The following is a 55,829-nucleotide window of genomic DNA, read 5'->3' as shown; positions in this document are numbered from 1 at the left end:
AATGGCTACTATTCTGCACTTCCTGCTGGCGCTTGTGGTGATCCTCGCGCTCGCCTGGCTGGTCAGTTTTGACCGCAAAACAATTCGTGTTCGCTACATCCTGCAACTCATCGTGATTGAAATCGCGCTGGCCTTCTTTTTCCTGCACGCGGAAAGCGGCTTGACGCTGATTAAAGGCGTCTCCGGGGTCTTTGAATCTCTGCTGAAATTCTCAGCTGAAGGCAGCGACTTTGTGTTTGGTGGCATGAGCCAAAAAGGGCTGGCGTTTATTTTCCTTGGCGTGCTGTGCCCGATTATTTTTATTTCCGCGCTGATCGGTATTCTTCAGCACTGGCGTATCCTGCCGATTTTTATTCGGGTGATAGGCACGCTGCTGTCAAAAGTGAACGGTATGGGCAAGCTGGAATCCTTTAACGCCGTGAGTTCGCTGATCCTCGGTCAGTCTGAAAACTTCATCGCGTATAAAGGCGTGCTGGGCGACCTCTCCTCTCGTCGTCTGTTCACCATGGCCGCCACCGCCATGTCGACGGTGTCCTTGTCGATTGTTGGCGCTTATATGACGATGCTCGACGCGAAATATGTCGTGGCGGCGCTGGTGCTTAATATGTTCAGCACCTTTATCGTGTTGTCTGTTATTAACCCAACGCGTCCGGATGCCGAGGCTGAAATTAAGCTTGAGAAAATGCACGAATCACAGAGCTTCTTTGAAATGCTTGGCGAATATATTCTGGCCGGTTTCAAAGTAGCGATGATTATTCTGGCGATGCTGATTGGCTTTATTGCCCTGATTAGCGCCGTGAATGCGCTGTTCTCGATGGTGTTTGGCCTGAGCTTCCAGCAAATTCTCGGGTATGTGTTCTATCCGCTGGCGTGGCTGATTGGCATTCCGCTGAGCGATGCACTGAATGCAGGCAGCATCATGGCGACCAAGCTTGTTGCTAACGAGTTTGTGGCGATGATTGAGCTGCAGAAAATTGCGGCGCAGATGACGCCACGCGGGCTGGGCATCCTGTCGGTGTTCCTGGTGTCGTTCGCCAACTTTGCGTCAATTGGCATCGTGGCCGGGGCGATTAAGGGGCTGAACGAGAAACAGGGGAATTCGGTGTCTCGTTTTGGTTTACGCCTGGTGTACGGCGCGACGCTGGTGAGCCTGCTTTCGGCTAGCTTTGCGGGTCTGGTGCTGTAAGCGACGTGCCCGATTGAGATTGCCCGGTGGCGGCGAACGCCTTACCGGGCGTACAACATAAAACGGCGGACAGGGTGTTCCGCCGTTTTCACTTTTAAAACTGTACGCAAACCGGTTGATCGACTCGCATCACTGATTCCTGCGCAAAGCGGGATTTATAAATCCCTCTCAACGCCTCAATGTTCGTTTCGCTCTGGGCATCTTTGCCGTGGATAAGCATCAGCGCTTTGCTCTGCTCGCGCGCGACGGTGCCGTCGTTGCCCAGCCACTGCCCGCGTGCATCAAACACTGTCAGCCCATCTTTAAAGCGTGGGGTGACATCACGATCGACAAACTGCTGCCACTCCTGAGCCGTAATGTCCTTCCCTGCCGGGCGGCTCATTCCGAAATAGAGCGTAGTCTGCTGCATCTGGTTGTCTGCTTTACAGCTCTGCGTGTCTGCAGTGGTTTTCGGCGCGGTAGCCGTGCAACCACTCAACGCCACAGTCAGCGCTATGGCCGCGAACCCCATGTTGAATTTCATTGTTTGCTATCCTCATTGTTTTTTTAAGCCGAAAGATATCAGCGCATTTTCAGGCGATTAGCAAGAAAAAAGCCCGCATTTGCGGGCTTGAAAGAAGAAGCTGAAATTACTCAGCCTGCAACTTAGACGGCGGAGCAGAATGATAATGCGCATCAGCTTCAGCAAAACGCTTCTGCATGGACGCAGACGGGGCTTTGCTCAGCAGGCTGAACACCACGATCCCGATGCTGCCAAAGATGAAACCAGGGATGATTTCATACAAGCCGAGCCAGCCGAACTGTTTCCAGACGATGACCGTCACGGCACCGATGACCATGCCTGCCAGCGCACCGTTACGTGTCATGCGGGACCACATCACGGAGAACAGGACCACTGGGCCAAATGCCGCACCGAAACCTGCCCAGGCGTAGCTCACCAGACCGAGTACGCGGTTTTCTGGGTTGGCTGCCAGAGCAATCGCCACCAGCGCCACGGCCAGCACCATCAGGCGCCCTACCCAGACCAGTTCTTTTTGGCTCGCGCCTTTACGCAGGAAAGCTTTGTACAGGTCTTCGGTAATCGCACTAGAACAGACCAACAGCTGGCAGCTCAGAGTGGACATGACCGCCGCCAGAATCGCCGACAGCAGAATACCCGCGACCCACGGGTTAAACAGAATTTGTGCCAGCTCGATAAACACTCGTTCGCTGTTCTGGTTCACCGCGCCCGCCAGTTGCGGGTTGTTGGTGAAGAACGCAATCCCGAAGAAACCGACTGACACCGCACCGGCCAGGCACAAAATCATCCAGGTCATACTGATACGACGCGCATGCACGATGCTGTGATGGGAATCGGCGGCCATGAAACGCGCCAGAATATGCGGCTGACCGAAATAGCCCAAGCCCCAGCCCATCAGGGAGATGATCGCCACGAAGTTCAGGCCTTTCAGCATGTCGACGTTTTCGATGCTTTTCTGCTTGATGACTTCCAGTGAATCGCCGAAGCCGCCCACGGTGAAGATAACAATCACCGGTGTGAGGATCAGGGCGAAAATCATCAGGCTCGCCTGCACAGTGTCAGTCCAGCTCACGGCGAGGAAGCCACCAATAAAGGTGTACAGAATCGTCGCGGCTGCGCCCGCCCACAGTGCGGTTTCGTAGCTCATGCCGAAGGTGCTTTCAAACAGACGCGCCCCCGCCACAATGCCGGAAGCACAATAGATGGTGAAGAACAGCAGAATAACCAGCGCGGAGATAATACGCAGCACACGGCTGTTATCTTCAAAACGGCCAGTGAAATAATCCGGCAGTGTCAGCGCATTATTGTTCGCTTCGGTGTGAACACGCAGACGACCGGCCACCAATTTCCAGTTAATCCATGCGCCAACACACAGGCCGATGGCAATCCAGCTTTCGGAAATACCAGAAATGAAAATGGCCCCCGGCAGGCCCATTAACAGCCAGCCGCTCATATCCGATGCGCCCGCCGACAGCGCGGTCACGAAGGGCCCGAGGCTACGGCCACCCAGAATATAATCGTCAAAGTTTTTCGTCGAACGCCATGCAATAAACCCAATCAGGATCATGCCTAAAATATAAATAAGGAACGTCACCACCATCGGTGTACTAGCCATAAAATACTCTCCAGTGTCGCTTTTTTATCCCTGAATCCGGAACGAAGAATCAGGTTCTTTATTACGGGCGGGGGGTATCCTGCCGTAAGCGGAATTTATTCACAAACGATTTAACACTGCATTTACAGATATTACATCCCGGCAAACAGAGCAATTTTCTATAGGTTGCACTCGCTCACGCTTTTCCGGGTTGCACCTTTAAAAAGTGTTAAGCACCGCATAAAACCTGGGCAGAATCATTATTCTTAGCGTGCTTTTTATTGTTAAAATCCTTTAACAAGTCATCACTTTTCCTGATTGCTGGCGAAGTCACACTTAACACGGTTGCACAAAGTTGCAACATGATAGATATTTCTGTGCAACCAACGAAGCAGCAACCGCACAACAGGAGTTTCTGTCATGGGCACCACCACGATGGGTGTTAAGCTTGACGACGCTACGCGCGAACGTATCAAAAGCGCGGCCACCCGCATTGACCGCACGCCGCACTGGCTGATTAAACAAGCCATTTTTAACTATCTGGAAAAACTGGAAAACGACGACGCCTTGCCGGAACTGCCTGCGCTGCTTTCCGGGGCCGTCAATGAGAGCGATGAAGGCCAGTTGCAGGTGGAAGAAAACCACCAGCCGTTCCTCGATTTCGCCGAGCAAATTCTGCCGCAATCCGTCACCCGTTCAGCCATTACCGCCGCCTGGCGTCGTGCCGAAACCGATGCCGTGCCGATGCTGCTGGAGCAGGCTCGTTTGCCGCAGAACATAGCCGAACAAGCGCATAAGCTCGCTTATCAACTGGCGGAAAAACTGCGTAACCAGAAAACCGCCAGCGGTCGCGCCGGCATGGTGCAAAGTCTGTTGCAGGAATTCTCCCTGTCTTCTCAGGAAGGCGTGGCGCTGATGTGCCTGGCGGAAGCGCTGCTGCGTATTCCGGACAAAGCGACGCGTGATGCGCTGATCCGCGACAAAATCAGCAACGGCAACTGGCATTCGCACATTGGCCGTAGCCCTTCCCTGTTCGTGAATGCCGCCACCTGGGGCCTGTTGTTCACCGGCAAACTGGTATCGACCCACAACGAAGCCAGCCTCTCTCGCTCCCTGAACCGCATTATCGGTAAGAGCGGCGAACCGCTGATCCGCAAAGGTGTGGACATGGCGATGCGCCTGATGGGCGAGCAGTTCGTGACTGGCGAAACCATTTCCGAAGCGCTGGCCAACGCCCGCAAGCTTGAAGAGAAAGGCTTCCGCTACTCTTACGACATGCTGGGTGAAGCCGCGCTGACCGCCGCCGATGCGCAGGCGTATATGGTTTCCTATCAGCAGGCTATCCATTCTATTGGTAAAGCCTCCAACGGGCGTGGCATTTATGAAGGCCCGGGCATCTCGATTAAGCTTTCCGCCCTGCACCCACGCTACAGCCGCGCGCAGTACGACCGTGTGATGGAAGAGCTTTACCCACGCCTGAAATCCCTGACCCTGCTGGCTCGCCAGTATGACATCGGCATTAACATCGATGCCGAAGAAGCGGACCGTCTGGAAATCTCCCTCGACCTGCTGGAAAAACTCTGCTTCGAGCCAGAACTGGCGGGCTGGAACGGCATCGGTTTCGTGATCCAGGCCTACCAGAAACGCTGCCCGTTCGTGATTGATTATCTTATCGATCTCGCCACCCGCAGCCGTCGCCGTCTGATGATCCGCCTGGTGAAAGGCGCGTACTGGGACAGCGAAATCAAACGCGCCCAGATGGACGGTCTGGAAGGTTATCCGGTCTATACCCGCAAGGTGTACACCGACGTGTCCTACCTTGCCTGCGCGAAAAAACTGCTTGGCGTGCCGAACCTGATTTACCCGCAGTTCGCGACGCATAACGCCCACACACTGGCGGCGATTTATCAACTGGCAGGCCAGAACTACTATCCGGGCCAGTACGAATTCCAGTGCCTGCACGGCATGGGTGAACCGCTGTATGAGCAAGTGGTTGGGAAGGTAGCCGACGGCAAACTGAACCGCCCTTGCCGCATTTATGCCCCTGTCGGCACGCACGAAACCCTGCTGGCGTATCTGGTACGCCGTCTGCTGGAAAACGGCGCGAACACGTCCTTCGTCAACCGCATCGCCGACAACACGCTGCCACTGGATGAGCTGGTTGCCGACCCGGTTTCTGCGGTCGAGAAAATGGCGCAACAGGAAGGTCAGGCTGGCTTGCCACATCCGAAGATCCCTCTGCCGCGTGATTTGTACGGCGAAGACCGTTCGAACTCTGCCGGTCTGGATCTGGCGAACGAACACCGCCTGGCCTCCCTCTCCTCTTCATTGCTGAACAGTGCTTTGCAGAAGTGGCAGGCTAAACCGATTCTGGAGCAGCCAACTTCTGATGGCGACATGAGCCCGGTGGTTAACCCGGCTGAACCGAAAGATATTGTCGGTTATGCACGCGATGCCACTGAGCAGGAAGTTGAGCAAGCGCTGGAAAACGCGGTGAATAGCGCGCCTATCTGGTTTGCGACTCCGCCGCAGGAACGTGCCGCCATTCTTGAACGCGCAGCCGTGCTGATGGAAGGCCAGATGCAGCAGCTGATGGGCATTCTGGTGCGCGAAGCTGGTAAAACCTTCTCAAATGCCATCGCCGAAGTCCGCGAGGCCGTCGACTTCCTGCACTACTATGCAGGTCAGGTTCGCAATGACTTCGCTAACGAAACGCACCGCCCGCTGGGCCCGGTGGTGTGTATCAGCCCGTGGAACTTCCCGCTGGCTATCTTTACCGGCCAGATTGCCGCAGCGCTGGCTGCCGGTAACAGTGTGCTGGCAAAACCTGCCGAACAAACGCCACTGATTGCCGCTCAGGGGGTCAATATTTTGCTGGAAGCTGGTGTACCAGCAGGCGTAGTGCAACTTCTGCCTGGCCGCGGTGAAACCGTGGGCGCACAGCTGACATCCGACAATCGCGTACGCGGCGTGATGTTCACCGGGTCAACCGAAGTCGCCACGCTGTTGCAGCGCAATATCGCTACTCGCCTCGATCCTCATGGCCGCCCGACACCGCTTATCGCGGAAACCGGCGGGATGAACGCGATGATCGTCGACTCTTCTGCTTTGACCGAGCAGGTGGTTATCGATGTGCTCGCGTCTGCCTTCGACAGCGCAGGCCAGCGTTGTTCTGCCCTGCGAGTGCTCTGCCTGCAAGAAGACATCGCCGACCACACGCTGACCATGCTGAAAGGTGCGATGGCAGAATGCCGCATGGGTAACCCAGGCCGCATGACAACCGACATTGGCCCGGTGATTGATGCTGAAGCCAAAGGCAACATTGAGCGTCATATCCAGGCCCTGCGTACCAAAGGCCGTCCGGTGTTCCAGAGCGCGCGTGATAACAGCGACGATCGCCGCGAATGGGCACACGGTACCTTCGTGCCGCCAACGCTGATTGAGCTGGAGAGCTTCGACGAGCTGCAAAAAGAAGTCTTCGGCCCGGTGCTGCACGTGGTGCGCTACAGCCGTAACGAGCTGGAAAAACTGGTTGAGCAAATCAATGCGTCTGGTTATGGCCTGACGCTTGGCGTGCATACCCGTATTGACGAAACCATCGCGCAAGTGACGGGCAGCGCCAACGTCGGCAACCTGTACGTGAACCGCAATATGGTTGGCGCTGTGGTTGGTGTGCAGCCGTTTGGTGGCGAAGGCTTGTCCGGTACTGGCCCGAAAGCAGGCGGCCCGATGTATCTCTATCGTCTGCTGTCCAGCCGTCCTGATGATGCTCTGCTGACCACGCTGAATCGCCAGGATGCCGAACACCCGGTGGATGCTCAGTTGAAAACGTTGCTGGAACAGCCGCTGAGTACACTGCGTGAATGGGGAGCCAATCGCCCTGCTCTGCAATCCTTGTGCGACCGTTATGGCGAACTGGCTCAGGCCGGGACACAGCGTTTACTGCCAGGACCTACCGGGGAACGTAACACCTGGACGCTGATGCCGCGCGAGCGAGTGCTCTGCATCGCCGATAACGAAGAAGATGCACTGGCACAACTGGCGGCCGTCACGGCGGTTGGCAGCGAAGTGCTGTGGCCGGAAGAAAGCCTGCAACGTGCTCTGGCTAAGCAACTGCCGAAAGCCGTCAGCGAGCGTATTCGTTTCGCGGCGACTGCCCAGATTGCTAACGCCGATTTCGACGCGGTTATCTACCACGGTGACTCCGACCAACTGCGCGAACTTTGCCAGCAAGTGGCGGCGCGTGACGGGGCGATTATTTCCGTTCAGGGCTTTGCTCGCGGGGAAACCAATCTGCTGCTGGAACGCCTGTATGTTGAACGCTCGCTGAGCGTCAATACGGCCGCGGCCGGGGGCAACGCCAGCCTGATGACAATCGGCTAAAGGTGTGATTAATTAAGCCTCTAAACTGCCCGGCGGCACTGCGTTTGCCGGGCCTACGGGACGTGGTGCTGTAGGCCCGGTAAGGCATCGCCGCCACCGGGCAATAACCACCGCTCGGGGGAAAAATGAAAGGATTACTACTGGGTGCGGGCATCCTGTTGCTGAGCAGCGCAGCACTGGCAGACGACTGCGATAATGCGAAGACGCAAGCCGATATGACGACCTGCACAGCCAATCAATTAAAAGCCGCAGACAGCAAGCTGAATACGGCCTACGGCACCGCCATGAAACGCGCGCCGGAAGCGACCAAAACGTTACTAAAAACCGCGCAACAAAAATGGATTGCCTTGCGCGATGCCGATTGTGCGTTGATAAGCTCCGGCACTGAAGGGGGCAGCATTCAGCCGATGATCCACGCCCAGTGTCTGACCGACAAAACGGTTGAACGCACCGCATGGCTGGAATCTCTGCTGAACTGCGAGGAAGGTGATATGAGCTGCCCGCTGCCGCCAGCGCATTAACGCAGGCGTATGCCTTCGATAATCATCCGCTGGACGTTCTCAACGGTTTGCTGGAAAAAGGCTTCATCCTGCAAGTTTTTTCCGGTTACCGCTTCAACCTGGGTGGCGAAATCCGCATAGTGCTGGGTCGCTGCCCAAATCATGAAAATCAGGTGATTGGGGTCAACGGGCGCAAGTTTTCCCTCTGCAACCCAGCCTGAGATAATCGCCGACTTCTCTGCAACCAGGGATTTTAAATCCCCGGTCAACTCGGCCATTAACAATGGCGCGCCCTGCAACATCTCCAGGCAGAACAACCGCGAAGCCTCAGGATAATCGCGCGACACCTCAAGCTTCAGCCGGATGTATTCGCCAATCGCCACCAGCGGCGTGAACTCTTCCCGAAACGCGCGCAGCGGAGCGAGCCAGATATCGAGAATATTGCGCATCACCGCCACATACAGCGCTTCCTTTGAGGGAAAGTAATAAAGCAGATTGGTTTTCGACACGCCGGCAAGCTCCGCCACTTGTTCCAGGCGCGTGCCATGGATGCCGAACTGCGAAAACGTGGTCAACGCCGCGGCCAGGATCGCCTCTTTTTTGGCACTGACCGCCTGAGTGCGCTTCCCGGTTTTTTTCACCCCATTCTGCGTCATCTGGATGCTCCTTATTCCTGTGGTGCGGTGCTTTCACTGGCAGGCAGAACCGCCTTTTTCTTCTTAAATTTAAGCTCGCTGACCAGCACGCCAGCGACGATGAACAAACCGCCGAGCAGGGCCAACACCGGAAGTCGTTCTCCGGCCATTCGCCCAAAAATGCCTGCCCAGACGGGCTCACCAGTATAAATCACCGTGGCCCGTGTCGGCGAGACGCTACGCTGCGCCCAGTTCATCACCACCTGAATAATGGCGCTGAAGATGCCCAGTCCAAGCGCGACGATGAGCAGCCCTGGTGAGAAATCAGGCACTGATTCGCCCGCAGGCACCATAGCGATAAAGGCCACCAGCGAGGCCGTGGCAAGCTGCACGACGGTGACTCTTCGCACGTCGACTTTCCCGGCCCAGGCACTGATAAGGATGATTTCCGCCGCAATCGCGATGGCACCAGTCAGCGTAATCAATTCCCCTGCCCCTAGCGCCAGCATGTTGCCTTCCGGCCCGGCAAGCAACATCAGCCCGATAAACGCCAGTGCAATCCCGGTGCAGGACATCAACCCCGGAACGCGCCCCAGACAAAGCCATTGCAGCAACGGCACCAGCGGCACATACATAGCGGTGATGAAGGCGGATTTACTGCTCGAAATAGTCTGCAAGCCCCAGGTTTGCAGGCTGTAGCCCATGGCAATCGCAATGCCTATCGACACGCCTGCTTTCAGTTCAAGCCGGGTTAACCCACGCAACGAACGGAACGACAAAGCCCCAACCGCCAGGGCTGCCGTGGCAAAACGCAGGCCGACAAAGAAAAACGGATCGCTTAGCGTCACGGCATATTGCACGGCAAGGAAGGTCCCACCCCAGAACATGGTGATGACGATCAGCAGCGCTTCCTGAGGCTTGATAGAGAATTGATAACGAGAGAGAAAGGACATATGACCGCCACGCGAAGTTTCAGCGCATCAGTGTGCCTTCAGCCGTGATGGGCTGCAAGAAACATTCATCATGGTTATGAATTACAGGAGAAAATGCCAGAAATGAAAAACCGCCGGGAAACCCGGCGGCGGGGATGGATGGGGCTCAGGTCGCCACATCTTACGGCGTCAAACCACTAGCTGTTGCGATTACTGCCGTGGCTGTTTTTTCCCCCTTTTTTGCCAGCTTCAGAGGCGCGCTGAGGATCGTTCTTGAAGTTCCCCCCGCTGTGCTGGCCACCTTTACGACCTGCTTCTGATGCTCTTTCGCGGTCTTCAGCAAAATTCCCTGAACCGCCACGATGGTTTGCCATTACGGACCTCCAGTTGTTCAGACATCATATTGCATTACGTTAATGTGGAAGATTCCACTACGCGGCAGCGAGTTGCCCCGTGTTTTCTGCCGCGTGGAACTAAGCTTAGTGGAAGCCGCTTATTCCACCAGCCCACCGTAATATCCTGCAACATGCACCAGGCTGAAAGGGTGAGAAAAACGCAACGACATTGATAAGCACTTCTTATGCCTTATGAAAACCCGGGTCGGGAAAGTGTGTCATTTTGCTACAAAGAGAAACGATCCTTCAGCGCCGTATAATTGACTGAAATAATTAAAATTAAGGGAAATCGTCGCAGAAGCGAAGCGGCAACTCTGCGTGCCACTTCAGCCTTTGCCCGGCTGCGTTTAATTACGGCCAGAAAGTTGACCATCCCCGGTCTGTGACCAACACTTTCAGGAGTCTCTTGCTAAAACACAGTGTCATTACGGAGAACAACGCTATGAGTGGAAAGGCAAAAATTCTGGTGCTTTACTATTCCATGTACGGACACATTGAAACCCTCGCTGCAGCCGTGGCGGAAGGCGTCAATAAAGTGGATGGCGCAGAAGTGACGGTGAAGCGAGTGCCGGAAACCATGTCGGCCGAAGTCTTCGCCAAAGCGGGCGGTAAAACCCACACCGCTCCTGTCGCCACACCGCAGGAACTGGCTGATTACGATGCCATTATTTTTGGCACCCCAACGCGCTTTGGCAACATGGCCGGGCAGATGCGTACCTTCCTCGATCAGACCGGCGGCCTTTGGGCTTCTGGTGCGCTGTACGGCAAACTCGGCAGCGTGTTCAGTTCGACCGGTACCGGCGGCGGCCAGGAACAAACCATCACCTCATTCTGGACCACCCTTGCCCACCACGGCATGGTGATTGTGCCGATTGGCTATGCCGCACAAGAACTGTTTGATGTGTCACAAGTGCGCGGCGGCACGCCGTATGGCGCTACCACGATTGCCGGCGGCGACGGTTCACGCCAGCCAAGCCAGGAAGAGCTGGCGATTGCCCGTTATCAGGGCCAGCATGTCGCGGGTCTGGCGGTTAAACTCAAAGGTTAATCTTCTGTAAGGAGGAGTGTTATGCCTACACAGGAATCGAAAGCGCATCATGTTGGCGAGTGGGCCAGCCTGCGCAATACCTCACCTGAAATTGCGGAAGCCATTTTTGAAGTCGCAAAATACGACGAAAAGCTGGCGGAGAAAATCTGGGAAGAAGGCAGCGATGAAGTGCTGTCTCTGGCTTTCGGCAAAACGGACAAAGACGCGCTGTTCTGGGGCGAACAAACCATCGAACGCAGAAACGTCTGACCACACTGCCCCCGCTGAGCGGGGGCTTTTTCGTTTACTTCGCGGCGTTATTCAATACTGCGTTAAATTTCTCTACCGGGCAGAAACCTTCTGCATCCACCGGGCAACCTTTCAACTCTAATGTCACACGCTGTGGCGGCGACTTCAGCGTCAGCACATCCGCATTACGCAGTTGCTCCGTGCTTTGATAAACATACTCAATTTTCATCAATTCACGATTCCCCTGGGTATCGTGCCAGCGCTCAAAGACAATTTTGCCGCCGATAGGGGTCCGCTCGTACTGGTCATGAAGCTGATAAGGTTTGAAATCCAGCGCCATCAGCAGCGAGGCGATATTCGAGTCGTGCCCAACCATCAACGTCACTTTTGGCGCTTTCGCCGCCTCGGTGACCAACGCCTTGTCGATGTACCTCACCAACGGAGCGGCAACATTCCGTGCCACTTCCGGCGAGGTGAACAAACTGTCCTGATAGCCGTTTTTCAGTTCTGACAGCACACGCCATTGCTGATCGGTTTTAATCTGCCCCCACGCAACCTGATCCAGCGGGAAGCCTTCGTAGTATTGCAAAGTGAACGCATCCACCAGCGAGTTACCGACTTTCAACGGCCCGGACACGCCCGGCTCTTTTTCATACGGCGCGCTGAAGGTGTCTTTCGCTTCTGTCAGCGAACAGTCTTTCTTCTCTTTGCAGGACGGGGAATTTTGATAATCGACGATTTTCTCCAGCAGCTTATAGCTGTCGTCGAGCTTCATTTTCTGACGCTCTTCCGCCATCGCCTTCACGGCCTGCTGGCTGAAAGCTTCAGACTGATCAGTGATAACCGGGTTGAAGGTCGGGTCCATTTTGCCCATTTCGGCCTGATGATGAACCGGCACATCACACCCCGGGAACGCGCCGGTAATAAAGAATTGCGCCGTGGCGACTGTGCGTTGCAGGCTGTTGGCATAGGCATACACCGCGTTTTCTGGTGGACACTCGCCGGTGGTGACCATGCCCTGCTCGGCCAGCCATTCACGCATATAGTGGCCCATGTACACTTCAAGAATGCCGCCTTTGGTGGTGAGCTGCCCACCGGGCACATCCCATTCAGGCCATTTGTTCGGCGTGGACTGCTCCAGCACGCTGCCGTTATTAGCTAACGGCGCGCGCAGGTTGTGCCGACTCATGATCAGCACCTGCTGAAGTTGATACCCTTCTGGCGTGGTGTCCGCCTGGGCTCCGGAAGCCATAAAAAGTGTGCCAATAACGGCCGCCGCAATGACGCTTTTTCTCATCCCTTATTCCCTCGTGCGTTTTTAGAGTCGGTTTAATTGTGACAGAAACATGACAATTTGCCTGGACGCAGGCCGCAAACCAGCGAATGAAGAGTCCGAATGCGGTTTATTCCAGGCTGATACACCCCTCCTGGTTATTTCTACGATTTCAAATTCTGAATTAAACAAATCAACTGCCCAATGGCACGAAGCCATTTGCAATTGGCCCTGGCTGCCGTTAGATCTAGAACCCACTCCTTTTAAAAGGAGACAACAAAAAACATAAACAGCACCAGACAGGGAAAATCATGATCAAAATAAGCAACGATCGCGTTGTGTATGCTATGTCACGCGATAACCAGCCCGTCGCCACCGTCAAAAGCGGCAGCGAAGTTATCTTCGACACCTGCGATTGTTTCTCCGACCAAATCACTGCCGCCGATACCGTCTTTCAGGCGCTCGACTGGCAACGCATCAACCCCGCCACTGGTCCGGTTTACATCGAAGAAGCCCAGCCTGGCGACGCATTACGGGTTCACATCAAACGCATTCGTTTTACCCGTGATAACGCGGTGATGGTCACTGCGCCCAATCTGGGCGTAATTGGCGATGAACTGCAGGCTCCGGAAGTCTCCATTATCCCGATTGATAACGGCAAAGCACTGTTGCCGGGCGGCGTGGAAGTTGCCTTGCGTCCGATGATTGGCGTGATTGGCGTGGCTCCAGCCGGGGAAGCGATTTCCTGCGGAACGCCTGACAGCCACGGCGGCAACATGGACTGCAAAGAAATCACCGAAGGCAGCACTTTATGGTTGCCAGTGAATGTGCCGGGCGCGCTGTTTGCTCTTGGTGACCTGCATGCTGCTATGGGCGATGGCGAAGTCTCGGTGTGCGGGCTCGAAATTCCCGGCGAAGTGACCGTGGAACTGACCGTGGTGAAAAATCGCAAGCTCCCACTGCCGATGCTGGAAAATGACGACACGCTGTTTACCCTCGCTTCAGCGTTAACACTCGATGAAGCTGCCAGCATGGCGACCCGCAATATGGCGCATTTCATCGCCGACAACACCGAACTGCCGCTGTTTCAGGCGATCAGCATTCTCAGCATCACGGGTGATTTGCAGGTTTGTCAGGTGGTCGACCCGCTGAAAACCTGCCGTTTTGCGCTGCCGAAAACCGTTGCCGCCCAGTTAAATCTGAGCATTGCAGGCGGTGAAAAATGAGTGTTGAACAATTTGGCTACAAGCAAGAGCTGCATCGAGCACTGACCTTCAAAGATTTGCTGATTTACGGCATGATTTTCATGGTGCCTATCGCGCCGTTTGGGGTGTTTGGTTACGTGTGGGATGGCGCTAAAGGCATGGTCGCGCTGGCCTATCTCATCGGCATGGTGGCGATGTTCTTCACCGCCATGAGCTACTGGTCGATGTCTCGTGCCTTCCCGGTTTCCGGCTCCGTGTATGCGTACGCCCAACGCGGTATTCATCCGATCGTCGGCTTCTTCGCCGGTTGGTTGATTCTGCTCGACTACATTCTGGTGCCTTCCCTGCTGTATATCGTCAGCGCGGCGGCCTTAGCGCCGATGGTGCCTGGTGTGCCGGGCTGGGTGTGGATTGTCGGCTTTATCGCCGTTAACAGCCTGATTAACCTGAAAGGCATCACCTTCACCGCCAAAGCCAACAACACCATTTTGATGGCTGAAATCGTGGTGTTGACGATTTTCGTGGTACTGGGCCTGCTGGCGCTGTACTCCGGCCAGGGCGCGGGCCATTTGACGCTGGATCCACTGTACAATCCGGATAAATTTAGCCTGCCGCTGGTAATGGGCGCGGTGTCGATTGCGGTGCTGTCGTTCCTCGGTTTTGACGGGATCTCAACACTTTCGGAAGAAACCAAAGATGGCGTGGACACAGTAGGCAAAGCGTCGCTGGTTGCGCTGATTCTGGTCGGCTCGCTGTTTATCCTGCAAACCTGGATTGCCGCCGATTTGTCTCAGGGCATGGCCTTCACCAGTCTTGATACGGCGTTCTATGACACGGCGAATCTGGCAGGCGGTCAATGGCTGAAGTATGTGACCATGTGGTCGACGGTGATTTCCTGGGGGATCGCGAATGCGCTGGTTGCTCAGGCTGCGGTCTCACGCATTCTGTATGCCATGGCTCGCGATAAGCAGCTTCCTGCCCTGCTGGCAAAAGTGCATCCGCGCCTGAAAACACCGTATGTCAGCACGCTGTTTGTGGCGCTGATTTCGCTGGCTTCCGGCCTGTGGTTCTACGGTGATATTGATAACCTCAGCCGCCTGGTGAACTTCGGCGCATTGATGGGCTTCCTTGTTCTGCACGTAGCGGTGATTAACCATTACATGCTGCGCCAGAAATCCCGCAATTTGCTGATGCACCTTGTCTTCCCGGTGATCGGTTTTTGCATCATCAGCTTCGTGATTTACGAAATGGACGTTGAGGCGAAAATTCTTGGTCTTAGCTGGCTGGCGCTGGGCATCGTGTATTATGTCGTGATGCGCGTGCTGCTCAAACGCAACGTGGTCCTCAATCTGGAGAGTTAATCTTCCCGGCGCGCGCCAGATGTTTACACCCTGGTGCGTGCAGGTTTCGGGAATAAAGAAATGTCATGAAAGCCCTTCTTAAAAAGCTCGCTGTACTCAACCCCCTGTTCCGCCCTCATCGCTGGATTGGCCTGCTGACGCTGCTCATTGGCAGCGTGTTCCTCAAGCCTGTGCTGGTGCAAATCTACCATTTCGTGCCACAAGCAATGGGCGAATTCACCGGCTGGAAAGATCTGATTTCCACCTTTGGCCTGTTAACCCTGCCGCAAGTGGTGCTCGGCATTGCCATTGTGCTGATGAGCATCGGCCTGTTTTTGCGCGCGCGTGTCGCCTGGTCGTTTTCGCTGATCCTGCTTATCGCCGTGGCGTTGTTCAATTTCCTGCTGCCGGGCGGCCTGCATCGAATTGGCTATTTGTCGCTGCTGGACTGTCTGTGTCTGCTGTGGTTCTGGCGTGAGTTCAGCCAGTCAAGCCTGGCGGCGGGTACGCTGTTTGCGCTCATCAGCTTTGGCTCGTTGCTGACCTATGCCCTGTGCGGCTCATTGTATTTAGGCGATCAGTTCCATCCCGCCATTGATGAGCTTTCAACGGCGCTCTATTTCTCAACGGTAAGCATGTCTACCGTCGGTTTCGGCGACATCGTGCCGGTTACCGCTTCTGCGCGGCTGTTCACGGTGTCGATTATCATTCTGGGCATTACCGTCTTCGCCACGTCCATCAGCGCCATCATTGGCCCGGTCATCGGTGGCAACCTGAAACGCATGATCAAAGGGAGAATTTCACACGCCATGCGCAAGAACCACATGATTATTATCGGTGCCACGCCGCTGGCGCTGAGCGTTTACAACGGCCTGAAGGCACGTGACGAAACCATCACCGTGCTTATCCCGCCAGGTGTGCCGCACGATTTCCCGCCAGAGGCCGACGTGCTGATTGATGACCCGTCATCCGATAAAGCCCTGCGTGAAGCGGGCGCAGATAAAGCGAAGTACATTCTGGTGCTGCGCAATGACGATTCCGACAATGCGTTTATCGTGCTGGCGGCGAAAGAAGTGGTATCGGCAGAAGGAAAAATTCTCGCGCTGGTGAACTCCGATAAAAACCTGAGCAAAATTAAGCGCGTTCAGCCCGATATTGTTTTCTCGTTACAGACGCTAGCCAGCGAGTTGCTGCTGCGTAAATTAAGCGGCGAGCAAATGGACACCGGCAACCTGATGGATTTGCTGTTCCAGGACGGGCATTAACCTCTGACGCCAAAAAGCCCGCAGCAATTGCGGGCTTCTCCATTAATACCAACTCACCTGACTATTTCGCATTCAAAACCTGCCAGCGCTGATACACCTTGATGGCCTCCGGGCTGGGCTGATGCACCATCGGCAACCGGCGCTGGGCAATCGGTTTGGTAAACTCGCCGTAGAAGGTTTCCAGTTCAAAATATTTGCGGTCATCGCGGTAATACGGCACGTATTCCTCGCGGGTGGTGATGTAGATAACCTTGCGCGGACTGCAATAATAGAGCGCGCCGAGACACATCGGGCAAGGGCTCGCCAGAATGTAGATGTCACAGTCGCTGAGGTTTTCGGTGCCCAGTTTGCGGCAGGCCTCGCGCACCGCGAGGATCTCCGCATGCGCCGTGGGATCGTTAGTCTGAGCCACCTGATTCGGGCTTTCGGCGACAATCTCTTCCCCGCGCACAATCACCGTGGCAAACGGTCGACCGCCCTCTTCCACATTTTTCATCGCCAGCTCAATCGTACGTTTTACAAAATCCATCTCTCGCTCCTTTGGTTTGCGCTAGTACATAACAAAAAGAGTAGAGGCTTAGATTGATAAGATAAAAGTCTCAATTATTATTATCGCTATTAGTATTTCTTATAGGTGATGCAATGATCCTGCGCTACGTCCACTACTTCCTTGCCGTTGCAGAGCACGGCAGCTTTACCCGCGCCGCCGCCGCGCTGTATGTCTCGCAACCTGCGCTCTCGCAGCAAATCAAACTGCTGGAACAAACCCTGCAAGTGCAGCTTTTTGACCGAACGGGCCGAACAGTTCGTTTGACCGATGCCGGGAAAGTGTTTCAGCGCCACGCCCGCCAGGCGATGAACGAACTGGAAGCCGGAGCCCGTGCGGTGCAGGACGTGGAAGATTTAAGCCGCGGGCATCTGCGCCTGGGCCTGACGCCGACCTATACGCCGTGGCTGGCGGGCCCGCTGCTGGCTGCCTTCTGGCAGCGTTACCCCGGCATTACCCTCGCCGTCAGCGAAGGCACTCAAGGGCAGATTGAACAGCAACTGGTGAACGATGAGCTGGATATCGGCCTGGGTTTCGCAGGCGATCACGCCGCAGAACTTTCCGCCACGCCTCTGATGCAGGAAGGGCTGGTGCTGGTCGTCAGTAAAAAACATCCGCTCGCCGGGCAAAAGCAGTTGGCGATAACGGCGCTGACCGGGGAACCACTGGTTTTGCTGGACTGCAGTTTTTCCACCCGCGTTGAAATCGACCAGCAATGTCGCACGCAGAATGTGAGCCCTAATCTTGTGATGGAAACCAATACCCTGGGCGCGATTCTTGCTCTGCTGCAGCGCGCGCCGCTTGCAAGTATTCTGCCGGATACGCTGGTGCAAGCACACAATGCCCTCTGCACGCTTGAACTTTCGCCCCCGCTTTCAGGGCGTACAGGCGTCGCGCTGACCCGTAAAAATACTCGTCATGCCGCCGCCGGTGCGCTTATAGAAGTGTTGAGCCACGTGCTCGGGGAGCTGAAGGTCAGGCAGTAACCTGATTCAAAATCCTTGAATTCGCTCTTTAATCCACGGTGGCAAGGTTTGTGCCAGACTCTATGCTTAACAGGTCAATTGCCGACACAACCGAGGAGAAAACCATGGGATATTACGAAATCAAGAAATCCGACAAGGACACCAAAGAGCCGTACTATTTTGTGTTGAAAGCCGCGAACCATGAAGTGATTGCTCGCAGCGAAATGTACTCCACCAAAGCGGCCGCGCAAAAAGGCATTGCTTCAGTGCAAAAAAATGGTGCCACCACCGAGATCAAAGACAAAACGGTGTGATGCAGAAAGCAAAAAGCCCGCAACCAGTGCGGGCTTCATTCAGGCAAGACGTTTACTCAGACACGCTTTTCTTCAGGTCTTCAGCGCCGGCTTTGGTTTTATCCCACGCTTTGCTGCTGCCTTCTTTGGTAGCATCCCAGGCTTTCTGACTGCCTTCTTTGGTGCTGTTCCAGGCTTTTTCAGAGCCCTGCTTAGTTTTATCCCACGCCTTCTCGCTGCCTTCTTTGGTGCGATTCCAGGCCTTCTCACCGTCTTGCTTCATGTTGTCGGTGGTGGAACCGTCGCTTTTCGCTTTGTTGATCTGCTCCTGAGTGCGATGCTCAGTCTGGTGCAGTTTCTCTTTTGCTGTGTCAGCGCCTGCATGTGCGGCCTGAACGGTTTCATCTGTGGCATGCTGCATTTCGCCCTGCGCCATCGCGCCAGTGGCAACAAACAGAAGGGACATAGCGATGATGGTCTTTTTCATTTGAATTTCCTTTTATCAGAGTCCGTGGATAACTTTATTTCTGCCCCGCTTCGCTCACAAGGTAAAAAATCTTAATTGAATCAGCAGCAAATTAAGGCCACAGAAATCATGCGACCCGTTCCCTGAAAAAAAAGGGGCAGTATCCCGCCCCCATTTTATGGCCAGAATTACAGCTTACTCTCAGCCTTTCCAGGCTGAGTTTCTGATGATGGAGCAGAAGTTCAGCGGCTGGAAATCACGTTCTTTATCCTTAATAACATCCGCTTTGACGTTACCAAAGGTGGTCTGCGGCTTGTGTTTAATGCCGTTATAAAACGCCGAAATGATGTCCTCTTTGAAATTCGCTGAGCGCGGATGTTCCGCCGTCACGGCTTCCCTGTCACTTTCGCTGAAAGTCTCATAGCCCATGCCGAGCACATCCATCTCCACACCGGCTGTCAGCAACGCGATTTCAGGGGCCATAAATTCCGGAATACCTGGCGTGGTATGTAACGCGATGGCTGTCCAGACGGTGGTGATGTCCTGTTCGTTAACGCCATAGCTGCGCAGAAAGTCGCGCGCTGCGTTAGCGCCATCCACTTCAAACCGCTTGTCACAGCTGCAATGTTCGTGTGTCAGGCCTACGTCGTGGAACATGCATCCTACGTAGAGCAATTCCTTGTCCACCTTCAGGCCACGATGTTCCCCGGCAAGTGCGCCCCAGTAATAGACGCGGCTGGAGTGGTGAAACAGCAAATCGTTCTCTGTGTCCCGCACAAATTCTGTTGCCGCGCGGGCAAGCTGGCTATCCGGAACGGCGATTTTTTTGATCATTGAGTGCATTTTTTGTCTCCTGTCGGTTGAGTTGCTGCAGTGTATCGGGCAATCTGAATGTCATCATTAGCCCTATAACGACAATTAAAGACATTCACACCAAAGGAGACACGCAGAACGATGAAACGCACGATTGCGATACTGGCCATGCCCGGCGTGCAGTTGCTGGATGTCTCTGGCCCGCTGGATGTGTTTGCCGAAGCCAATGCTTTACTGCGTCGCGAAGTGTATGACCTGGAGATTGTGACCCTCGATGCAGGCCATGTGCGTGCCTCGTCAGGCATCGAACTGGTGGGGCACCGCAGCCTGGAAGCCTGCAGCACATTCCGGCCAGATACCTTTCTGGTGGCAGGCATGCCCGATGCGCCGCATACCACACTCAGTAACCAGGCTAGCCAAAGCATCAAACTGCTTTGTGATAACAGCCGTCGCTATGGCTCCATCTGCACCGGTGCGTTTCTGCTGGCTCAGTCCGGCGTATTGACCCACAGGACCGTCACGACTCACTGGCAATCGGCCGATCAACTGGAAAAGAGCTACCCTGATATCCACGTGGATAAAGACGCGCTGTATGTTGCAGATGGCCCGGTCAGAACGGCCGCAGGCGTGACCTCGGGGATGGATCTTGCGTTGAGGCTGGTTGAGGAAGATTTGGGTCGGGAACTGGCAATGGATATCGCGGGCAATCTGGTGATGTTTTTCCGCCGCCCGGCTAACCAGAGTCATTACGTCAGAGGGCAGACACTCTCGCTGAACGGCCGGGAGGCATTGCAGGAGCTCCAGCGCTGGACCCTCACCCATCTTGACCGTATTCATTCGCTTTCAGACATGGCCGATCATATTGGGCTCAGCACTCGCCACCTCAACCGGCTTTTTCAGCAGCAGCTTAACGTTCGGCCCGGTGAGTGGCTGGAGGCTTGCCGCATCAGCCGCGTGAAAGAGATGCTGGAAAAGGAAGATGTGCCGCTGAAAACTATCGCCAACGCAGTCGGATACAACAGTGCGGACAGCCTGCGCAGGGCCTTTATCCGGCAAATGGGCATGACACCGCCGATGTACCGCAAGCTTCATCTGCGTGGCGTTTACTGAGGGGGCTTCACTTTGCCGCGACAGAGCACATTTTTCCCGGATACCCAGGAAGCGCTTTAGCATCCGGCTGACAGGCCAGTTTCTTCGCCTGCGTCAGGCGTTCATTCAGGTTTCCTGAGTTGACTGCGGCCCAATTCATTTTATGGCCCAGCCAGCTCGCCCACGCGAACTCAACAAAATAGACCTGCTTTTTCTTGTCAAAATAGCCTTTGTCCTGCAACAGACCAGCCAAAGAGCGATAAGGGTAATCTGTCAGGTCGGCGATATGCTTCGGCAGTTGTTCTGGCGTTATCGGCTGCCCTTTTTCATTTTTCAGCCACACCCAATGGTTTTTCTCCATCTGCGGCCAGAACGTGGCGTTATCCTGCAGGTGAGCAATGACTTTCACCGTAGTCTTTTTAACGCCCAGTTGCCATAAGGTGCGAGTGAGGTGATGCCTGTCGACCAGCCAGTATTCGCCCTGCGGGGAGATAACCACCGGGATCTCTTTTTTGATGACATATTTTTCGAGCTTTTTGGCGCTCTTGTCCGCGAGTTTTTTCTGCTCCTCATCGACCTGCAGTTGACCAATACCTGCCTGAGTCGGGCGAAGCTGGTCGATAGCCACTTCACATAAATCCCCGGGAGCCGTATCTGGTGCACAAGGTGCCGCCGCAAAAGCTTGTGGGCTGAGGATCGCCGCGAGCAAAAGCCATTTTTTCATCGATGATTTTCCTGACAGTAAGCTGAGAGTCGCTGGAGGAGATAACAACATTGAACACCGGGAATAATCAATAGGATTTCCCCTTCCGGCGTGTAAGTTGAGCCCTACACAGACAACTCATCCGGGTAAAACAGGTATATTGGCACCTTACAAAGAAGAAAATCGTAGAACAATGAGGTTCATCCATGAAGGAAATACAGCTCCCACCCGAACAACGCGAAGCCATCAGAGTCAAGCTGCTGGAGTATTGCGAAGAGCATTTCAACTTGACGCTGGAGCAGTTTGACGGCGAATTTTTCACCGACTTTATCATCGGCACCCTTGGCGTCGCGATTTACAACGCCGGCATCGATGAAGCCATCAGCACTCACCAAAAATACTGCGACCGCATTCAGGAAGAGATGGATTTGCAGAAAATTTGGTGAGGCTTATCCAGACAAGCTTTTGTCACATTAAAGGGCTGGCAAGAAATCCTGGTCGCTTGGGGATACCTTCTTTAATTTTCCGGCGACCAACAGCTACGATTTTGTCGAGGGGCTGCTGCGTGGTTTCTTTACTTCGAGTTTATTGCGCTGATCGTCAAGTATTTTAAGTCGGGCAGCCATTTCCCGCTGCGCTATTTCGTTTATATCGGCGTGACAGCCATCATTCGCCTGATCATCGTGCATTACGATTCCCCGATGAACGTGCTGCTGTACTCGCTTTCTATCCTGACGCTAGTGATTACGCTGTGGGTGTGCAGCAGTTCCCGGTTGACGCGTGATTGAATGTGGAAATGGCAGAAACGAAAAAGCCCCAGTTCATTGCTGAACTGGGGCTTTCGAATTTGGCGGAAGCGTAGAGATTCGAACTCTAGAACCCTTTCGGGTCGCCGGTTTTCAAGACCGGTGCCTTCAACCGCTCGGCCACGCTTCCTAAGTGAGGCGTACTTTAAACATCAGAAGGCATCCTGTAAACCCCCACCTTGTTCGTTTGCCTTAAAAACAGTCAAAATGCGTTTAATCGCCTGAAATATCGGCACATCGTGCAGATTATCAGCATCTTTGACCGGTTTTTTTAGTGCTTAATGATGTACATATCTTTGGTGAAGTAGAAACCCAGCTTATCCGGCGTGAATCCGCCGACCCACGGTTTCACCAGATGCGTGCGGACATAGTGATAAACCGGAATGGCTGGCACATCCTTGGCGAGGATATCTTCCGCCTTTTGATAGTACTCACCGCGTTTTGCCATATCGGTCGCTTTAGAGGCGTCTACCAGCGCCTGATCAAAGTCAGGGTTGCTGTATTTAGTCGTGTTCTGACTGTCACCCGTGCGGAAGTTGTTGAGGAAAGAAGAGGCATCATCGTAATCCGCAATCCAGGCGTAGCGTACAACCTCATAATTGCCGGTATGCATGGCATCCAGCATCGTCTTCCATTCCTGGTTTTGCAATTTAGCCTCAACACCGAGGTTTTTCTTCCACATTGAGCTTGCTGCAATCGCAAGGCGTTGAAGTGACTCACTGGTGTTGTACAACAGGTTGAAGGACAGCGGATGATTTTCACCGAATCCAGCTTCTGCCAAGAGTTTTTTCGCCTCGGCAATACGCTTTTCACGCGGCCAGCTTGCGTAGTCCGGGGTTTTAAGCGTGATGCCACCAATTTCTGGCTGGCTGGTAAGCCATGCCGCACGCTGGCCCTGCCCTAACACTTTCTCGGCAATGATGTCTTTATCCAGACCCATGTTTAATGCAAGACGGACGCGCGGATCGTTGAACGGGGCTTTGGTGGTATTGAATTGATAATAGGCTGTCGCCAATTGAGGGGCGACATTCACCTCACTACCTAATGTTTTCTTCAACTGAGCAAACTGGTTGATTGGCAGGGTATAAACGATGTCGATTTCCCCTGCCTTATAACGGTTGACGTCGGAGGCTTCTGAGTTAATTGGCAGGTAGGTCACTTTGTTGATGACGGTATGTTCGTTGTCCCAATATTTTGGATTTCGCTTGGCGACGATGCGTTCATTGACCACCCATTCCGTCGGCGTGTATGCGCCACTGGTCACGATATGCTGTGGCTGAGTCCACTTATCGCCAAAACGTTTTACCAGCACGGGATCAATCGGCACCATCACATAGTGATCAAGCATGGAGAGAAACACCGCGTTTGGCTGAGTCAGGGTGACTTGCAAAGTATTATCATCCAGCGCTTTAACGCCCAACGTTTCTGGCGATTTTTTGCCCAAAGCAATCTCTTCAGCATTCACAATATGCATGCTGCCAGGATAGCTGGCGTAAGGTGACGATGTTTTAGGATCAACCAGACGCTGCCAGCTCCAGACCACATCTTGTGCGGTAATTGCTGTGCCGTCGGACCAGGTAATGCCAGGACGCAGATGGAACGTCCAGACTGTATTGTCCTTCTGCTCCCACTTATCCGCGAGACGCGGGGCAATCGATCCATCCTGATTAACAGAAACCAATCCCTCGAAGATATCCCTGATAATATTACCTTCAACGTCACTTTCGACTCTGTGCGGGTCAAGCGTGGCAGGTTCATTGCCGTTATTTCTGACCAGTTCCTGTTTCTCTGCTAACTGTGTTCCTGCTGGCACCTGCGCCGCCCAGCTCATTGAGGCTGCACTGAGCAATCCTGCGGTGATGAATGCCAGCGTAATATAATTGTGTTTTTGTGGTTTCATATCCATTGCCTTATTGGTTTCATTGTTGCTTACTCCGCATTCAGTGTTAGCGGCGCTTTGGTAATAACGCAATATTTTTCAGCAACCTATAAGAGGTCGATCTGATTGAACTCTGAAAAACAACAATCCTTCTGCCAGGGTTTACATTGTTGGCATAATGCTCTGATTTAGGGGGCTGACGGGTCGGTAAAGATGGGTAAAACCACTAGAGCTTTGGACTTTGTTTCCCTATTCTCAGCAGTTATTACAACTGTCTTTAAAAGAGAGTGACACTATGGATCGTATTATTACCTCGTCGCGCGATCGTTCATCGCTTCTGAGCACACACAAAGTCCTGCGTAATACCTATTTTCTGCTGAGCCTGACGCTGGCGTTTTCCGCCATCACGGCGACGGCAAGTACCGTGTTGATGCTGCCTTCCCCAGGTCTGATTTTGACACTGGTCGGCATGTACGGTCTGATGTTCCTGACGTATAAAACCGCGGATAAGCCTGTCGGCATTCTGTCCGCATTCGCCTTTACCGGCTTCCTGGGTTATATCCTCGGCCCAATGCTGAACGCGTATATCTCTGCAGGCATGGGTGATGTCATCGGTATGGCATTGGGCGGAACGGCACTGGTATTCTTCGCCTGCTCGGCTTATGTGCTGACCACTCGTAAAGATATGTCCTTCCTCGGCGGCATGCTGATGGCAGGGATTGTGGTGGTGCTGGTTGGGATGGTGGCGAACATCTTCCTGCAGTTGCCTGCCCTGCATCTGGCTATCAGCGCAGTGTTCATTCTGATCTCTTCGGGTGCCATCCTGTTTGAGACCAGCAACATCATCCGCGGCGGCGAAACGAACTATATTCGCGCTACCGTCAGCCTGTATGTGTCGCTGTACAACATCTTCGTGAGCCTGTTGAGCATCCTTGGTTTCGCCAGCCGCGACTAAGACTGAACCGAGCTACACCCCAAACCCCGCTTATGCGGGGTTTTGTTTTTTGCTACACTGCGGCGGTTTTCTGCTAACGGTTAGAGTGATTATGTTGAATTTTGAAGGCCAGGAAATCGAGACAGATAACGATGGTTATCTGAAAGAAAGCAAGCTGTGGAGCGAAGGACTTGCCGAAGTGATTGCTCAGAAAGAAGAGATAACTCTCACGCCTGAGCATTGGGAAGTGGTGCGCTTCGTGCGTGAGTTTTACCTGGAGTTTAATACCTCTCCCGCGATCCGCATGCTGGTCAAAGCTATGGCGAAAAAGTTCGGCGAAGAGAAAGGCAACAGCCGCTATTTGTATCGCCTGTTCCCAAAAGGCCCGGCCAAGCAGGCCACGAAAATCGCCGGCCTGCCTAAACCGGTGAAGTGCATTTAATAGCGAATACCGAAGTCATGCCATTCTTTCCCGGGCTGATGGGGTTCAGTCAGAACCTTGTCCACCCGGGCACTGCGCGGCCCACCAGCCTTGAGCCAGGCGACAAGCTGTTCAACATGACTTGCTTCGCCACACGCTAACACTTCCACACTGCCATCATCCAGATTACGCGCGTACCCCGTGAGCCCCAGTTTTAACGCCTCGCGCTGGGTGCTGTAACGAAATCCCACGCCCTGAACCAGACCGTGAACCCATGCGATTGTGCACGCCTGTGCCATAGCTGTTCCCCCGTTATTCATTGCTTTTCCCGCCTGACGTGGGAAAATGGCGCCCATTAGATGTCTGACAAGGAAGGAAAAAACGTGGTTTTTCCTTCCTTGTGGTTAGCAGCCGAAAATCAATAAATTGATTTTCCTAATTTTTTTGACGTCCAGTATCCGTTCTGCGATGGCAACACGTTGTCATCAGTCTCCCATCTCTTTGAACCAACAGAATAGCAAATTATGAGCGTACGTTTAGTGTTAGCCAAAGGCCGCGAAAAATCCTTACTTCGCCGTCACCCATGGGTCTTCTCCGGCGCGGTTGCGCGCATGGAAGGCAAAGCCTCCCTCGGCGAGACCATTGATATTGTTGACCATCAGGGCAAATGGCTGGCACGCGGCGCTTACTCCCCGGCTTCGCAGATTCGTGCACGCGTCTGGACGTTCGACAAAAACGAAGCCATTGATATCGCCTTTTTCGAACGTCGTCTGGCACAAGCTCAAACCTGGCGTGAGTGGCTGGCGAAAAAAGATGGCCTCGACAGCTATCGCCTGATTGCTGGTGAATCTGACGGGCTGCCTGGCGTCACTATTGACCGCTTTGGCAACTTCCTGGTACTGCAACTGCTGAGCGCAGGTGCGGAGTACCAGCGAGCAGCGTTGATTAGCGCGCTGCAAACCCAGTTCCCGGAATGCGCTATTTACGACCGCAGCGATGTGGCGGTACGTAAAAAAGAAGGCATGGAACTGACTCAGGGCCCGGTCACTGGCGAGCTGCCACCTGCCCTGCTGCCTATTGAAGAGCACGGCATGAAACTGCTGGTTGATATCCAGGGCGGCCACAAAACCGGTTACTACCTCGATCAGCGTGATAGCCGCCTGGCGACGCGTCGATACGTTGAAGACAAGCGCGTTCTGAACTGTTTCTCTTACACCGGTGGATTTGCGGTGTCAGCCTTGATGGGCGGCTGCCGTGAAGTCACCAGCGTCGATACCTCTCAGGAAGCGCTGGATATTGCGAAGCAGAACGTTGAGCTGAACAAACTCGACCTGAGCAAAGCGAAGTTTGTGCGTGACGACGTGTTCAAGTTGCTGCGCAAATACCGCGATGAAGGCGAGAAGTTTGATGTGATCGTGATGGACCCACCGAAGTTCGTTGAAAACAAGAACCAGCTGATGGGCGCCTGTCGCGGATATAAAGACATCAACATGCTGGCTATCCAGCTACTGAACCCGGGCGGTGTGCTGTTGACGTTCTCCTGCTCTGGCCTGATGACCACAGATTTATTTCAGAAAATTGTCGCCGATGCGGCAGTGGATGCCGGGCGTGATGTACAATTTATAGAACAGTTCCGTCAGGCAGCCGATCATCCTGTGATCGCAACCTACCCGGAAGGGCTGTATCTGAAAGGGTTTGCCTGTCGCGTCATGTAAGTTGAAAAGTGAAACATTGCCCACATATTCACTGTAAGTAATGTTTCCCGGGAGGTGACTATGATGATTGTCAGCAAATTCGGCATCGGCCAGCAAGTCCGGCATTCGCTGTTGGGCTATCTGGGCGTGATTGTCGATATCGACCCGGAATATTCACTTGATGAGCCCTCTGAAGATGAGGTCGCCGTGAACGATGAGCTTCGCGCTTCGCCTTGGTATCACGTGGTGATGGAAGATGACGATGGCCAGCCCGTGCACACCTATCTTGCGGAAGCTCAACTGAAAAGCGAAGCCAGCGATGAACATCCGGAGCAACCGACGATGGATGAACTGGCGCGAACCATTCGCCAACAGCTTCAGGCGCCCCGACTGCGCAACTAATTAAAAACCCCGCGCTGCGGGGTTTTCTTTATTTGGCGAGCCCTAATCGAGGGATTTCAATCGCCGGACACTTGTCCATCACCACATTCAGCCCGGCATCTTGCGCCAGCACCGCAGCTTGTTCATTAATCACACCGAGCTGCATCCACAGCGTTTTCGCGCCAATGGCAATCGCTTCCTGAGCGACACCCCATGCAGCTTCTGAATTGCGGAACACATCCACCATATCCACTTTTTCCGGCACTTCCGCTAGCGTGCCATAGCCTTGTTGGCCTAACAGCGTTTTGCCTGCCACCTTCGGCGACACCGGGATAACGTGATATCCCTGATCCAGCAGATACTTCATCACCCGATAGCTCGGGCGGTCAGGTTTGTCGCTCGCGCCCACCAGCGCAATGGTGCGAGTCTGCTTCAGGATGCCTGCAATATCGTTCTCTTTCATTCTGTCCTCCGGGCAATTATGCCAAGTGTACGACAATCCTTAAACACCAGCCATTCAGTCATACCAGAGTATGAGGGCGGAATCGTGGATCGTGTCTATATGTTAATAAAAATCACTTTCGTAAAATTTTGATACACTCTAAGGGTGCGCTATTTACAGGAGAGTCCGATGAGAACGGGAATCGCCATACTCTGGCTACTGCTTATGCTTCCTGTCAGCGCGCATGCCACTACCCTGCGGCTTTCAGGCGATATCAATTTGCTGGTGCTCGACGGAAAAAAAGTGTCTAGCCTGCTGCTGCGCGGCGCTGAAAGTATTGAGCTGGATAATGGCCCACATCAGGTTGTGTTCCGAGTGGAAAAAATGGTGATTCTGCCCGACCAGAACCGCCAGCTCTACGTTTCTCCCCCCCTTATCGCCAATTTCAATTCACAGCTGATAGGTCAGGTGAACTTTAGCCTGCCGCGCCTTGAAACGCTGCAGGAAACCCAGGCATTTACCTCAACGCCGCATGTCAGTCTGCTGGATGGCAATGCGATGCCGATCCCGGTCAAACTCGATATTCTGGCAATTACGCAGGTGGGCGATAATATCGATTACGAAAAGGCTATCGAGGCCTACAATCTCGCCAGCAAGCAAGCCTCTGATACCCAATTCAGCCTGCCATTACCTGACGACAGCACGCTGTTATCAAAAACCACTGAACTGGATAATCCGGCCTATCAGTCACAAACCCTGACCGAGCAACGTCTGAAATATTGGTTTCAGTTGGCTGACCCGGCTACCCGCCATCGCTTTCTGGAGTGGGCAAAATCGCAGCCTTCTTCGTGATGCCATGATATCGCGCAGGATCTTTTTGCCTGTTGTCTCTTGCAGCCTCAGTGTCTTCCAGTAATCTGTCTGCATGTTGATTAATGGAAACTGATTATGGAACTGACTACCCGCACAATACCAGGTCGCAAGCACATCGCGCTGGTCGCACACGATCACTGCAAACAGATGCTGAAAGCCTGGGTCGAACGCCATCAACCGCTGTTGGCACAGCATGTTCTGTATGGCACTGGTACCACCGGCAATCTGGTACAGCGAGCCACTGGCCTGGACGTGAATGCGATGCTGAGCGGCCCGATGGGCGGCGACCAACAAGTCGGCGCGATGATTGCTGAAGGCAAAATTGATGTGCTGATTTTCTTCTGGGACCCGCTGAATGCCGTGCCGCACGACCCGGATGTCAAAGCGTTGCTTCGCCTGGCAACCGTCTGGAACATTCCTGTTGCCACTAACGTCGCCACGGCGGATTTCATCATCCAGTCGCCGACGTTTAACGCACCGGTTGAGATCCAAATCCCGGACTACCAGCGCTATCTGGCCGAACGCCTGAAATAGAAAATCCCCTCTGCTGAGTAACGCCGTTCACTTAAGCCAATGAATTAGGGGAAACACCGGGATTTGGTTCCCGGAGGGACGCCAAACCCGGTGGTCGCCCCGGATATCTCGGTCTTAAAATAACGGTGTTACTCTGCTGATGGGATTCTTTTAAGGTTTACGCACCACCGGTACGTCCAGGTGTTTCAGAATATCGACGAACACCGAAGGTTGCTGTTTGTTGAACAGCAGCCAAACCCGTTCCCGCGCGCGGGTCATCGCCACATACAGCAAACGCCTTTCTTCCGCATCCTGGAAGTCTTCCGGCTGAGGCAATAACGCCTGCTCCATGATGGACTCTCGCGCCGGGGCCGGAAACTCATCCTGCCCTTCTTGTAAACCGAGCACGATAGCAAAATCGGCCTGTTGCCCTTTGCTCGCGTGAATGGTCATAAAGTCGATCTGCAGTTTCGGCCAGCGGGTGGCGGCCTTCTCCAGCGCTGCGGGCTTGAGGTGATGATAGCGAGCCATGATCAGGATCCGCTGTTCCGGTTTCACAAAGCCACTTAATTTATCGAGAAGCGCATCCAGTTGATCGTCAGGCAACAGGGTCACCGCTTTTTTATCACCCGCAGAAAGGCTATTCAGCGGTTTTGCGAGCTGATGCGGGTTTTGCTGGATAAAACGATTCGCAATCTCGCCAATCCTGCTATTGAAGCGGTAGGTGGTGTCCAGGGCACAGCTGTCGCCTTCACCAAAATAGTGTTCAAAAGCCGTGGTCAATGAGAGCTGTGCGCCGCTGAAACGATAGATGGCCTGCCAATCGTCACCTACCGCAAACAGCGTGGTTTGTGAATTTTGCTTGCGTAAGGCAGCAAGAAGCGCCCCTCGCTGCGGTGAGATGTCCTGAAACTCGTCGACCAGAATATGCTTCCAGGGGCTGACAAAACGGCCTTTCTCTAACACGTTAATGGCCTGATGGATAAGGCCGGAGAAATCGACCGCCCCTTCCTCTTTCAGCGCCGTCTTCCAGGCTTTTAACAACGGTGCCATGAGTTTGACGCGTTTACCGAACAGATCACGTATCTCTTCTGGGGCGCCTTCGATCATCTCGGCCTGCGAGCCGCCATGCATGCGCATCAGGCTGACCCAACGGTCAAGACGAGCGCCAATGCGTCGCACAATTTTCGGGTCGTGCCAGTAGTCTTCTTCGGGCACGTCCCAGGCCATTTCTTCTTCAAGCCACTGCCGCCAGCCTTTCGCCTGCGCTTTTTTCTCCTTGCATTGCTGTTGCCAGCACCGGGTCAGCAGTTTTTGACGGGCCTGAGTATCGTTCTCCAGCTTAGTGATAACGGGCACTTTTTTACTGCCCTGCTGAATGATGTGCAGGGCCAGAGCATGGAACGTTTTGGCGCTGATAGCTTCCGTATTAAGGCGTTCGCGGATGCGATCATCCATCTCTTGTGCCGCTTTTCGGCCAAACGCCAGCAGTAAGATTTGGTCAGGAGCCGCTTCACCTCGGGTCAGCAGCCATCCTGCACGCGCCACCAGCACGGAAGTTTTCCCGCTTCCTGCGCCAGCCAAAACCAGTAACGAACGTTCACCATTCACCACTGCTCGTGCCTGAGCGCTATTGAGCGGTGAAGATTCGATGTGTTCAAAGAAGCCGGAATATTGAGCAAGCATGGCTTTGGTATACGCCTGGTTGTGCTTCAACCGGGTGGCGCTGAGATCTTTCAACCACGCCTGACATTGGGCCCAAAGCTCGCGACAATTATCGAAACTTTCAAGGCGGCTTACGGGAACCGGTAAGGCTTCGAGGGAGGTGAGAATTTTTTGTTTTAACTGGGCCACCGCTTCCCGAGTCAGCCATTTGCCTTCGGCACTGTGGTCAGAAATCACGGCCAGTTGCTGCTGCAACACACCTGCCGCAATGGCGCTCATCTCGTCGCTCCACTGCTGCCAGCGGGTTTGCAAATGATGGTGGAAACGCTGAGTATCAGCCCATTCCGTGCCGTGCAAACGCACGACTTTATCATCCGGAAGCACGAACTCCAGCTCGCCCCAGACCAGCCCTCGCTTGCAATGAATGGCAGCCAACTGATTAAAAGGGATCAGGTATTCATGACGATCGCCCGACACTTTCACGCCAGCGTTAAGAAGTTCGACCCGATCGTAGGGATGTTGCGCCATTCGCTTGCCGAGCGCAGTTGCTTTTAGTTCCATGTCTTGCCAAATCCCGGGTTTAGACTTATCCCTGACAGTGTAACCGCCAGATACCAGGTGCTCCAGCGCAAAAACACGTTACAATCGTCAGGTCTTCTTTTTCACAGGACTGAACAGAGGTCTTATGCGTACCATTTTGAATATTCTGAATTTTGTATTGGGCGGTTTTGCCACTACCCTCGGCTGGCTCCTGGCAACAGTGGTCAGCATCGTGCTGATTGTCACTTTGCCTCTGACACGTTCCTGTTGGGAAATCACCCGGCTGTCACTGTTTCCGTTTGGTAACGAAGCCGTTCATGTCGATGAACTTAATCCGAATGAGAAAAGCGCACTGATGAACACCGGAGGCACGCTGCTTAACGTGTTGTGGTTTGTGCTGTTTGGCTGGTGGCTGTGTCTGACCCACATCGTGGCAGGCATTGCCCAGTGTATTACCATCATTGGCATCCCTGTGGGCATCGCCAACTTCAAAATTGCAGCCATTGCACTGTGGCCGGTGGGCCGTCGCGTGGTTTCTGTTGAGACCGCTCGCGCCGCGCGTGAAGCCAATGCTCGTCGTCGCTTTCAGTAACGGGAACTGACTGCCGTATGCTAAGTCCCTTATTGCAACGCTATACCTGGAACAGTAACTGGCTCTATAACGTCAGGATCTTCATCGCCCTGTGCGGAACAACCGCCGTGCCCTGGTGGCTGGGCGAGGTCAAACTGACCATTCCTTTAACGCTGGGCGTGGTCGCCGCGGCGCTTGCTGATCTGGACGACCGTCTGGCGGGCCGCCTGCGTAATCTCGTGATTACCCTGGTTTGCTTCTTTATTGCGTCGGCTTCGGTTGAATTGCTCTTCCCGTGGCCGTGGGCTTTCGCGTTAGGGCTGACGCTCTCTACCAGCGGCTTTATTTTACTCGGCGGGCTTGGGCAGCGTTATGCGACCATCGCTTTTGGTGCTTTGCTGATAGCCATTTATACGATGCTCGGCGTTTCGCTTTACGAGCACTGGTATCAGCAACCTTTGCTGCTGTTGGCGGGTGCCGTGTGGTACAACCTGCTCACCCTGACCGGGCACCTGATCTTCCCAATCCGTCCTTTACAGGACAACCTGGCGCGGAGCTTTGACCAGTTAGCCCATTACCTGGAGCTGAAATCCCGCCTGTTCGACCCCGATATTGAAGACCAGTCACAGGAACCGATTGTCGAACTGGCTATGGCTAATGGTCAGCTGGTGGCGACGTTAAATCAGACCAAAGCGACCTTATTGACCCGCTTGCGTGGCGACCGCGGGCAACGAGGGACGAGGCGAACTCTGCACTACTATTTTGCTGCGCAGGATATCCATGAGCGAGCCAGCTCATCGCACGTGCAATATCAGCCGTTACGGGATAACTTCCGCTACAGCGACATCATGTTCCGCTTCCAGCGCCTGCTTTCTATGCAATCTCAGGCCTGTCAGCAGCTTTCCCGTTCGATTCTTCTTCGTAAGCCTTATCAGCACGATCCTCGCTTCGAAAGAGCTTTTGCACATCTTGATGCGGCTCTGGATCGCGTGACCGCAAATGGTGGCGATAAAGAGCAAGTGAAAGCGTTGGGATACCTGCTCAATAATCTGCGAGCCATTGATGCTCAGTTGGCGACCATCGAATCCGAGCAGCAGTTGGCATTGCCGCAGAGTGAATCTGAAACCCAGCTCGCCGACGATCGTTTGCATGGATTTAGTGATGTCTGGCTCAGGTTGAGCCGCAATTTTTCACCTGAATCAGCCTTATTCCGCCATGCCGTACGCATGTCGCTGGTGTTATGCGCGGGCTATGCGTTTATTAAGTTCACCGGGTTAAATCACGGTTACTGGATATTGCTCACCAGCCTGTTTGTTTGCCAACCAAACTACAACGCAACACGCCATCGTCTGGCATTGCGAGTGATCGGCACGTTAATTGGGGTCGCTATCGGGCTGCCGGTTCTGCTGCTGGTGCCTTCGGTGGAAGGACAATTGCTGCTGATCGTGGTGACAGGTGTGCTGTTTTTCGCCTTCCGAAATGTCCAGTATGCACATGCCACCATGTTCATCACCCTGCTGGTTTTGCTGTGCTTCAATTTGCTGGGTGAAGGATTTGAGGTCGCTCTGCCCCGCATTATTGATACGCTCATTGGCTGTGCAATCGCCTGGGCCGCAGTGAGTTTTATCTGGCCAGACTGGAAGTTTCGCAATCTGCCTATCGTGCTTGGTCGGGCGCTGGATGCAAACTGTCGCTATCTGGATGCGATTCTTGAGCAATATCATCAGGGCCGGGATAACCGTCTGGCGTATCGAATTGCGCGACGCGATGCGCATAATCGTGATGCGGAACTCGCTTCCGTGGTGTCCAATATGTCGACGGAGCCGAGAGCAACCGCCGATATGCGTGAATCAGCTTTCCGCTTGCTGTGCCTGAACCATACGCTGACCAGCTATATCTCGGCGTTGGGCGCTCACCGGGAAAAGCTCACCAACGAGGACATTCTGGCGCTGCTCGATGATGCCGTCTGTTATGTTGATGATGCGTTTCATCAACGCCCAACGGATGAGCACCGCGTGCAGGCTGCATTAATGGGCTTATTGCAGCGTATTCGTGATCTCGACCCGGGGACCGAGACAAAAGCCTCATTGGTGGTCCAGCAGATAGGATTGATGGTTAACCTGCTGCCGGAGATTTGTCGTCTCCAGCAACAGGTCGCTCCTCACTCGTCGTAGTTTCCTTTCCCCGCCAGCAGCATCTCCCCCCATGCCTGGAGATACTGTCGGCGGGTTTCAGGAATAATGGCGGCATGTATGCCCAGAATGGCGCCTTCCAAAGCAAACAGCACGCTGATGCTTAAATCCTTGCGGACACAGCGCAGCCGATACCAGACGGTAGCGGAACCCAGCGCTTTCAGCATTTCAGGATCGTGGATCCCGACTTCATGCAGCAGCATTTCAAGCTGATAAGTGATGTTCGGCAGTTGCTTCATGCGCCGCGAACTGTCCCGCTGCGTTTTCTCATTGCGGGCATCCTGTAACGACTGTGCCGACTTCTGCAACAGCAGAGGCGGATCGCCCCACAAGCTTTCATCAACCAGGTAATAATTCAGCGATACCGGACGTCCCCGCTTGCTCAAGGTCAACAACCTCTGTGGTGTCACCTCATAGCCCGCCTCTTGCTCACAGACCCTAAGATAAAGTTCCCCGTGTGCGACCATCGCAAAGACCGTATCGTCGATGGAAAGGCTGTAGCCTCCGAACAACTGCCGGTGATGAATACTTCCCAGAGAAGACAAACATTCTTCAGATTCATAGATCCGTTTATACGTCATATTTTTCATGATTCTTTCCTGTAATCATGGGGTTAAAGAAGTCATTTTTTTAACGGATCCGCTAATGAGAAACATAGGGAACTTCATATGCAGGGGCAAGATGTTCTTATCGTCCGCAAAAGGATCTGTGCAATTTTGCGAGGCGCTTTCAGAAAATGAGGTTGATCTTTAGGTTCACCGGGTATACTGTATATTCATACAGTAACCCACAGGGCGGGACACATTATGTACACTTCAGGTTATGCAAATCGCAACGCAATGGCTTCTGCAGCCGCAGTTCGTCAGCAACAGCACAGTACCACTGGGCTTATCAGCGAAGTGCTGTATCGTGAAGATCAGCCAATGATGACCCAGCTTCTGTTACTGCCGCTTTTACAGCAACTTGGTCAGCAGGAACGCTGGCAGCTGTGGTTAACGCCTCAGCAGAAATTAAGCCGTCAATGGGTGCAGGCATCCGGCCTGCCTTTGTCTAAACTCATGCAGGTTAGCCAGATGTCTCCAGGTTCAACGCTCGATAGCATGGTTCGGGCACTGCGCACCGGAAACTATAGCGTGGTGATCGGTTGGGTTTCAGAAGAGTTAACAGAAGAAGAGCATCTTCGCCTGGCGGATGCCGCCGAAGAAGGTAACGCAATGGGGTTCATTATGCGCCCCGTAAGAACCACTTCTCAGCCATCGAGACAGTTTTCCGGCCTGAAAATTCACTCTGATTTGTATCATTAAGTGAATTTAGGATTTTTCCTGGTATTTTTTTTGCGCGAACGATAGCCCTTTCATTTACAGGGGCAATTTTAGCACAATGCTTGTCTGGTGCGGTTCCCGGCATTTTTTGATGTACAAAAATTCAACATAAATGTTAAATATTGTGTATACAACTCTTTTTTTTTCATATGCCTGACGGAGTTCACACTTGTAAGTTTCCAACTACGTTGTAGACTTTACATCGCCAGGGGTGATCGGCTTAAGCCACAGATATGGCGTACTTATGAATTAGGTCCCGCCCCCGGTGAAGGATTTAACCGTGAACTTCTACATGGATATTCATGGCGATTTTTGGATGATAACGAGGCGCAAAAAATGAAAAAGACAGCTATCGCGATTGCAGTGGCACTGGCTGGCTTCGCTACCGTAGCGCAGGCCGCACCGAAAGATAACACCTGGTATGCAGGTGGTAAGCTGGGTTGGTCCCAGTTCCACGATACCGGTTGGTATAACAGCTCCCTGAACAACAACGGCCCAACCCACGAATCCCAGCTTGGCGCTGGTGCTTTCGGTGGTTACCAGGTAAACCCGTATGTTGGCTTCGAAATGGGTTATGACTGGCTGGGTCGTATGCCTTACAAAGGCTCCATCCAGAACGGCGCATTCAAAGCTCAGGGCGTTCAGCTGACTGCTAAACTGGGTTACCCGGTAACTGACGATCTGGACATCTACACCCGTCTGGGCGGCATGGTATGGCGTGCAGATTCCAGCAACAACAACCCAGCTCAGGGCGACAACCACGACACTGGTGTTTCCCCAGTATTCGCTGGCGGCGTTGAGTGGGCAATGACCCGCGACATCGCTACCCGTCTGGAATACCAGTGGGTTAACAACATCGGTGACGCTGGTACCGTTGGCGTACGTCCAGACAACGGCATGCTGAGCTTAGGTGTTTCTTACCGCTTCGGCCAGGGTGAAGTTGCAGCTCCAATCGTAGCTCCAGCTCCGGCTCCAGCTCCAGAAGTACAGACCAAGCACTTCACTCTGAAGTCTGACGTTCTGTTCAACTTCAACAAAGCAACCCTGAAACCAGAAGGTCAGCAGGCACTGGATCAGCTGTACACCCAGCTGAGCAACCTGGATCCTAAAGACGGTTCCGTTGTTGTTCTGGGCTTCACCGACCGTATCGGTTCTGATTCCTACAACCAGAAACTGTCTGAGAAACGTGCTCAGTCTGTTGTCGATTACCTCGTATCTAAAGGTATCCCGGCTAACAAGATCTCCCCACGTGGTATGGGCGAATCTAACCCAGTGACTGGTAACACCTGTGACAACGTGAAAGCTCGCGCTGCACTGATCGACTGCCTGGCACCAGATCGTCGCGTAGAGATCGAAGTTAAAGGTATCAAAGACGTTGTAACTCAGCCTCAGGCTTAAGTTCTCGTCTAATAAAAAACCCCGCAATGCGGGGTTTTTTTTTATGCTTCATTCACCGTAACTATCATTCTTTTCCGAGCAATGCCTGCAAATCTTGCTTCAGTGTGGTCATCTTGCTCGCGTACTTCTCTTTATTTTCCGCATCTTCAATCAGCTGCACGACGGTCTCTGAGAGTGTCTTCCCTCTTCTTTGAGCCAGACCAGCCAACCGTTGCCAGACGATGAACTCCAGATCGATAGACTTCTTGCGGGTATGCTGATGTTCTGCATTGAAGTGCCGTTTGCGGCGTGCGCGGATAGTCTGCTTCATTCTGTTGAACAACGCAGGATTCATGTGCTGCTCAATCCACTCATTGACCTGCACAGGTTTATTCTCAAACGTCAGCAGAATCTCTACGGCTTCTTGCGCGGCACTGGTTTCAATGTAGCGGGTGATCAACTCGCCTTCCCGGTGTTTTTTGACCAGGTATTTCCATTTCCAGCCGCTTTCAAGGTTTTCCAGTTGTTGATATTTCATCGCGATCCCAATGTGACCGTGTAACTCATTTCAGAATAACAGGTTTTTGCTGATGTGCTGAGAAGAAATCACCCTTCCGGCGTAAGGCTACCCCCGCTCTGAAAGTTGCCCGCTAATCCCCGTGTGCTCACTCTCGCCTTGAGGTATAATCACCCGCTTTACATCTGACTAAAAAACAGCGACTTTGACGATTACTAAACTTTCACAGCGCGATCTTGTCCCCGATCTCGAGGCTTATCAGACGCTGTTTACCCAGCCAGATTTGGCAACCGAAACCGATTCCTTACCCGGCGAACTGCAGGCCCGTCTGCATTATGCGCTGGACCAGTTCCTCTACCCACAAGCCATTTCCGATTTTCTGCTGGTCAAGGCGCCTGAAGAGCCTGAATACCTCGCGCTGTTGGCGAATGCTACGCGTGAGCTGCGAAAGGTTCCTGAAGCACTTCATGGTGTGAGCTACACCATTCATGGTGCTCAGGTTAGCCAGACCGTAGCGACCAGCCAAACGGATAACTTCGCAAGCCAGGGGCCAGTGATTCAGGCGGACTGGGTTGAAGCTGAACAGCTGTTCGGCTGCGTGCGTCAATTCAATGGCGAAATTTCACTGCAACCTGGCCTTGTTCATCAGGCTAACGGTGGGGTGTTGATTCTTTCTCTGCGAACTTTGCTTTCACAGCCTCTCCTCTGGATGCGTCTGAAAAACATTGTTTCGCAGCAGCGTTTTGACTGGTTGACCTTCGATGACTCGCGCCCTCTGCCTGTCTCCATCCCTTCCATGCCGTTATCGCTCAAAGTGATGCTGGTCGGTGAGCGAGAATCACTGGCTGATTTTCAGGAGATGGAACCGGAGTTATGCGAAAAAGCCATCTACAGTGAATATGAAGACAATCTGCAAATCGTTGATGAAGAAGCGCTGAAAAGCTGGTGTCAGTGGATATGGCATGTCGCTCACGGATTGAATCTTCCGGGGCCGGCAACGGATGCCTGGCCGCTGCTCATTCAGGAAGGTGCTCGCTACACTGGCGATCAGCAGACATTGCCTCTGTGCCCGTTGTGGATTGGCCGCCAGCTGCGTGAAGCAGCTGCGTTCTGTGAAGGAGATGCCTTTACGGCAGAACAACTCGCCACGATGCTCAATCAGCGTCAGTGGCGTGAAGGCTACCTTGCTGAGCGCATGCAGGACGAAATCCTGCTGGAGCAAATCCTCATTGAGACCGAGGGCGAGCAGATTGGTCAAATCAACGCCCTGTCCGTGGTGGAGTTTCCAGGCCACCCTCGCGCATTTGGTGAGCCATCGCGTATTAGCTGTGTGGTGCACATTGGCGACGGCGAGTTCACCGATATCGAGCGGAAAGCGGAACTGGGCGGCAACATCCATGCGAAAGGCATGATGATCATGCAGGCCTTTTTAATGGCTGAATTGGGGCTTGAGCAGCAGATTCCTTTCTCAGCGTCTCTGACGTTCGAGCAGTCCTACAGCGAAGTCGATGGTGACAGTGCGTCCATGGCTGAGCTTTGCGCCTTAATCAGTGCCCTTTCCGGTGTGCCGATTAATCAAAGCCTGGCGATTACGGGTTCTGTCGACCAGTTCGGGCGTGTTCAGCCCGTGGGCGGCCTGAATGAGAAAATCGAAGGATTCTTCGCTATCTGTCAGCAACGTGGATTGACGGGCAAACAAGGGGTCATTATCCCTGCGGCCAACGTCCGTCATCTCAGCCTTGCTCAGGATGTTCAGCAAGCTGTTGAAGCCGGAGAGTTCTCTCTGTGGGCCATCGATGATGTGGCGGATGCCCTGCCATTGTTAACACAATTGGTCTGGGATGAAGAAGGCCAGACAACGCTTCTGCAAACCATTCAGGAGCGTATTGCTCAGGCAAATCAGCAAGATACCCGGCATCGTCCGTGGCCACTGCGCTGGTTGGGTTGGTTCCAGTCGAACTGATCGGACTTGTTCAGCGTACACGTGTTAGCTATCCTGCGTCGCGAACTCAAAATAAGGCTTACTGAAAACATGGTAGATAAACGCGAATCCTATACAAAAGAAGACCTTCTTGCCTCCGGTCGCGGTGAACTGTTTGGCGAAAAAGGCCCGCAGCTGCCGTCAGCCAACATGCTGATGATGGACCGTGTCATTAAGATGACCGAAACGGGCGGTAACTTTGATAAAGGCTACGTGGAAGCAGAGCTGGATATCAATCCAGACCTGTGGTTCTTCGGTTGCCACTTTATTGGCGACCCGGTAATGCCTGGCTGCCTCGGCCTGGATGCGATGTGGCAGCTGGTTGGTTTCTACCTCGGCTGGCTTGGCGGTGAAGGCAAAGGCCGTGCGTTGGGTGTGGGCGAAGTGAAATTCACCGGCCAAATCCTGCCAACCGCGAAGAAAGTGACTTATCGCATTCACTTCAAGCGCGTCATCAACCGTCGTCTGATCCTGGGTATTGCGGATGGCGAAGTGCTGGTTGATGGTCACAAGATTTATGAAGCAACCGATCTGAAAGTGGGTCTGTTCCAGGACACTTCTGCGTTCTAATCCGTTGCGTCATTTTCTGACTTAAGAACGGCGAAGCCTCTGCACGCAGAGGCTTCTTTGTTTTAAAGAGACAGCATCAGGCGATTACTGCCCTGTCCTCCATGGCTTCTCGCCAGCCTCCCAGCCAGTGAGACCTTTGATTCAAGGTCTGATAAGGACAGATTTCTTTTGATTTGCCAGCGATGCCAGCCTGGTACCCACGTTGATGTGCCCGTTCCAGGCGATCACGTTTTTGTCTCTTCATGCCTCGTTTCCCTCATTTTTTGATCTGGTGGAAAAGAAAACAATGGTCACCAAATGTGCAACCACACATAACGAATAACCCGAATCCGCCACATCGTCAATGCGCAAAATTCACGCCAGTGTCATATTTGTGAGCTACCCAGAAGTTCATTTGTACAAAAACTGTGAGCCAGGACAACTAACAAACTGAAGGCAAAAACAAAAAAACCGCAGTCAGAATCGCTTCTGCTGCGGTTTTAGAGATGATTAATTTTGCTTATGGCAGACGATTCATCTCTTGTGCAATCGCCTTCGCTTCCTGTTCCCAGGCCTGAGCCAGCAGTTTAACCATCGCATCGTAACCGTCTTGCTGCTGTTTCATCTCAATGTGGAATGGGCGTTTAATCAGCTGTCCACGATGATTCAGAAGCCATTCTCCGCTGACCACCACGGTGCCGTCGTAACGGCCGTGGAAGCCGCTAACGTTGACGTTAAGCGTGTCCTGTTCTGTCCCTAGCGGCTGAGAAGCCACAACCCAACCCGGCAACTGATTGCTCAGGTTCGCCACCAGCGTAGTACGCAACTGCTGATCCAGCGGGCTGGCCCACAGGTTGTTATTAGCAATCACATATTGCACTTCGCTGGTCTGATAGACCACGCCGTTACCCGCGAGATAATCAGGGATATTGACCTGTTCAACCCACAACAGGTGCCCGCCCTGGCTGGCTGTGCTCTGCACGCCAGCCTGAGGCACAGGCAGCTGATAGTAAGTCTTGTTATCACCACTGCTGCTGCACGCGGCCAGCAGACAAGCCATTACCACAGGTAGCCATTTTTTCATTCTTTTGCCCTCTTCGGCTGCGGATCCTTTTTATCCTTCGCTTCAAACACCAACGCGTTGCTCTTATCATTCAGCGTTTTCAGCACAGGCTGCAGTTCACGCAGCACCTGATCCAGACGTTGCATATCCGCCACCATCTTGTTGTACGCCGCGGAGCCCGGCTGGAAGCCCTGCATACTGCGATTCAGCTCACGCAGTGTTTTCTGCATGTCTGCTGGCAAGTCCTGCATCGACTGGCTGCTGGTGATCTTGTTCAGATTGTCGAGCGTCGTCTGAACATGTTTCATCGTCGTCTGGCTTTCTGCCAGGGTGTTGGTTGCCTGCTGAAGCAGCGGGTTGATTGGCAGATTGTTAATCTTATCCAGGGCTTCCATCAGGCGTTGCTGAATTTGCGCCAGACCGCCGCTGACCGTTGGAATAATCGCGTAGCCACCAAATTCACGGAATTTACCGCGTGGTTCGGCTTTCGGATAGAAGTCCAAATCAACGTACAGCGCCCCGGTCACCAGGTTACCCGTTTTCAGCGAGCCACGCAGACCACGATTCATCAATTCATCGATGTGCGCCCGCACATCCGTATCACCGCCAAGCTGATTAATCAGACGCTCTGGTTCAATGCGAATTTGTACCGGAATGCGGTAATCATCATTCAGACGCTGATGCAGTCCTGGGATAAAGAACGGCACTTTCCCGACGGTGCCCAGGCGAATGCCACGGAACTCGACAGGTGCGCCCGGCTGCAGGCCACGAACAGAATCTTTAAAGAACATCACGTAGTCGATGTGCTGCGTGTAGATAGAGTCCTGAATGGTTTTCTGATCGTCAAACAGGTGGTATTCCGTTTTGTTCGCCACCGGTTCGCCGAGATCCAATCCATCTGGCACATCAAAACTCACCCCGCCGCCAAAGAGCGTCGAGAGGGAACCCATTTCAACACGCATGCCCGCCGAGGTCAGATCGACCGCAATACCGCTGTCTTTCCAGAAACGTACGTTGGTCGTCACCAGACGATCGTTTGGCGCATTGATGAACAGCTGATAAATGATATTGCGCTTTTCCGGGTTAAAGTTGCTGGTTTCCACCGAGCCAACGCGATAACCACGGAACAGCACCGGATCACCCGGCGAGAGTTGCCCGGCTTTGTTGCTTTCGAGCAAGATACGAATCCCTTTCGCATCCGGTGGCGCAAGCGGTGGCGAATCCAGCAGCTGGAACTGCGAAGGATTTGATCCTTTGGTTCCCGGCTGAAGTTCGATGTAAGCCCCTGAAAGCAGCGTGCCAAGCCCGCTGATCCCTTCGCGGCCAACCTGTGGCTTCACGACCCAAAAGACCGAGTCACTGTGAAGCAGTTTCTCCATGCCAGAATTAAGGCGGGCCTTAATTTCAACATGCGTCAGATCGTCTGTCAGGGTCGTGCTTTCGATAACGCCTACATCCACGCTGCGGCTCTTGATGCGGGTTTTCCCGCCTTCAATACCTTCAGCATTGGTGGTGATGAGCGTCACTTCCGGACCCTGATGGCTGTAATGATAGAAGAGGATCCACGCGCCAATCAGCGCAGTGACGATGGGAAAGATCCACACCGGCGACCAGTTCTTCACCTTTTGCACTTTGGCCTCTCCACTCTTATTTTCCATGGTGTTACTTTTCCTCATGGCTTGATTCTGGCTCACGATCCCACAGGAGACGCGGGTCGAAGGTCATTGCGGAGAACATGGTCATCACAACCACCAGCGCGAACATCACTGCCCCCATCGCCGGATAAATATTCATCAATCCTCCCATCCGCACCAGTGCTGACAGTACGGCAATTACAAACACATCAATCATTGACCAACGGCCAACAAATTCAACCACCTCATAAATCAGGTGCATCCGCTCACTGTCGCGAGTGCCATTGCCGTTGGCATTCCAGCATAACCAGCCAATAGCCATCATTTTGAGTGTCGGCACCATAATACTGGCGATGAAAATGACCATGGCCACCGGGTACGACCCCTCGCTCCACAGCAACACCACCCCGGCAATAATTGTCGAAGGCAGTTTTTCACCCAGCAGATCAGTAATCATGATCGGCATAATATTGGCAGGCAGATAGAGGATGATGGAGGTGAACAGCAGCGCCAGCGTCCATTGCAGGCTGTGTTTGCGGCGCACGAAACCTTTCGTTTCACAGCGTGGGCAAACAGGTTCATCTGCAGGCAGGATGGCGGTACAGCAGGGGCATGAACGCAGACCCTGACGAATGCCCGTGACACCGACTTTTAAGGGCTGGGCTAGCACAGGCATCGGGGAAATATCATCCCAAAGCCAGCGACGGTCGACACACTGAAAAGCACGCAGTTGCAGCAGACAGAACATACACCAGGGCAAGAAGCTACTGCCCACCCCGATATCGCCGTAAGCCATTAACTTGACGAAGCTCACCAGCACGCCCGCGAGAAAAATCTCGGCCATGCCCCAGCTTTTAAGGTGGAAAAGAATGCGTGCCAGAAAGACCTGCACTTTGACTGGCATAGGCACCCGATTGACCAACATGATGATAGTCACGAGGCAAAACGCAGGCACCAGTTGCACAAACAGCAGGAAAAACGTGCCGAGGCTTGCGTAGTCTTCCGTAAACAGAACTTTCGGGATTTCCAGCAGCTCGATTTCACTGCCGATCCCGCCCACCTTCATGTACACAAAAGGGAACAGGTTCGCCAGTACCAACATAAACAGCGCCACAATGGCATAAGCCGTTGGGCGCTGACGCGGTTCGTCCCATTCCGTGGTGAGCGTCGTACCGCAACGTGGACACGACGCTTTATGTCGGTGTTCAAGGTGCGGTAAGGCCACCAGCAGATCGCATTGTGGGCAGAGGATATGCCCCGCAGCATGATGATCATCGCACATGAACGTTCCTCTAAATTAACCGCCGTTTTTTAACGCTTCCAGCTCTTCCCAGCGCTCAAAAGCCGTTTCCAGTGCTTTCTCTGCTTCTGCCATGGCGCTCAGAACCCCTTGAGTGTGGTCATGAGACTGGCTAAAGAAAGCAGGATCGGCAACCTGGGCCTGCAATCCTTCGAGGTTGGCCTCAAGTTCTTCAAGTCGCTGAGGAAGCTGCTCTAATTCGCGCTGCAGGTTATAGCTTAGTTTGCTACTGGCGCGTTTGACAGTTCCTGCTTTAGGCTGTTCTTTCGGAGTCGTTGTATTGACTGACGATTTTCTCGCCAATGACTGTGACTGCTGACCGCGAGCGTCGTGATACCCCCCGACATACGCGCCAATCTTGCCGTTGCCTTCAAAAATCCAGCATTCGGTGACGGTGTTGTCCACGAACTGACGGTCGTGACTCACCAGCATCACCGTGCCCTGATAGCTGTCGATCAGCTCTTCAAGCAGCTCAAGTGTTTCGACATCCAGGTCGTTCGTCGGTTCATCGAGGATCAACAAGTTACTTGGCTTGAGGAACAAACGGGCCAGCAGCAGACGGTTACGCTCCCCACCGGACAAAGCACGCACCGGCGTCATGGCGCGTTTCGGATGGAACAGGAAGTCCTGCAGGTAGCCCAGCACATGGCGCGACTTACCGTTAACCATCACTTCTTGCTTACCTTCCGCCAGGTTGTCCATCACGGTTTTATCCGGATCGAGTTCTGCGCGGTGCTGGTCGAAATAGGCCACCTCGAGCTTGGTGCCACAGTGAACACGACCGCTGTCGGCCTGAAGTTGGCTGAGCATCAATTTCAGCAGCGTGGTCTTCCCGCAACCGTTCGGGCCAATCAGGGCGATTTTGTCGCCGCGTTGAACCTGAGCAGAGAAGTCTTTCACCAGCACTTTGCCGTCAACCTGATAATTGACATCTTCCATTTCAAAGACGATCTTGCCGCTACGGCTCGCCTCTTCCACTTGCATTCTGGCAGTGCCCATCACTTCGCGACGCTCGCTGCGTTCACGGCGCATGGCTTTCAGGGCACGAACACGGCCTTCGTTACGAGTACGGCGCGCTTTAATTCCCTGACGGATCCACACTTCTTCCTGCGCCAACTTGCGATCGAACTCGGCATTTTGCAGTTCTTCCACTCGCAGGTTTTCTTCTTTCTCAAGCAGATACTGATCGTAGCTACCCGGATAGGTCACCAGCTTGCCGCGATCGAGATCGACAATACGGGTGGCCATATTGCGGATGAACGAACGGTCATGCGAGATAAAGATGATGGTGCCTTTGAAGGTTTTCAGGAACCCTTCCAGCCAGTCGATGGTTTCGATATCGAGGTGGTTAGTCGGTTCATCGAGCAACAGCACACGCGGCCCACTAACCAGCGCACGCCCTAACGCCGCTTTACGCAACCAGCCGCCGGAAAGGGAGCTCAGCGGCATATCAGCGTTCAGGCCCAGCTGTTCCAGTACTTCATTGATACGGCTTTCGAGCTGCCACAGATTGTGGTGATCGAGCAGTTCCTGAAGCTTCGCCATCTCGTTAAGATTTTTGTCGCTTGGGTCTGTCATCACCAGATGTGAAATCTCGTGATAGCGCTTCAGGTATTCTGCCTGCTCTTCAATCCCTTCAGCGATGAAGTCATAGACGCTGCCCTGTACATTACGCGGCGGATCTTGTTGCAGACGAGCAACCACCAGATCCTGTTCGTAAATAATGCGGCCGTCGTCCAGACCCTGTTCACGGTTGAGGATCTTCATCAGCGTGGATTTACCCGCGCCGTTACGCCCGACCAGACAAACGCGCTCGTTATCTTCGATATGCAGTTCTGTGTTGTCCAGGAGCGGTGCATCGCTGAATGACAGCCACGCGCCATGCATGCTAATTAAAGACATTTATTCTTTCCTTCAGGCTGAAGTGATCAGCCAGCAGTTGTGGATCTGACGGTTACGGGCAAAGTCCGGTGAAAGCGTTTTTTGGGTGATTTCTTGTGCTTTCAGGCCAAGTGTTGCCAGACCGTCGTGGTCAAGTTTGAAGCCGCGCTTGTTGTTGGAGAACATGATGGTGCCGCCTTTGCGCAGCAGGCGCTTAAGATCGGTCATCAGCTTCAGGTGATCGCGCTGCACGTCAAACGTGTCTTCCATCCGTTTGGAGTTAGAGAAGGTTGGCGGATCGATAAAGATCAGGTCGAACTGTTCATCGGCGTCACGCAACCAGCCCAGCACATCAGCCTGCAACAGGCGGTGCGGGCGACCCGTTAAGCCGTTAAGGCGCAGGTTGCGTTCCGCCCACTCCAGATACGTACGAGACATATCAACGGTGGTTGTACTGCGCGCGCCGCCGAGACCGGCGTGAACGCTGGCGCTGCCGGTGTAAGAGAACAGGTTAAGAAAATCTTTACCTTTACTCATTTGACCCAGCATACGACGAGCGATTCGGTGGTCAAGGAACAGACCGGTATCGAGATAATCCGTCAGGTTAACCCACAGGCGAGCGTTGTATTCGCTGACCTGCATGAATTCGCCCTTCTCGCTCATCTTCTCGTACTGATTTTTCCCCTTCTGACGTTCACGGGTTTTCAGTACCAGTTTGTTCGGGGCAATGCCCAGTACCGAAATGGTCGCCGCGATGACATCAAACAGGCGATGACGAGCTTTGGTCGCATCAACGGTTTTCGGTGGAGCATATTCCTGAATCACCACCCACTCACCGTAACGGTCAACGGCAACGTTGTATTCCGGCAAATCGGCATCGTACAGGCGGTAGCATTCAATGCCTTCCTGACGCGCCCATTTTTCCAGTTTCTTCATGTTCTTGCGCAGACGGTTGGCATAATCGTCAGCCAGCATGACAGGTGCTGCGCCGTCGGTTTCTGCCAGATGATAGTTTTTCTGCACGCAGTCCAGCGGGCCATTTTTGGCTTTAAACTGGCGTTCGGCACGCAACTGCAGGCAGCTCAGCAAATCAGGTGAAGCGCTGAACAGAGACAAATTCCAGCCGCCAAACTGAGTCTTCATGATACGGCCCAGCAGGTTATGCAAGGCAATCAACGCGGGTTCGCTATCCAGACGCTCACCGTACGGCGGGTTACTGACCACTGTACCGTAAGGGCCTTTCGGCAGCGGATTGCTGAGCTTAGCGACATCTTTCACTTCGAAAGTGATCAGATCGCCAATCCCTGCGCGGCGGGCGTTGCTGCGAGCACGCTCAATCACGCGGCTGTCGATATCCGAACCGTAGAAACGGGATTCATACGCGGCAAGCCCTGCACGCGCACGAGTTTGGGCGTCGGCTTTGACTTCTTGCCAGACGGACTCATCATGCTGCGCCCAGCCTTTAAAGCCCCAGTGACCGCGGTGTAAACCTGGCGCACGGTCAGTTGCCATCATCGCCGCTTCAATCAGCAACGTACCGGACCCGCACATTGGGTCGAGCATCGGCGTGCCCGGCTGCCAGCCAGAACGCATGACGATAGCCGCAGCCAGCGTTTCTTTGATTGGCGCGATACCCGTCGCATCACGATAGCCACGCAGGTGCAGGCCTTCGCCGCTCAAATCGAGAGAAATGTGCGCCACTTCTTTATTCAGACGCACGTTAATACGCACATCCGGGTTTTCTTTATCCACGTTAGGACGCGGCAGGTTTTTGCGGGTGAACGCATCAACGATGGCGTCTTTCACTTTCAACGCCCCGTACTGGCTATTACGAATCTCTTCGTTCACGCCACTGAAATGCACCGCGAAGGTCGCATCCTGATTGAACATCTCTGTCCAGCTGATCGCCTGCACGCCGAGATACAGGTCCAGGTCACTGTAGACCTTGCATTCGCTCAGCGGCATCATGATGCGCGACGCCAGACGGCTCCACATCAGACTCTGGTAGAGCAGTCGCGTGTCTCCCTCAAAGTGGACACCACCCTGAACTACCTGGCAGCCGGTCGCTCCCAGTCCTTCAAGTTCAGTTTTTAACAGCTCTTCCAGCCCGCGGGCTGTACTGGCAAACAGAGAATTCATATCGTCACTTATTACTCACAGAAAATTGTTGCGCATTATAGCGAATATAGGCTTCATAGAGGGCGACTTTTTTTCTTTACAGAGGACAACGGAATGGCGACGTTATCACGGCTCTTTATCCATCCAGTTAAATCGATGCGGGGGATAGGCGTCACGCACGCGCTGGCCGATATCAGCGGGATGAGTTTTGACCGTATTTTCATGGTAACGGAACCTGATGGAACGTTTATCACCGCTCGCCAGTATCCACAGATGGTGCGCTTCACGCCCGTTCCTGTTCATGATGGGCTGCATCTCACTGCACCTGATGGCAGCTCGGCGGTAGTGCGTTTTGATGACTTTACGGCGGAAGCCTCACCGACTGAAGTCTGGGGTAATCACTTCACGGCTCGTATTGCCCCTGAATCCATCAACCTTTGGCTTACCGGCTTTTTCAAACGCGATGTTCAGCTGCGCTGGGTCGGCGCGCAGCCGTCGCGTCGGGTGAAACGCTTTGATGCCGTTCCGCTGTCGTTCGCCGATGGTTTTCCTTATTTGCTCACTACTGAAGCCTCGCTGCGTGATTTGCAGAACAAATGCCCGGCCAGCGTGCAGATGGAACAGTTTCGCCCGAACCTGGTCGTGACGGGCACAAAAGCGTGGGAAGAAGACACCTGGAAAGTCGTGCGCATTGGCGAAGTCGTGTTTGATGTGGTAAAACCTTGCAGCCGCTGCGTGTTCACGACGGTCAGCCCGGAAAGGGGACAAAAACACCCGTCTGGCGAACCCCTCACAACACTACAAAGCTTCCGTACCGCGCTGGACAATGGCGATGTCGATTTCGGGCAAAACCTGATTGCCCGCAACAGCGGTGTGGTGCGAGTCGGTGACGAAGTGGAGATTCTGCAAATTGGCCCGGGAAAACTCTACGGCGCAGGTGAAACGGAAGAGAGATTTGAGCTTGATGTCACCACCGATAAGCTGGTCGATATCGACTGGCAGGGTGAAGTGTTCAAAGGGAATAACCAACAGGTTTTACTGGAACAACTGGAACAGCAAGGCATTCGCGTGCCCTACTCTTGCCGAGCCGGGATTTGCGGCAGTTGCCGAATTACATTGCTGGAAGGAGAAGTCAGCCCGTTGAAAAAGAGCTCTGTCGCGGAAGATGGCACCATTCTGTGCTGTAGCTGCGTGCCGAAAACCGCCCTGAGACTGGCGCGTTAAACCGCCTGGCCGTAGCTGAGACTGTCCATCAGCGGCTGCGGCTGAAGTCTGTCATTCATCACTTTAATCGCATCGCCCAACTGCATGGTACGACCGGCAAGCATCAACCCCGGTTGTGCCAGCAAACAAAGCGCGGCGTTATCACCCGGTTCAACAACCAGCAGATTCACTCGCTCACCGGAATCGCTCAGCCACACCTGTGCGGCGTCGCCGGTTACCGGTTGCCAGTTTTCACCGTGCGCGACGAAGTGCCAGCTTTTTGGCATTTGCGGTTTAAGGAAACGGATGGCCACCAGCGCATTAAGAATCAGCTCAGCGCGATGTTCTTTGGACAATTCGAGGTCACGGCATTTTTCTTCAAACGAGAAGTAGAGAGCGGCGTCATCAACACAAAAGCCTGTTGGATCAAAGGCATCCGGTGTCAGCATCCGGCGAGCATAACGCGAACGAAATAACATGCCATTGGCTAAATCGAGCATCATTCGATCATGCTCTTCATCGAAATACCAGCGCCAGTTATCGTCAGGTTTAATTCGCATTTCTCTCCCCCGTCCTCATAGGCATCCTGTGCCTGGAACAACATAATCCCGTTTCGTTATTTGCCTGAATTAAGAAAAGACCATAAAGTTTAATTTAGCAACATTTGGGGAATATAAAACAACCAGGGCAGGAAATAAAGCCCTGGTTGAAAATTGCGCAGGAAAGATTAGATGTGGGTAACGATTTCTTTAATCAAAGGTGGGCCTTTAAAAATAAACCCGGAATAGATCTGAACCAGCGTAGCACCTGCCGCCATTTTCTCGCGGGCTGCCATCACAGAATCGATGCCGCCTACGCCAATAATTGGCAAACTGCCTTTTAATTCTTCGGATAACCGGCGAATAATTTCTGTGCTTTTTAACTGTAATGGACGACCACTTAAGCCACCCATTTCATCGCAATGTTTCATTCCCTGAACGAGAGAACGATCGAGTGTGGTATTGGTCGCAATAACACCATCGATATTATGGCGAACTAAACTGTCAGCCACCTGGATCAATTCTTCGAATGAAAGATCCGGTGCGATCTTTACCGCCACAGGAACATATTTATGGTGGATCGCCTGGAGTTCTTGTTGTTTATTTTTAATCGCTGAAAGCAGATCGTCGAGCGCTTCACCATATTGTAAGGTGCGCAGGCCTGGGGTATTTGGCGAAGAGATGTTGATCGCAATATAACCGGCATAAGCATAGACTTTTTCCATACAAATCAGATAGTCATCTTTACCGTGCTCAACAGGCGTATCTTTATTCTTACCAATATTAATGCCCAGAATACCGTCAAAATGCGCCTTTTTAACATTCTCAACCAGGTTATCTACGCCATGGTTATTGAAGCCCATGCGGTTGATCAACCCTTCGGCATCGACCAGGCGGAAGATCCTCGGCTTGTCATTACCCGGCTGCGGACGTGGCGTGACGGTGCCCACTTCAATCGAACCGAAACCCATTGCGCCTAAGGCATCAATGCACTCTCCGTTCTTGTCGAGACCCGCTGCCAATCCAAGGGGATTTTTAAACGTCAGCCCCATACAGGTGACCGGCTTTGACGGCACTTTTTGGCGGACTAACGCTTCGAGTGGCGTACCGGTGACACGGCGTAATTGCTGAAAAGTCAATTCATGAGCGCGCTCTGGATCGAGCTGGAATAGGGCTTTACGAACGAAGGGGTAGTACATGAACTCTCCTGGATTCCCGGTGTGCAAACCGGGGGCGTATTATGGGTGATCTCACCGTGAAAGGGAATTGACCTGCGGCAAAAAAACACGGTTCTACGCAAACGTTGTCTTATTTGCAGTTTTCAGCAAACCAGTGCCGGATAAATCATTTAGCGATCGCCTGCCCCTCTGCGACACTCCGAACAAATGTTATCAATGTTAGATAAAAGCAAACATTTGGTTATAAGGAGCGATTATGCGTGTCATCACGATAGCGGGCAGCCCGCGCTTTCCTTCCCGATCCAGCGCCTTGCTGGAATATGCCAGAGAAAAACTGTCGGCAGTGGATGTCGAAGTCTGCCACTGGCATCTGCAAAACTTTGAACCAGAAGACCTGCTCTTTGCCCGATTCGACAGCCCTGCCCTGCAGGCGCTCATCGAACAACTGGGGCATGCTGATGGTCTGATTGTGTCGACGCCTGTCTATAAGGCTTCTTTTTCTGGCGCGCTAAAAACCTTACTCGATTTACTTCCAGAGCGAGCCCTTGAAGGCAAAGTTGTTTTACCACTGGCAACCGGTGGCACCGTGGCACATATGCTGGCGGTGGATTACGCGCTGAAACCTGTGCTCAGTGCACTGAAAGCTCAGGAAATCCTGCACGGCGTGTTCGCCGACGACAGTCAGGTTCAGGATTATCAGCATAAGCCACAGTTCAGTCCCAATCTTGAAAAACGCCTCGACAGTGCGCTGGAAACCTTCTGGCAAGCCCTGCATCGCCGTGATATTCGCGTCCCGGCTTTCCATTTAAAGCAAGGAGTCGCCCATGTTTAATCTGTTTCGCCCTCGTTTTCGTAGCCTTGCCCTGAGTGGATTACTCACGCTTTCCGCGTGGAGTCACGCCGCGGAGCCTGCTCCTGAAGCGTTACGCATTGGCTACCAAAAAGGCAGCGTGAGTATGGTACTGGCGAAAAGCCACGAGCTGCTGGAAAAACGCTATCCGAACACCAAAATTTCGTGGGTGGAGTTTCCTGCTGGCCCACAAATGCTGGAAGCGCTTAACGTTGGCAGTATTGATCTCGGCAGCACGGGCGATATTCCTCCTATTTTTGCTCAGGCCGCTGGGGCGGATTTGGTGTACGTAGGGGCTGAACCCGCCAAGCCGAAAGCTGAAGTTATCCTGGTGCCGGAAAACAGCCCCATCAAAACCGTGGCCGATCTGAAAGGCCATAAAGTTGCCTTCCAGAAAGGCTCCAGTTCACACAACCTGCTGCTGCGCGCACTGCAACTGGCAGGCCTGAAGTTTACGGATATTCAGCCCACTTACCTGACACCGGCAGATGCTCGCGCAGCCTTTCAGCAAGGCAATGTCGACGCCTGGGCAATTTGGGACCCGTACTATTCTGCCGCGTTGCTGCAAGGCGGTGTCCGTGTGCTGACCGATGGTAGTGAGCTGAAGCAAACCGGTTCGTTCTATCTGGCCTCGCGTCCTTACGCTGAAAAGAACGGGGCCTTTATTGAAGGTGTGCTCGATACCTTCACCCAGGCGGATGCACTCACAATCAGCCAACGTCAGCAGAGCACTGAACTGCTGGCCAAAACGATGGGGCTGCCGGAAGCGGTGATCGCCAGTTACCTCAGCCACCGTCCGCCGACTTCAATTACGCCAGTCAGCGATGAAACCGCACGTCGCCAGCAACAAACCGCTGATCTGTTTTACGAAAATCGCCTCGTCCCGAAAAAGGTCGATATCAAAAGCCGTATCTGGCAACCCACTTCTGCCCAGGGAGCAAAATCATGAGTCTGAATATGTTCTGGTTTTTACCGACCCACGGTGACGGTCACTATCTCGGCAGCGACGATAATGCTCGCCCTGTCGATCATAGCTATCTGCAACAAATTGCTCAGACGGCGGACAGGCTTGGCTTTACCGGTGTGTTGATCCCAACAGGACGTTCCTGCGAAGACGCCTGGCTGGTAGCAGCCTCAATGATCCCGGTAACCCAGCGCCTGAAATTCCTGGTCGCGCTACGCCCAAGTGTGATTTCCCCTACTGTTGCCGCGCGTCAGGCCGCAACGCTGGATCGTTTATCTAACGGCCGTGCCTTGTTCAATTTAGTTACAGGCAGCGACCCGCAAGAACTGGCCGCTGATGGTGTGTTCCTTGACCACACCGAACGTTATGAGGCATCGGCGGAATTCACCCATATCTGGCGACGTTTGCTGGAAGGTGAAACGGTCGATTTCGACGGTAAATACCAGAAAGTACAAGGGGCAAAATTGTTGTTCCCGCCGGTACAGCAGCCTCGTCCCCCGCTTTACTTTGGCGGGTCTTCGGATGTCGCACAGGAACTGGCTGCGGAACAAGTTGATCTCTATCTGACCTGGGGTGAGCCACCAGAACAGGTGAAAGAGAAAATCGCCCAGGTTCGTGAGAAAGCGGTAAAGCACGGGCGAAAAGTACGTTTTGGCATTCGCCTGCATGTGATTGTGCGTGAAACCAACGCCGAAGCCTGGGCCGCAGCCGACCGTCTGATCTCGCGACTCGACGATGACACGATATCCAAAGCACAAGCTGCGTTCGCCCGTACCGATTCTGTCGGGCAACAACGAATGGCTGCCCTACACGGCGGACGGCGCGAGAAACTCGAAATCAGCCCAAATCTGTGGGCGGGAGTTGGCCTGGTTCGCGGCGGCGCTGGGACGGCTTTAGTCGGCGATGGCCCAACGGTGGCTGCGCGTATCAATGAATATGCGGCACTCGGCATCGACAGCTTTGTGCTTTCCGGTTATCCGCATCTGGAAGAAGCCTGGAAAGTGGGTGAATTGTTGTTCCCTCACTTAGATGTCGCGATCCCTGAAGTGCCTCAGCCGCCTGCGTTGCAGATTCAGGGTGAGGCAGTCGCCAACGAATTCATCCCGCGCAAAGTCGCGCAGAGTTAAGGAGAGCCTATGGCAACGCCTGCTAATAAATGGCTGCTGCGCGTTGCCCCCTGGCTGCTGCCGGTGGGCATCGTTGTAGTCTGGCAAATCGCCTCCTCAACAGGCTGGCTCTCAAACCGGATTTTGCCTTCGCCGGAGGGCGTGGTCGAAGCTTTCTGGACCCTTTCCGCCAGCGGTGAACTGTGGCAACACCTGGCGATCAGCTCCTGGCGCGCGCTGATAGGCTTTTCCATTGGTGGCTCAATTGGCCTGGTGCTTGGCCTTATCAGCGGACTTTCCCGTTGGGGAGAAAGGCTGCTGGACACCTCGATTCAGATGCTTCGCAACGTGCCGCATCTGGCGCTGATCCCGCTGGTCATTCTGTGGTTTGGCATTGATGAGAGTGCGAAGATTTTTCTGGTCGCCCTCGGCACGCTGTTCCCGATTTACATCAACACCTGGCACGGCATTCGTAATATTGACCGTGGGCTGGTTGAAATGGCAAGAAGCTACGGGCTGTCAGGTTTTGCCCTGTTCTGGCATGTAATCCTGCCGGGTGCCCTGCCCTCCACCATGGTCGGTGTCCGCTTTGCCCTCGGCCTGATGTGGCTGACGCTGATTGTTGCGGAGACCATTTCAGCAAACTCAGGCATTGGTTATCTGGCCATGAATGCGCGTGAATTCCTGCAAACCGACGTGGTGGTGGTCGCCATCATCCTCTACGCGCTGTTGGGTAAACTCGCGGATGTTAGCGCGCAGCTGCTGGAACGCGTCTGGCTGCGCTGGAACCCTGCTTATCAACTGAAGGAGGCCACGGTATGAATACGGCACGCCTGAATCCCGGTATTCCTTTATTGCTGAACAACATCGGCAAACAGTACGGCAATAATGTTGTATTGAATGATCTCGACCTGCATATTCCCGCCGGTCAGTTTGTGGCGGTAGTCGGTCGCAGTGGCGGTGGAAAGAGCACGCTTTTACGCTTATTGGCTTGGCTGGAAAAACCTAATCGCGGTGAATTGCTGGCAGGGAATGGGCCGCTCGCAGCCAGTCAACAGGAGACAAGGCTGATGTTCCAGGATGCACGCCTGCTGCCGTGGAAATCGGTTATCGATAATGTTGGCCTGGGTTTGAAAGGCAACTGGCGAAACGATGCGCTTGCTGCTCTGGCGGCCGTAGGATTGGAAGAACGTGCAGGTGAGTGGCCTGCTGCTTTGTCCGGCGGACAAAAACAGCGCGTGGCGCTGGCAAGAGCGCTGATCCATCGCCCCGGTTTGCTATTGCTGGACGAACCGCTCGGCGCACTGGATGCCCTAACCCGGCTGGAAATGCAGGATCTGATTGAGTCGTTATGGCAGGAACAAGGGTTCACCGTTTTGCTGGTGACGCATGATGTGAGCGAAGCGGTGGCGATGGCCGATCGGGTGCTGCTTATAGAAGAAGGAAAGATCGGGTTAGATCTGACGATTGATCTGCCACGCCCTCGCCGAAAAGGCTCGGTACGTCTGGCAGAACTGGAGGCTGAGGTGTTGAATCGGGTGATGAAACGCGGGGCTGAGGAACAACAGGTAAAACGTTTTAGATCGGCTAATGCCTGATGCCCTCTCCCCGACCCTCTCCCACAGGGCGAGGGAGAAAATCAAAACCTGCACCTTACGATCCCCTCTCACAGGACGAGGGAGAAAATCAAAACCTGCACCTTACGATCCCCTCTCACAGGGCGAGGGAGAAAATCAAAACCCGCACCTTACGATCCCCTCTCACAGGATGAGGGAGAAAATCAAAACCCGCACCTTACGATCCCCTCCCACAGGACGAGGGAGAAAATCAAAACCCGCACCTTACGATCCCCTCTCCCTGAGGGCTGAGGTATCCCCACAAAAGTGAAAAGCACGATGAAGTGTGATCTACTGGTTGCGCTAACAAAACAGAAGAGACCTCATCGTGCCTTTACAG

The 55,829-nt window shown here is 53.6% G+C and carries 53 protein-coding genes, 1 tRNA gene and 2 pseudogenes; 31 read left to right on the top strand and 25 right to left on the bottom strand.

What is annotated here, in order from left to right; all coding sequences use genetic code 11:
- Position 1: 1 nt before the first annotated feature.
- On the top strand, positions 2 to 1,186 hold the full coding sequence (locus ACI2I2_RS15055) for a NupC/NupG family nucleoside CNT transporter (protein WP_404658621.1): 1,185 nt from the start codon (positions 2 to 4) through the stop codon (positions 1,184 to 1,186).
- Between the two features lie 94 nt (positions 1,187 to 1,280).
- Here the strand turns inward: ACI2I2_RS15055 and ACI2I2_RS15050 are convergent, their stop codons facing one another.
- Both ACI2I2_RS15050 and putP read right to left on the bottom strand, forming a co-directional pair.
- Positions 1,281 to 1,709, bottom strand: coding sequence for a DUF3574 domain-containing protein (locus ACI2I2_RS15050; RefSeq protein WP_404658620.1), 429 nt, complete (start codon positions 1,707 to 1,709; stop codon positions 1,281 to 1,283).
- Positions 1,710 to 1,815: 106 nt separating this feature from the next.
- Positions 1,816 to 3,321 carry a sodium/proline symporter PutP gene (gene putP / locus ACI2I2_RS15045; RefSeq protein ID WP_404658619.1) on the bottom strand — a complete coding sequence of 502 codons (1,506 nt, stop codon included), beginning with the start codon at positions 3,319 to 3,321 and terminating at the stop codon, positions 1,816 to 1,818.
- A gap of 399 nt (positions 3,322 to 3,720) precedes the next feature.
- Here putP and putA point away from each other — a divergent pair, with 399 nt between their 5' ends.
- Positions 3,721 to 7,683: a trifunctional transcriptional regulator/proline dehydrogenase/L-glutamate gamma-semialdehyde dehydrogenase gene (gene putA / locus ACI2I2_RS15040; RefSeq protein WP_404658618.1), complete on the top strand. Its 3,963-nt coding sequence runs from the start codon at positions 3,721 to 3,723 to the stop codon at positions 7,681 to 7,683.
- Positions 7,684 to 7,808: 125 nt separating this feature from the next.
- Positions 7,809 to 8,204, top strand: a complete 396-nt coding sequence (locus ACI2I2_RS15035; RefSeq protein ID WP_404658617.1) for a lysozyme inhibitor LprI family protein — start codon at positions 7,809 to 7,811, stop codon at positions 8,202 to 8,204.
- Here ACI2I2_RS15035 and rutR read toward each other — a convergent pair.
- The 3 genes from rutR to ACI2I2_RS15020 form a co-directional block, all read right to left on the bottom strand.
- Positions 8,201 to 8,839, bottom strand: a complete 639-nt coding sequence (gene rutR, locus ACI2I2_RS15030) for an HTH-type transcriptional regulator RutR (protein WP_404658616.1) — start codon at positions 8,837 to 8,839, stop codon at positions 8,201 to 8,203. The two genes, ACI2I2_RS15035 and rutR, sit on opposite strands and share 4 nt — an antisense overlap.
- Before the next feature lie 11 nt (positions 8,840 to 8,850).
- Complete coding sequence (locus ACI2I2_RS15025) at positions 8,851 to 9,771, bottom strand: DMT family transporter (protein ID WP_404658615.1); 921 nt, start codon at positions 9,769 to 9,771, stop codon at positions 8,851 to 8,853.
- 176 nt (positions 9,772 to 9,947) lie between these two features.
- A complete protein-coding gene (locus tag ACI2I2_RS15020) occupies positions 9,948 to 10,124 on the bottom strand; it encodes a general stress protein (protein ID WP_097164821.1) in 177 nt (58 codons plus the stop codon).
- A 463-nt stretch (positions 10,125 to 10,587) separates the two neighbouring features.
- On the opposite strand from ACI2I2_RS15020, the gene wrbA reads away from it, so the two are divergent.
- Entirely contained in the window at positions 10,588 to 11,193 is a 606-nt protein-coding gene (gene wrbA / locus ACI2I2_RS15015; protein ID WP_404658614.1) for an NAD(P)H:quinone oxidoreductase, read from the top strand.
- Positions 11,194 to 11,214: 21 nt separating this feature from the next.
- The gene (locus tag ACI2I2_RS15010) at positions 11,215 to 11,442 is read left to right on the top strand and encodes a YccJ family protein (RefSeq protein WP_404658613.1); all 228 of its coding nucleotides are present in this window, start codon (positions 11,215 to 11,217) and stop codon (positions 11,440 to 11,442) included.
- Between the two features lie 34 nt (positions 11,443 to 11,476).
- On the opposite strand, the gene agp is transcribed toward ACI2I2_RS15010, so the two are convergent.
- Positions 11,477 to 12,718, bottom strand: a complete 1,242-nt coding sequence (agp, locus tag ACI2I2_RS15005; protein WP_404658612.1) for a bifunctional glucose-1-phosphatase/inositol phosphatase — start codon at positions 12,716 to 12,718, stop codon at positions 11,477 to 11,479.
- A 290-nt stretch (positions 12,719 to 13,008) separates the two neighbouring features.
- On the opposite strand from agp, the gene ACI2I2_RS15000 reads away from it, so the two are divergent.
- The 3 genes from ACI2I2_RS15000 (at position 13,009) to kch (ending at position 16,504) form a co-directional block, all read left to right on the top strand.
- Positions 13,009 to 13,920, top strand: a complete 912-nt coding sequence (locus ACI2I2_RS15000; protein WP_404658675.1) for an acetamidase/formamidase family protein — start codon at positions 13,009 to 13,011, stop codon at positions 13,918 to 13,920.
- Positions 13,917 to 15,260 (top strand): APC family permease, encoded by a 1,344-nt coding sequence (locus ACI2I2_RS14995; protein ID WP_404658611.1) that lies wholly within the window; start codon positions 13,917 to 13,919, stop codon positions 15,258 to 15,260. Before ACI2I2_RS15000 ends, ACI2I2_RS14995 begins: the two co-directional genes overlap by 4 nt.
- Positions 15,261 to 15,325: 65 nt before the next feature.
- The gene (gene kch, locus ACI2I2_RS14990; protein WP_404658610.1) at positions 15,326 to 16,504 is read left to right on the top strand and encodes a voltage-gated potassium channel protein; all 1,179 of its coding nucleotides are present in this window, start codon (positions 15,326 to 15,328) and stop codon (positions 16,502 to 16,504) included.
- Positions 16,505 to 16,565: 61 nt separating this feature from the next.
- Here kch and ACI2I2_RS14985 read toward each other — a convergent pair whose 3' ends face one another.
- Positions 16,566 to 17,033: a nucleoside deaminase gene (locus tag ACI2I2_RS14985; protein WP_404658609.1), complete on the bottom strand. Its 468-nt coding sequence runs from the start codon at positions 17,031 to 17,033 to the stop codon at positions 16,566 to 16,568.
- Between the two features lie 113 nt (positions 17,034 to 17,146).
- On the opposite strand from ACI2I2_RS14985, the gene cynR reads away from it, so the two are divergent.
- Positions 17,147 to 18,037: a transcriptional regulator CynR gene (gene cynR, locus ACI2I2_RS14980; protein ID WP_404658608.1), complete on the top strand. Its 891-nt coding sequence runs from the start codon at positions 17,147 to 17,149 to the stop codon at positions 18,035 to 18,037.
- A 104-nt stretch (positions 18,038 to 18,141) separates the two neighbouring features.
- The gene (locus tag ACI2I2_RS14975) at positions 18,142 to 18,330 is read left to right on the top strand and encodes a YegP family protein (protein ID WP_404658607.1); all 189 of its coding nucleotides are present in this window, start codon (positions 18,142 to 18,144) and stop codon (positions 18,328 to 18,330) included.
- 52 nt (positions 18,331 to 18,382) lie between these two features.
- On the opposite strand, the gene ACI2I2_RS14970 is transcribed toward ACI2I2_RS14975, so the two are convergent.
- Together ACI2I2_RS14970 and ACI2I2_RS14965 are read right to left on the bottom strand one after the other, a co-directional pair.
- Positions 18,383 to 18,796: a hypothetical protein gene (locus ACI2I2_RS14970; RefSeq protein ID WP_404658606.1), complete on the bottom strand. Its 414-nt coding sequence runs from the start codon at positions 18,794 to 18,796 to the stop codon at positions 18,383 to 18,385.
- A gap of 180 nt (positions 18,797 to 18,976) precedes the next feature.
- Positions 18,977 to 19,618, bottom strand: a complete 642-nt coding sequence (locus ACI2I2_RS14965) for an HD domain-containing protein (RefSeq protein ID WP_404658605.1) — start codon at positions 19,616 to 19,618, stop codon at positions 18,977 to 18,979.
- A gap of 111 nt (positions 19,619 to 19,729) precedes the next feature.
- Between ACI2I2_RS14965 and ACI2I2_RS14960 the strand changes: the two genes are divergently transcribed.
- The gene (locus tag ACI2I2_RS14960; protein WP_404658604.1) at positions 19,730 to 20,698 is read left to right on the top strand and encodes a GlxA family transcriptional regulator; all 969 of its coding nucleotides are present in this window, start codon (positions 19,730 to 19,732) and stop codon (positions 20,696 to 20,698) included.
- 7 nt (positions 20,699 to 20,705) lie between these two features.
- On the opposite strand, the gene ACI2I2_RS14955 is transcribed toward ACI2I2_RS14960, so the two are convergent.
- The gene (locus ACI2I2_RS14955) at positions 20,706 to 21,401 is read right to left on the bottom strand and encodes a ParB-like protein (RefSeq protein WP_404658603.1); all 696 of its coding nucleotides are present in this window, start codon (positions 21,399 to 21,401) and stop codon (positions 20,706 to 20,708) included.
- Between the two features lie 185 nt (positions 21,402 to 21,586).
- Here ACI2I2_RS14955 and ACI2I2_RS14950 point away from each other — a divergent pair, with 185 nt between their 5' ends.
- A complete protein-coding gene (locus ACI2I2_RS14950) occupies positions 21,587 to 21,826 on the top strand; it encodes a DUF2164 domain-containing protein (protein WP_404658602.1) in 240 nt (79 codons plus the stop codon).
- A gap of 94 nt (positions 21,827 to 21,920) precedes the next feature.
- Positions 21,921 to 22,168 (top strand): annotated as a pseudogene (locus ACI2I2_RS14945) (phosphate-starvation-inducible protein PsiE); the annotation flags it as partial.
- A gap of 60 nt (positions 22,169 to 22,228) precedes the next feature.
- Here the strand turns inward: ACI2I2_RS14945 and ACI2I2_RS14940 are convergent.
- Positions 22,229 to 22,316, bottom strand: a tRNA-Ser gene (locus ACI2I2_RS14940).
- A gap of 141 nt (positions 22,317 to 22,457) precedes the next feature.
- Positions 22,458 to 24,086, bottom strand: coding sequence for an ABC transporter substrate-binding protein (locus ACI2I2_RS14935; protein ID WP_404658601.1), 1,629 nt, complete (start codon positions 24,084 to 24,086; stop codon positions 22,458 to 22,460).
- A gap of 274 nt (positions 24,087 to 24,360) precedes the next feature.
- On the opposite strand from ACI2I2_RS14935, the gene yccA reads away from it, so the two are divergent.
- Entirely contained in the window at positions 24,361 to 25,020 is a 660-nt protein-coding gene (gene yccA / locus ACI2I2_RS14930; RefSeq protein ID WP_330986053.1) for an FtsH protease modulator YccA, read from the top strand.
- A gap of 91 nt (positions 25,021 to 25,111) precedes the next feature.
- Complete coding sequence (gene tusE / locus ACI2I2_RS14925; RefSeq protein ID WP_404658600.1) at positions 25,112 to 25,441, top strand: sulfurtransferase TusE; 330 nt, start codon at positions 25,112 to 25,114, stop codon at positions 25,439 to 25,441.
- Here tusE and yccX read toward each other — a convergent pair.
- The gene (gene yccX / locus ACI2I2_RS14920) at positions 25,438 to 25,719 is read right to left on the bottom strand and encodes an acylphosphatase (RefSeq protein WP_404658599.1); all 282 of its coding nucleotides are present in this window, start codon (positions 25,717 to 25,719) and stop codon (positions 25,438 to 25,440) included. The genes tusE and yccX overlap by 4 nt on opposite strands.
- Positions 25,720 to 25,944: 225 nt before the next feature.
- On the opposite strand from yccX, the gene rlmI reads away from it, so the two are divergent.
- Together rlmI and hspQ are read left to right on the top strand one after the other, a co-directional pair.
- On the top strand, positions 25,945 to 27,135 hold the full coding sequence (gene rlmI, locus ACI2I2_RS14915) for a 23S rRNA (cytosine(1962)-C(5))-methyltransferase RlmI (protein ID WP_404658598.1): 1,191 nt from the start codon (positions 25,945 to 25,947) through the stop codon (positions 27,133 to 27,135).
- Positions 27,136 to 27,198: 63 nt separating this feature from the next.
- Positions 27,199 to 27,516 (top strand): heat shock protein HspQ, encoded by a 318-nt coding sequence (gene hspQ / locus ACI2I2_RS14910; RefSeq protein ID WP_404658674.1) that lies wholly within the window; start codon positions 27,199 to 27,201, stop codon positions 27,514 to 27,516.
- 28 nt (positions 27,517 to 27,544) lie between these two features.
- Here the strand turns inward: hspQ and ACI2I2_RS14905 are convergent, their stop codons facing one another.
- Positions 27,545 to 27,958, bottom strand: a complete 414-nt coding sequence (locus ACI2I2_RS14905) for a CoA-binding protein (protein ID WP_330986057.1) — start codon at positions 27,956 to 27,958, stop codon at positions 27,545 to 27,547.
- 168 nt (positions 27,959 to 28,126) lie between these two features.
- Here ACI2I2_RS14905 and ACI2I2_RS14900 point away from each other — a divergent pair, with 168 nt between their 5' ends.
- Both ACI2I2_RS14900 and mgsA read left to right on the top strand, forming a co-directional pair.
- Positions 28,127 to 28,789 (top strand): DUF2057 family protein, encoded by a 663-nt coding sequence (locus tag ACI2I2_RS14900; protein WP_404658597.1) that lies wholly within the window; start codon positions 28,127 to 28,129, stop codon positions 28,787 to 28,789.
- A gap of 96 nt (positions 28,790 to 28,885) precedes the next feature.
- Entirely contained in the window at positions 28,886 to 29,344 is a 459-nt protein-coding gene (gene mgsA, locus ACI2I2_RS14895) for a methylglyoxal synthase (RefSeq protein WP_404658596.1), read from the top strand.
- Between the two features lie 150 nt (positions 29,345 to 29,494).
- Here the strand turns inward: mgsA and helD are convergent, their stop codons facing one another.
- Positions 29,495 to 31,549, bottom strand: coding sequence for a DNA helicase IV (gene helD / locus ACI2I2_RS14890; RefSeq protein WP_404658595.1), 2,055 nt, complete (start codon positions 31,547 to 31,549; stop codon positions 29,495 to 29,497).
- 124 nt (positions 31,550 to 31,673) lie between these two features.
- On the opposite strand from helD, the gene ACI2I2_RS14885 reads away from it, so the two are divergent.
- Positions 31,674 to 32,120 (top strand): YccF domain-containing protein, encoded by a 447-nt coding sequence (locus ACI2I2_RS14885; RefSeq protein WP_330984354.1) that lies wholly within the window; start codon positions 31,674 to 31,676, stop codon positions 32,118 to 32,120.
- A 17-nt stretch (positions 32,121 to 32,137) separates the two neighbouring features.
- The gene (yccS, locus tag ACI2I2_RS14880) at positions 32,138 to 34,273 is read left to right on the top strand and encodes a YccS family putative transporter (protein ID WP_404658594.1); all 2,136 of its coding nucleotides are present in this window, start codon (positions 32,138 to 32,140) and stop codon (positions 34,271 to 34,273) included.
- On the opposite strand, the gene ACI2I2_RS14875 is transcribed toward yccS, so the two are convergent.
- On the bottom strand, positions 34,261 to 34,881 hold the full coding sequence (locus tag ACI2I2_RS14875; RefSeq protein WP_404658593.1) for a TfoX/Sxy family DNA transformation protein: 621 nt from the start codon (positions 34,879 to 34,881) through the stop codon (positions 34,261 to 34,263). The genes yccS and ACI2I2_RS14875 overlap by 13 nt on opposite strands.
- Before the next feature lie 216 nt (positions 34,882 to 35,097).
- On the opposite strand from ACI2I2_RS14875, the gene sulA reads away from it, so the two are divergent.
- The gene (gene sulA, locus ACI2I2_RS14870; RefSeq protein ID WP_404658592.1) at positions 35,098 to 35,595 is read left to right on the top strand and encodes an SOS-induced cell division inhibitor SulA; all 498 of its coding nucleotides are present in this window, start codon (positions 35,098 to 35,100) and stop codon (positions 35,593 to 35,595) included.
- Between the two features lie 354 nt (positions 35,596 to 35,949).
- Positions 35,950 to 37,011 (top strand): porin OmpA, encoded by a 1,062-nt coding sequence (gene ompA / locus ACI2I2_RS14865; protein ID WP_404658591.1) that lies wholly within the window; start codon positions 35,950 to 35,952, stop codon positions 37,009 to 37,011.
- Positions 37,012 to 37,075: 64 nt separating this feature from the next.
- On the opposite strand, the gene matP is transcribed toward ompA, so the two are convergent.
- Positions 37,076 to 37,528 carry a macrodomain Ter protein MatP gene (gene matP, locus ACI2I2_RS14860; protein ID WP_404658590.1) on the bottom strand — a complete coding sequence of 151 codons (453 nt, stop codon included), beginning with the start codon at positions 37,526 to 37,528 and terminating at the stop codon, positions 37,076 to 37,078.
- A gap of 184 nt (positions 37,529 to 37,712) precedes the next feature.
- Between matP and ACI2I2_RS14855 the strand changes: the two genes are divergently transcribed.
- Together ACI2I2_RS14855 and fabA are read left to right on the top strand one after the other, a co-directional pair.
- Positions 37,713 to 39,470, top strand: a complete 1,758-nt coding sequence (locus tag ACI2I2_RS14855) for an AAA family ATPase (RefSeq protein ID WP_404658589.1) — start codon at positions 37,713 to 37,715, stop codon at positions 39,468 to 39,470.
- Between the two features lie 69 nt (positions 39,471 to 39,539).
- Positions 39,540 to 40,058 carry a bifunctional 3-hydroxydecanoyl-ACP dehydratase/trans-2-decenoyl-ACP isomerase gene (gene fabA, locus ACI2I2_RS14850; protein ID WP_097163606.1) on the top strand — a complete coding sequence of 173 codons (519 nt, stop codon included), beginning with the start codon at positions 39,540 to 39,542 and terminating at the stop codon, positions 40,056 to 40,058.
- Positions 40,059 to 40,134: 76 nt separating this feature from the next.
- Here fabA and rmf read toward each other — a convergent pair whose 3' ends face one another.
- The 6 genes from rmf to rlmKL all read right to left on the bottom strand — a co-directional run bounded on the left by rmf (position 40,135) and on the right by rlmKL (position 48,054).
- Positions 40,135 to 40,302 (bottom strand): ribosome modulation factor, encoded by a 168-nt coding sequence (gene rmf, locus ACI2I2_RS14845; RefSeq protein ID WP_054179110.1) that lies wholly within the window; start codon positions 40,300 to 40,302, stop codon positions 40,135 to 40,137.
- 255 nt (positions 40,303 to 40,557) lie between these two features.
- The gene (gene pqiC / locus ACI2I2_RS14840; RefSeq protein WP_404658588.1) at positions 40,558 to 41,121 is read right to left on the bottom strand and encodes a membrane integrity-associated transporter subunit PqiC; all 564 of its coding nucleotides are present in this window, start codon (positions 41,119 to 41,121) and stop codon (positions 40,558 to 40,560) included.
- Entirely contained in the window at positions 41,118 to 42,758 is a 1,641-nt protein-coding gene (gene pqiB / locus ACI2I2_RS14835) for an intermembrane transport protein PqiB (RefSeq protein ID WP_404658587.1), read from the bottom strand. The genes pqiC and pqiB overlap by 4 nt, the downstream gene beginning before the upstream one ends.
- A gap of 4 nt (positions 42,759 to 42,762) precedes the next feature.
- On the bottom strand, positions 42,763 to 44,016 hold the full coding sequence (gene pqiA / locus ACI2I2_RS14830) for a membrane integrity-associated transporter subunit PqiA (protein WP_404658586.1): 1,254 nt from the start codon (positions 44,014 to 44,016) through the stop codon (positions 42,763 to 42,765).
- Between the two features lie 15 nt (positions 44,017 to 44,031).
- Complete coding sequence (locus ACI2I2_RS14825; RefSeq protein ID WP_404658585.1) at positions 44,032 to 45,936, bottom strand: ABC transporter ATP-binding protein; 1,905 nt, start codon at positions 45,934 to 45,936, stop codon at positions 44,032 to 44,034.
- 12 nt (positions 45,937 to 45,948) lie between these two features.
- Positions 45,949 to 48,054, bottom strand: a complete 2,106-nt coding sequence (gene rlmKL / locus ACI2I2_RS14820; RefSeq protein WP_404658584.1) for a bifunctional 23S rRNA (guanine(2069)-N(7))-methyltransferase RlmK/23S rRNA (guanine(2445)-N(2))-methyltransferase RlmL — start codon at positions 48,052 to 48,054, stop codon at positions 45,949 to 45,951.
- Between the two features lie 93 nt (positions 48,055 to 48,147).
- Between rlmKL and ACI2I2_RS14815 the strand changes: the two genes are divergently transcribed.
- A complete protein-coding gene (locus ACI2I2_RS14815; protein ID WP_404658583.1) occupies positions 48,148 to 49,257 on the top strand; it encodes a YcbX family protein in 1,110 nt (369 codons plus the stop codon).
- On the opposite strand, the gene zapC is transcribed toward ACI2I2_RS14815, so the two are convergent.
- Together zapC and pyrD are read right to left on the bottom strand one after the other, a co-directional pair.
- Positions 49,254 to 49,796 carry a cell division protein ZapC gene (gene zapC, locus ACI2I2_RS14810; protein ID WP_330984340.1) on the bottom strand — a complete coding sequence of 181 codons (543 nt, stop codon included), beginning with the start codon at positions 49,794 to 49,796 and terminating at the stop codon, positions 49,254 to 49,256. The genes ACI2I2_RS14815 and zapC overlap by 4 nt on opposite strands.
- 167 nt (positions 49,797 to 49,963) lie before the next feature.
- Complete coding sequence (pyrD, locus tag ACI2I2_RS14805; protein ID WP_404658582.1) at positions 49,964 to 50,974, bottom strand: quinone-dependent dihydroorotate dehydrogenase; 1,011 nt, start codon at positions 50,972 to 50,974, stop codon at positions 49,964 to 49,966.
- A 235-nt stretch (positions 50,975 to 51,209) separates the two neighbouring features.
- On the opposite strand from pyrD, the gene ssuE reads away from it, so the two are divergent.
- From ssuE to ssuB, 5 genes and pseudogenes are all read left to right on the top strand, one after another.
- Complete coding sequence (gene ssuE / locus ACI2I2_RS14800; protein WP_404658581.1) at positions 51,210 to 51,785, top strand: NADPH-dependent FMN reductase; 576 nt, start codon at positions 51,210 to 51,212, stop codon at positions 51,783 to 51,785.
- A pseudogene (locus tag ACI2I2_RS14795) lies at positions 51,778 to 52,789 on the top strand (sulfonate ABC transporter substrate-binding protein). The gene ssuE and the pseudogene ACI2I2_RS14795 overlap by 8 nt, the downstream one beginning before the upstream one ends.
- Positions 52,749 to 53,894: an FMNH2-dependent alkanesulfonate monooxygenase gene (ssuD, locus tag ACI2I2_RS14790; protein ID WP_404658580.1), complete on the top strand. Its 1,146-nt coding sequence runs from the start codon at positions 52,749 to 52,751 to the stop codon at positions 53,892 to 53,894. The pseudogene ACI2I2_RS14795 and the gene ssuD overlap by 41 nt, the downstream one beginning before the upstream one ends.
- A gap of 9 nt (positions 53,895 to 53,903) precedes the next feature.
- On the top strand, positions 53,904 to 54,695 hold the full coding sequence (gene ssuC, locus ACI2I2_RS14785; protein WP_404658579.1) for an aliphatic sulfonate ABC transporter permease SsuC: 792 nt from the start codon (positions 53,904 to 53,906) through the stop codon (positions 54,693 to 54,695).
- On the top strand, positions 54,692 to 55,471 hold the full coding sequence (gene ssuB, locus ACI2I2_RS14780) for an aliphatic sulfonates ABC transporter ATP-binding protein (RefSeq protein WP_404658578.1): 780 nt from the start codon (positions 54,692 to 54,694) through the stop codon (positions 55,469 to 55,471). Before ssuC ends, ssuB begins: the two co-directional genes overlap by 4 nt.
- The last annotated feature ends 358 nt before the right edge of the window (positions 55,472 to 55,829 follow it).

It is taken from the genome of Scandinavium sp. NPDC088450 (assembly GCF_044900545.1).
Classification (GTDB): domain Bacteria; phylum Pseudomonadota; class Gammaproteobacteria; order Enterobacterales; family Enterobacteriaceae; genus Scandinavium.
Note: the sequence above shows the minus strand (reverse complement) of the source record. Positions and strands in the feature narration are given on the sequence as shown.

Excerpts from the sequence above, each read along its gene's own strand:
- ACI2I2_RS14985 (WP_404658609.1), bottom strand. The coding sequence starts at position 17,033 with ATGGATTTTGTAAAACGTACGATTGAGCTGGCGATGAAAAATGTGGAA.
- ACI2I2_RS14815 (WP_404658583.1), top strand. The coding sequence starts at position 48,148 with ATGGCGACGTTATCACGGCTCTTTATCCATCCAGTTAAATCGATGCGG.
- ACI2I2_RS14900 (WP_404658597.1), top strand. The coding sequence starts at position 28,127 with ATGAGAACGGGAATCGCCATACTCTGGCTACTGCTTATGCTTCCTGTC.
- putA (WP_404658618.1), top strand. The coding sequence starts at position 3,721 with ATGGGCACCACCACGATGGGTGTTAAGCTTGACGACGCTACGCGCGAA.
- ACI2I2_RS14875 (WP_404658593.1), bottom strand. The coding sequence starts at position 34,881 with ATGAAAAATATGACGTATAAACGGATCTATGAATCTGAAGAATGTTTG.
- yccX (WP_404658599.1), bottom strand. The coding sequence starts at position 25,719 with ATGGCACAGGCGTGCACAATCGCATGGGTTCACGGTCTGGTTCAGGGC.
- ACI2I2_RS15025 (WP_404658615.1), bottom strand. The coding sequence starts at position 9,771 with ATGTCCTTTCTCTCTCGTTATCAATTCTCTATCAAGCCTCAGGAAGCG.
- ACI2I2_RS14885 (WP_330984354.1), top strand. The coding sequence starts at position 31,674 with ATGCGTACCATTTTGAATATTCTGAATTTTGTATTGGGCGGTTTTGCC.
- tusE (WP_404658600.1), top strand. The coding sequence starts at position 25,112 with ATGTTGAATTTTGAAGGCCAGGAAATCGAGACAGATAACGATGGTTAT.
- cynR (WP_404658608.1), top strand. The coding sequence starts at position 17,147 with ATGATCCTGCGCTACGTCCACTACTTCCTTGCCGTTGCAGAGCACGGC.
- ACI2I2_RS14960 (WP_404658604.1), top strand. The coding sequence starts at position 19,730 with ATGAAACGCACGATTGCGATACTGGCCATGCCCGGCGTGCAGTTGCTG.
- ACI2I2_RS14905 (WP_330986057.1), bottom strand. The coding sequence starts at position 27,958 with ATGAAAGAGAACGATATTGCAGGCATCCTGAAGCAGACTCGCACCATT.
- ACI2I2_RS14995 (WP_404658611.1), top strand. The coding sequence starts at position 13,917 with ATGAGTGTTGAACAATTTGGCTACAAGCAAGAGCTGCATCGAGCACTG.
- ACI2I2_RS15010 (WP_404658613.1), top strand. The coding sequence starts at position 11,215 with ATGCCTACACAGGAATCGAAAGCGCATCATGTTGGCGAGTGGGCCAGC.
- zapC (WP_330984340.1), bottom strand. The coding sequence starts at position 49,796 with ATGCGAATTAAACCTGACGATAACTGGCGCTGGTATTTCGATGAAGAG.
- rmf (WP_054179110.1), bottom strand. The coding sequence starts at position 40,302 with ATGAAGAGACAAAAACGTGATCGCCTGGAACGGGCACATCAACGTGGG.
- hspQ (WP_404658674.1), top strand. The coding sequence starts at position 27,199 with ATGATTGTCAGCAAATTCGGCATCGGCCAGCAAGTCCGGCATTCGCTG.
- ssuC (WP_404658579.1), top strand. The coding sequence starts at position 53,904 with ATGGCAACGCCTGCTAATAAATGGCTGCTGCGCGTTGCCCCCTGGCTG.
- ACI2I2_RS14950 (WP_404658602.1), top strand. The coding sequence starts at position 21,587 with ATGAAGGAAATACAGCTCCCACCCGAACAACGCGAAGCCATCAGAGTC.
- yccS (WP_404658594.1), top strand. The coding sequence starts at position 32,138 with ATGCTAAGTCCCTTATTGCAACGCTATACCTGGAACAGTAACTGGCTC.
- sulA (WP_404658592.1), top strand. The coding sequence starts at position 35,098 with ATGTACACTTCAGGTTATGCAAATCGCAACGCAATGGCTTCTGCAGCC.
- ACI2I2_RS15055 (WP_404658621.1), top strand. The coding sequence starts at position 2 with ATGGCTACTATTCTGCACTTCCTGCTGGCGCTTGTGGTGATCCTCGCG.
- ACI2I2_RS15035 (WP_404658617.1), top strand. The coding sequence starts at position 7,809 with ATGAAAGGATTACTACTGGGTGCGGGCATCCTGTTGCTGAGCAGCGCA.
- ACI2I2_RS14965 (WP_404658605.1), bottom strand. The coding sequence starts at position 19,618 with ATGCACTCAATGATCAAAAAAATCGCCGTTCCGGATAGCCAGCTTGCC.
- pqiC (WP_404658588.1), bottom strand. The coding sequence starts at position 41,121 with ATGAAAAAATGGCTACCTGTGGTAATGGCTTGTCTGCTGGCCGCGTGC.
- agp (WP_404658612.1), bottom strand. The coding sequence starts at position 12,718 with ATGAGAAAAAGCGTCATTGCGGCGGCCGTTATTGGCACACTTTTTATG.
- ompA (WP_404658591.1), top strand. The coding sequence starts at position 35,950 with ATGAAAAAGACAGCTATCGCGATTGCAGTGGCACTGGCTGGCTTCGCT.
- helD (WP_404658595.1), bottom strand. The coding sequence starts at position 31,549 with ATGGAACTAAAAGCAACTGCGCTCGGCAAGCGAATGGCGCAACATCCC.
- matP (WP_404658590.1), bottom strand. The coding sequence starts at position 37,528 with ATGAAATATCAACAACTGGAAAACCTTGAAAGCGGCTGGAAATGGAAA.
- ACI2I2_RS14955 (WP_404658603.1), bottom strand. The coding sequence starts at position 21,401 with ATGAAAAAATGGCTTTTGCTCGCGGCGATCCTCAGCCCACAAGCTTTT.
- rutR (WP_404658616.1), bottom strand. The coding sequence starts at position 8,839 with ATGACGCAGAATGGGGTGAAAAAAACCGGGAAGCGCACTCAGGCGGTC.
- fabA (WP_097163606.1), top strand. The coding sequence starts at position 39,540 with ATGGTAGATAAACGCGAATCCTATACAAAAGAAGACCTTCTTGCCTCC.
- rlmI (WP_404658598.1), top strand. The coding sequence starts at position 25,945 with ATGAGCGTACGTTTAGTGTTAGCCAAAGGCCGCGAAAAATCCTTACTT.
- ssuD (WP_404658580.1), top strand. The coding sequence starts at position 52,749 with ATGAGTCTGAATATGTTCTGGTTTTTACCGACCCACGGTGACGGTCAC.
- yccA (WP_330986053.1), top strand. The coding sequence starts at position 24,361 with ATGGATCGTATTATTACCTCGTCGCGCGATCGTTCATCGCTTCTGAGC.
- ACI2I2_RS15020 (WP_097164821.1), bottom strand. The coding sequence starts at position 10,124 with ATGGCAAACCATCGTGGCGGTTCAGGGAATTTTGCTGAAGACCGCGAA.
- mgsA (WP_404658596.1), top strand. The coding sequence starts at position 28,886 with ATGGAACTGACTACCCGCACAATACCAGGTCGCAAGCACATCGCGCTG.
- rlmKL (WP_404658584.1), bottom strand. The coding sequence starts at position 48,054 with ATGAATTCTCTGTTTGCCAGTACAGCCCGCGGGCTGGAAGAGCTGTTA.
- ACI2I2_RS14935 (WP_404658601.1), bottom strand. The coding sequence starts at position 24,086 with ATGAAACCACAAAAACACAATTATATTACGCTGGCATTCATCACCGCA.
- pyrD (WP_404658582.1), bottom strand. The coding sequence starts at position 50,974 with ATGTACTACCCCTTCGTTCGTAAAGCCCTATTCCAGCTCGATCCAGAG.
- ssuE (WP_404658581.1), top strand. The coding sequence starts at position 51,210 with ATGCGTGTCATCACGATAGCGGGCAGCCCGCGCTTTCCTTCCCGATCC.
- ACI2I2_RS15050 (WP_404658620.1), bottom strand. The coding sequence starts at position 1,709 with ATGAAATTCAACATGGGGTTCGCGGCCATAGCGCTGACTGTGGCGTTG.
- putP (WP_404658619.1), bottom strand. The coding sequence starts at position 3,321 with ATGGCTAGTACACCGATGGTGGTGACGTTCCTTATTTATATTTTAGGC.
- pqiA (WP_404658586.1), bottom strand. The coding sequence starts at position 44,016 with ATGTGCGATGATCATCATGCTGCGGGGCATATCCTCTGCCCACAATGC.
- ssuB (WP_404658578.1), top strand. The coding sequence starts at position 54,692 with ATGAATACGGCACGCCTGAATCCCGGTATTCCTTTATTGCTGAACAAC.
- pqiB (WP_404658587.1), bottom strand. The coding sequence starts at position 42,758 with ATGGAAAATAAGAGTGGAGAGGCCAAAGTGCAAAAGGTGAAGAACTGG.
- ACI2I2_RS14975 (WP_404658607.1), top strand. The coding sequence starts at position 18,142 with ATGGGATATTACGAAATCAAGAAATCCGACAAGGACACCAAAGAGCCG.
- kch (WP_404658610.1), top strand. The coding sequence starts at position 15,326 with ATGAAAGCCCTTCTTAAAAAGCTCGCTGTACTCAACCCCCTGTTCCGC.
- ACI2I2_RS14825 (WP_404658585.1), bottom strand. The coding sequence starts at position 45,936 with ATGTCTTTAATTAGCATGCATGGCGCGTGGCTGTCATTCAGCGATGCA.
- ACI2I2_RS14970 (WP_404658606.1), bottom strand. The coding sequence starts at position 18,796 with ATGAAAAAGACCATCATCGCTATGTCCCTTCTGTTTGTTGCCACTGGC.
- wrbA (WP_404658614.1), top strand. The coding sequence starts at position 10,588 with ATGAGTGGAAAGGCAAAAATTCTGGTGCTTTACTATTCCATGTACGGA.